The organism is Rummeliibacillus pycnus, assembly GCF_050459865.1.
Classification (GTDB): Bacteria; Bacillota; Bacilli; order Bacillales_A; family Planococcaceae; genus Rummeliibacillus; species Rummeliibacillus pycnus_B.
This window is the reverse complement of the sequence record NZ_JBCMNM010000016.1, coordinates 1-57,671: the sequence shown is the minus strand read 5'-3', so window position 1 is coordinate 57,671 and position 57,671 is coordinate 1. Positions and strand designations below refer to the sequence as shown.

Here is a 57,671-nt window from a genome sequence, read left to right as displayed (position 1 = left end):
TAAACGTGAAATCGGATGCTGTACGATGGTCTAAACCAAGTAATACCCCACCGGAAATAGTTGCACCAGAACGTGAAAAACCTGGCCATAATGATAAGCATTGAATTATGCCGATTTTAAAGGCTTGTGAATAGGATAAATCATCTAATGAAGTAACTTTCGGTCTCTTTGGTCCAAATTTATCTGCTATAATCATAAATATTGCTCCAACGAAAAGACTAAAGATAACGGGTTTAATACCAAATAAATGACTATCGATAAAATTCTCTAATAATACCCCTAATACACCTGCAGGAATTACGCCAATAATAACATGTAGTAAATTGAATCGATGATGTGGTTTTTGTCCTTCTATTTTATATAAACCGACAAGGCTCAGCATTCGTTTCCACATGACCACAACAACGGCTAGGATGGATCCTAACTGAATAACAATTTTAAATGTATTTGCAGAAGCTTCTCCTAAAAACTCTGGCGTTTTCAACCACATATCATCAACGATAATCATATGACCAGTAGATGAAACCGGAGCAAACTCTGTCATACCCTCTACAAAACCCAAAATAATGGATTTTAACAACTCTAAAAAGTCCATAGTATCTCCTTATTCTCTATTTATTTTTGAATGATTTCAACATTCATAGTAAAACTATCATAACATAATAGAAGGAGAAGCTATCTTAAAGTTTTATTAAATTAATCGTACAGTTCAACATCAATTACCCACATTTCACTTCTACTATTAGTGCGAATTGGAGGTCCCCAAAAACCGAATCCCGATGAAACAAGTATATGTGTCGTCTTTTTCAATAGATACCCATAATCAAGCTCAAACGTTTTTCTTGTAATCCATTGATTTGGCCACAATTGACCTAAATGGGTATGTCCAGAAAGGTGTACGTCTACCCCAAGTTCGACTGGCGTTTCTAAATCTGACGGGGTATGGTCCATAACAATCCAAGGTAATCGAGTATTCACCATTGTAGATAATTGTTGTAGAGATTTGCGACTTTTATTTGTTTTGTCTTCTCTTCCAGTAACATAAAACGAATCCGCTATACAAATTGTTTCATCTCGTAAAATTTGTACCCCTGATTTTTTCATTTCGTTTACAAAGGTAGGAATTGCTTTTCCATAGTATTCATGGTTTCCTAACACACCATAAATACCGTATGCAGCCGTTAATGTTTTCATGACTTCATCCATGTCGTATGCTTTATACCAATATGGATGATCATCTACAATATCTCCTACTAGAAAAACAATATCTGGTTTTTCAGCATTCGAACGCATAACAAATTTCTGTAAAAGATTTTTATTGGATAAGATACCAAGATGAAAATCAGAAGCAATAACCATTCTGAAGTTTTGAATTGTTTGATTCTGTTTTTTTATTTGTATTGTTTTCCTATGAACAACTGGAGAATAAGCCATATATGAACCAAATCCTATAATGGCTATGAATATAAATAAAATTATATAACCTACCCACAACATATGAAATGAAGGTACGAGCCATAACAATATGTTTGCAATCGGGAACAATAGAAGCCCGTACTCCATCAAAATCATCCAGTAACAACTAACTACTTTCGTTATTCTAAAACGTTCATTGAAATTACTAATGACAACACTATAAGCAAAGTACAACCATACAATCGAAAAAACAATTGGCATCTTTATATGAAAAGCTAATTCTAACCAATGGTAAACATTCCATCCAAGATAATAGACAATTGCATTATATAAAACGAAAAATACGAAACCTACTATCACTCTTCTTTTCATTATTGACATACCTCTTTTCGAGCCGATATTCATTTCCTGTAGACATTTTACAAATAAAACACCATTCACTTCAATTATAACCAGTCGTAGATGCTCTCAGTCTCAAGACCTAGATTAAAATCCACTTCCAGCCCGTTTGGACGAATCAAAATTCTGGGTATCATAAAGGTACAAACGAAGGGAGGAAATAACCAATGAAGAAATTTGGTTTATTCATCATAGGCGGAATCGCTGCCATTACAATTTTAAGTTCTTTAGGAGCTTTAGTAGGTTTAGCTATTTCAGCAGCAATTTTATTTGCAGGTATTCACTTCTATTTAAAAAGTAATTCTACTTTTTCAAAAGTTGTTTGGGCACTTGTTGCCATTGCTGGATTATTAACATCTACTGCAAATATTCCAGGTTTTATCGGCTTAGCTGCAATTGCGATTTTATGGTTCATCGTCCGTAAATGGAATGGCTCAGAAGATTATAGCAACTCTTTCTTTGCTCCAAAAAAGGATGACCCATTCACAAATTTTGAAAATCAATGGAAAGAACTAACAAAATAACAGGGGGTATCAACCATGGTCAACTTATTACAACGATTAAAATATACTATAGAGGCAGATCTTCATCATTTGTTCGATAAGAAAGAAGAAAAAAATCCAATAGCGATGTTAAATCAATATGTCCGCGAAGCAGAAAAACAAACAGAAGAAACAGGTAAATGGTTAGAAAGACAAGGCCAACTGAAACAAAAGCTTGAAAAAGAACTTGAAGAAACAATGGAAATGCATGACAAACGTTCAAAACAATTAGAACTTGCAAAATTAAGTGGTGAACAAGATTTAATTAGTTTTGCAGAACAAGAAATTCAAACATATACACAACGCAGTATTGTTTTAAGAGATAGTATCGATAAGACTACTGAAGAACTATTTGGTCTTGAACGTAAATATGAAGAAATGAAACACAAGATTAAAGATATGAAAGTCCGTCAATTGCAACTGATGGGAAAAGAAAATGTAGTTCGTGCACATAACCAAATGGATCACATCCTAAATCCAGAGTCTACTAGCAATAGTAATAAAAGACTTAATTCATTTGATGAAATGGAAAACTATATTGAACGTCTTGGTCAAAAAATCGACCGTGAGCATGAGGTAACTTCTATGGAAGAACGTCTAGCACTACTTGAAAAACAAGCAACAAAAAAAGAGACGCCAGAATTACTACAATAGCTAGACTTCCACAGGACTATCGTTATACTAAAAAAGAGAAGGATGTCCTTCTCTTTTTCTCATTTATTGTTTGGCTTTGTTATGGAATTTAATTTTAATTGAGCGAAAAAAGACGACTACTATGGGAAAACAAACCAGACGAGACCTACAGCGAAAAATTAATATATCCTTAATTTAGTTAAACAAAGCCTATTTTTTAAAAGGAGGCCACCAATGACTCATTTTTCAACAAACAAACTGACAACGCTTGCGATTTCTGCTTTCTTGCTTATTTTTATAGAATCTACATTCTTTGATAATGGCAGTTTCATGTTTGCGATTATGGGTGCTTTTTTCATATATATAAGCATACGTAAAAGACGGAAATGGCTTTTTTGGGTCGGCGTATTTTGTGTAGCGATTACACTCATGTCCATGTGGAGCTTACGAATTATCGTAGTAACTACTTTAATTTATGTGTTATGGCAAATGAAAAAAGGTGATCCGATTCAGATTTCATTTGCAAAGCCCGTATCTCAAAAAACAGTTGGTCAACCGATTAAAAACCATTTTTTTTCATTTCAAAGTACGCCATTACAATCTTATGAGTGGCAAGATGTGCATATTCAAAGTCTTGTAGGTGATTTGCATATTGATACTACCCAAACCGTATTACCAAAGGGAACTTCGCTTATTTCCATTCGCCAAGGATTTGGAAAAGTTCGGATTATTGTCCCTTATGAAGTACCTGTTCGTCTTCATTACAATACTTTTGTTGGTGATGCAAAATGTTTTGGAACGACTTTCCCACGCATTTGGCACGATACCCTTACACTTCGTGATGGTTATGAACATATTGAAGAAGCAAGTTCCGAACTAATTATTACCGTTTCAACATTTTTGGGAGATGTTGAGGTGATTCGCCAATGACCAAATTTTTGACACGAGCGATTAGCTTTTTCTTCTTTGAAATGATTATTCTAACTACGATTTTCTTTATCCTATATGGTTCAAACTTTGCCAATTGGGAAATTCTATGGACGACCAATTATTGGAATTTACCAATTGCTATTTTATTCATTATCTTACTTTTCATTTTCAGCATTTGTATCTCTTCTTGGAGTTTGCTATTAGTACAGCAAAAAGAGCGACAATTCGAGCAAGCTTTACAAAATGTCTTAAAAAATGACATTATTCCACATGAAACATTTGAAGTAAATGCTAGTTTGCAAAAGTCATTAATAGACACTAAGGAATTAATCAGTACACAGCGTAAAAGCCTGCAAAAGCTAACAAATGATAAAGCGGTTAATCAAGACCAAATCATTCAAGAGCAGATTATTCAGGAAAGACAACGTTTAGCAAGAGAACTTCATGATTCTGTCTCGCAACAATTATTTGCTGCTTCTATGCTTCTTTCAACAGTTAATGAAACGGCATCTGAGGATTTACCTAATCATACAAAAACTACGCTCACACAAACTGAACAAATTGTTCAACAAGCGCAGCTTGAAATGAGAGCACTATTACTTCACCTTCGCCCTGTTGCCTTAAAAAATAAATCATTGTCACAAGGTATGGAAGATCTATTAGTTGAATTACAGCAAAAGGTAGCCTTTACGATTAAATATCGATTGGAAAAAGTCCATCTATCCAAAGGGGCTGAGGATCATTTATTCCGAATTGCACAAGAAACCTTATCTAATACATTAAGACATGCAAAGGCAACAGAATTAGAGTTATTACTTGTCGAACGAAATGAGCGTGTAATCTTTCGAGTACAAGATAATGGTATTGGCTTTAATAAAATCAATGAAAAAACAGGTTCCTATGGATTACACAATATTGAAGAACGCGCCGTTGAAATCGGAGGAACATGTAAAATCGTATCTGTTCCATCACAAGGTACAGTAGTTGAAATCCAAATTCCAATTGAAAAGGAGCTTTTAAAAAATGATTCAGATTCTATTAGCTGATGATCATGAAATGGTGCGTATTGGCGTTTCTGCATACTTACGAGCACAACCTGATATGACAGTTGTTGCAGAGGCCTCAAACGGTAAGGAAGCTGTTGATCTAGCGCTAAAACATCGCCCAGATATTATTTTAATGGATATGGTAATGCCAATTATGACTGGCGCTGAAGCAACAGAAGCAATTATTAAACAGTGGCCAGAAGCGAAAATAATGATTGTCACTAGCTTTTTAGATGATGACAAGGTATATCCCGCTCTAGAAGCTGGAGCAATCAGCTATCTTCTAAAAACAACAAATGCCAAGCAAATTGCTGAAGCCATTCGAAGTACATATGGTGGCCAGCCTATTTTAGAGCCAGAAGTAACAAATAAGATGATGCAACGAATGCGTCACAAAAATAAGCCACTTCATGAGGATTTAACAGAACGTGAACATGAAATTCTTTTATTAATGGCTCAGGGAAAAGCAAATCAAGATATTGCAGACGAACTGTTTATCGCATTAAAGACGGTCAAAACCCATGTAAGTAATATTCTCTCCAAATTGGAAGTACAAGATCGTACTCAAGCCGTTGTTTATGCATTCAATCATCAACTAGTTCCTATTAAATAGGGAAAAACCACTCAAAAATGGGTGGTTTTTCCCTATTTCTTCCTTTAATTGATAATAATTTCGCAAATTTGTAAATAGTTTGCCTAAAATCCACCTTTCTACCGATTCAAATTCCTTTATAATCATGTAATAATTCTAAATAGTACAAAATTCGAAAGGACTATTATGAAAAATATTGGATATATCATAAAATCTGAACGCCTTAAACAACAAATAACGCAAAAAGCATTGGCCCAAGATATTTGTTCTACTTCTTATCTAAGCAAAATTGAAAGTGGCAAACAAATTCCACAAGATGAAGTGAAGAACGCTTTAATTAAACGATTACATATTAATTTAGATTGTTATATTGACGTAGATGAAGAACAATTTATGGAAGATAGCTATAATGTAATGAAAAAAGTCATGTTAAAGAATGATCCATCCGAAATAAAACAAACAATAGAACATTATCAGTCCATGAATTTAGAATTCAGCAAAGTAGAAAATTTTTACTCCTTTAATTTAAGTCTATTCCGAATGTTATTATTATCTGACGAACCTCTAGAAAAAATTGATACACTACTAAACGCTTTTAAGACAATGGAAGAAAACTTAAATGATCGACAAATGTTTTTCTATTACACGAATTGTTATTTATATTGCCATCGTTCCAAAAAATATAAAACTGGATTGTCTTTTCTTGAAAAGGCTGGATTATTACTTCAGAAAATTCAGCTAATTAAAGATGAAAAAGCTGAATATTACCTTATGCTAAGCACTGTATATCATAAGCTCTATCGAACATTTAATGCGATTGAGTATGCAAAGCAAGCTTTAACTCTATATACCGAATTGGGTTATCATCAACAAATAGTTAACTGTTATATTAGATTAGGGCTATCTCATATGCAAAATGGCCATTATAATTATGCTCTCGAAATCTTCGATAATTGCTATGATTTGTGTACTAAATATAATTTAGAGGGAAATTATGGTCTCATCTATCAAAATTTAGGATTCTTATATGCTTTAGAAGGCGATTCCAGAGGAGCTATTTCTTATTACAGAAAAAGTTTAGCTGTCAAAAAAGATCCAATGCGTATTCTTATCACCATCCATTCTATGGTCAAAGAATATTCCAAGCTAAATAATTCGACGAGTGTCGAGACATGGTGCCAAAAAGGTTTACAACTGATAGAAGATTATTCCATAGAAGAACCCGCAAAAGAATACATCTATCATTTTAATATTTACAAAATAATACATCATCTAAATAATTTTGATGAAAGCCTCATCGTTAACGCTATTGATTTCTTCCGACTAACACAAGACTTCAAAAACGTATATAAATATACTACATTGCTTGGCAATTTATTATGTGAACAAAATGAATATATAAAAGCATGTTATTATTTCCAACTGGCTACTGAGGCAATGTGTGCCATGAAAAATATTAAATCATGGGAAGATTTATCTTAATTTACTAAAAAATAAAATAGAGCTGTTTAAAGTAGTACTCGAAAGAAAAAACGTAAGAATGTTGGATATAACTTTATCCATTCTTACGTTTCCGCTTTTTATTTTCAGCAAAATTTTCCTTTTAGGATTGAGCTTTAATGGTTGACTTGTAACAATAACCTATTACTCTTGATATTTATACAACAGGAACATTAACAATTACCTTAAACAAATCCCCATCTACAGTGATATCCATGCTACCATTATGCATATCGACAATAGATTGTGCTATGGCTAAACCTAAACCTGATCCGTCTGTATGGCGAGATGTATCTGCACGTTTAAAGCGTTCATATAACTCCTCTACATTTTGGTCTCCTAGCTCATATTTCGTTATATTTTTGATTACAAATTGTGCATGTTGGTCTACTTTGTCCAATGAAATATAGACACGCGTTCCTTCTAGTGTGTATTTTAATGCATTGATGATTAGATTATCCAATACACGCCACCATTTTTGACCATCAACATATGCTATTAACTGCTCATCTGTTATATGAACTCGGAAATCCATTGCAGCTTTTTCCATGTCTTCTTCATGTTCACCAAGAGCTTGTTGCAGTAGCTGATTTAAATTTACCTTTTGCTTTTGTAATTCTATATTACCTGAAGCCATTTTTGAAACTTCAAACAAATCCTCAATCAGCGTTTTTAATCGCTGTGATTTTTTATCTAAAATCGCTACATAGCTATTACGCTCATCTTCTGTTAAATCTGGATTTTTTAATAGATCAGTATACGTAATAATAGAAGTTAGTGGTGTTCTTAAATCATGGCTTACATTTGTGATCAGCTCCGTTTTTAAACGTTCACTTTTTGCCTGCTCTGATAAAGAAGTGCGAACCCCTTCGCGCAAACGATTTAAATTAGCAGCATGTTTAGCAAAAACCGATTTACCTCGAACTTTAATCTCGCTGTTTAATCGTCCTTCTGCCATATCCTCTGTTTGCTTCATGATTTTATTTAAATAGCCCATACGCAATAAGAAAATAAGAACAGCAGGTAAAGCAATTGTAAAGAATAATAAGATATAGATTAGCAATAATCCTCCATTATAAACTGCCCCTACAATCCCTAATCCCGATAAAAAAACAATAACTAGAAGAGCTATTGATTGTAATCCAATACTCATAGATAAAAACAAATTTCTAAGATTCTGTGCAACATGTAAACTAACGGACTTTTTATAAGCTCTTAAACGTTTTTCTTCAGTTTTCATATCTTCTATCAAGAACATCAACTGCATCAAAACAAACCACACTAATAGATATAGCACTAGAATGCCAACAATTAGAACAGCTATAAATGAAAATATATTCGTAAAACTTGCAAGTGTTAGATGATCAGATAAGATAAATAAATCAATTATGATACCCCAACCAATGACAAGAAGACATATTACTCTTACATCAATCGGCCATTTTCGTATAGTGCGTAGTATTGGAGTTTCCTCTTTCACTTCTAATTTCAAAGGTCTATAGAAAAATAATGCAATGATTGATAATAAACTTAAAACCCATGTAAACACTAATAATCTTTGATGGTACTTAAAATCTTTATATTCATGATAGAGTTCCGAATTCATAAATGCTGACTTGGTGATGCGGATTTCTCCTGAATATTGATGCTTTGTATTCGGTACTAAATCTGTTATATAAAATGAAATTTTATTATCATCTACATTTGAACTATAAGTATTGTCAATCGTAGAAGTGTACAATCCATTTTGGTTTTTATTGTATTTACGCGTGTAAACAGCATCGCCTTGTAAATAATTCCCTGAAGTAAACGTTTGACCTGTTTTTAAATCAGTTAATTCATAGGAAAAATAATCATAGTTATTTAGAAATTCTTGTTTTCGTCCCTCTAAACTTTTTTCATACTGATCTATTTCTTCTTCCTTTATCTTCACAATTTTATCAAATACATAGTCATCATCTTCAAAGTTCTTTGTAATATCTTTTATCTTTTTGTCTCGTTCTGTGATGAGGGCTTTTTCAACTGATGTTGCTTTTGCATTTTTCGCCTCTTCTATTTTGTATTTATATTGCTCATTGATATTGGCAATTTGTTCACTTAAGCTACCATAATAATTTCGGTATTCCTCAATTTCCGAGCTTGTCACTCGAACATTCTTTTTTGCTTGTGCTGCATCTAATGGATTTAGAACAAGAGGTCCAATTCTATCGGTAAAATTATAATAGTATGTTTGAAAAGAATCGGATTCAAAAAAGTTTTTTCCAAAATATTGATTACCATACTCTAAAAGAGTAAATCCTCCAATCAGAATCATACAGATTAAGGAGAGTAATACGGTGTTTTTAGATTTTCTCATGTTACACTCCCCCAATCGCACGTGTTAGTTGTGCAAATGTCTTTGCAAAACTAAAATCCATCGTATGGAAAATAAAGGTTAAGCAATAAAGTAAACTACATAATGCCATAATGAGTGCGATTAAAGACCAAATGAATGCACTATGCTTTTTCAATTTTGTAACCAATTCCCCACACCACCTTTAAGTATCTTGGATTCTTTGAATCCACTTCGATTTTTTCTCTTATTTTCCGTATGTGTACGGCCACGATATTATCCGCATTGTATGCTGGTTCATTCCATACGCGCTCATAGATTTCTGAAATAGAGAAGACTCGCCCGGCATTTTTTAATAGAAGTTCTATAATGTTATATTCGATTTTCGTTAACTTAATCGGTTCGCCATCTAGCGATACTTCCTTTGCATCTTGGTCTAGTGATAGTCCTCCTACCATGACTTTCCCTTGTTGCTCATTGTACGTCCCTAATTTCACATATCGTCGTAACTGGGATTTCACTCGAGCCATCAGTTCTAACGGATGGAATGGCTTTGTTACATAGTCATCTGCTCCAACCGATAATCCATGGATTTTGTCTGAATCCTCTACTTTAGCGCTTAGCATAATAATAGGGATATTACGTTCTTCTCGAATTTTAAATGTTGTTTGAATACCATCTAGTTTTGGCATCATAATATCCAAGATAATTAAATGCACTTCATGCTCCATTAACTGTTCAAGTGCTTCTACGCCATTCGAAGCTTTTAAGACGTTATAGCCTTCGTTTTTTAAATAGATTTCAATGCCATCTCGAATATCTTGATCGTCATCTGTTACTAATATTGTATACGACGACATCTTCATACCTCATTTCTTTGTTTTTCTTTATGTATATAATTTTATAGACCAAATCTTAAAAAGTAGTGATTAAAAAAATGAAGAAATTCTTAAGATTTTTTATTTAGTTATTCATATTTTACAGGATTACACTGTTTTTTTCAGAAAGTTATCCACAAAAAAACTGTTTTAAAAGCCTTCATCGACTTCTAAAACAGTTTATCCACAAATTATTCTATACTAGCCTCCATTTGTGAAATACTTTTTGTTCGTCCACCAAATGTAATCACAATGATTCCTCCAAGCAACATTGCCACACCAATCCAAGAAGCAACGCTTAAATATTCACCAACTAAGAATACACCGAGCAAAGCCGCAGTTAACGGCTCACCCAAAGATAACGTTACAGCAGATGATGAAGGAATCTTTTGTAAGCCTGTTAAGAATAATACATACGCAATACTTGTTCCGAATACGCCCATAAACAATAGTGGTGGCCAATTTGCACTTTGCGTCACCCAATCAAGCCCCAAGATTAATGCAATTGGTAATAATAACAATCCACACATTGAGAATGTCATTGCCACTGCAGGTAAAGCTTCTTCTTTATCCATTAACGACTTACTCACATGTGTATAAGTCGCAAATGCAATTCCTGCACATAACGCTAGACCAATGCCTAATGGATTGACTGTTGCTTCTCCTTTATTCACAAAAAGAAGTACACAACCAACGATTGCTAATACTGTTGCCATCCCCCATTTGCGAGTTGGTCTCTTTTTAAAATATAGCCATTCAATCAACCCAGCGAATATAGGAGAACTACCAATCGTCACAACAGTACCAATGGCTACCCCTGTTAAGCGTACAGATGTAAAAAATAAAGGCTGGAAAAGAGCCATTGAAAGTGCTGCATAAAATGTAAATTTCCAAGACCAATGGCGAAATTGGATTTTCTTCAACGCAATTGCAAAAATCAGCAGCACTCCCCCACCGATTCCTGAACGCATTGTTGCTATGGTTAAAGGCTGTATACCATCTGTTAAAAATGTTTGCGTTGTACCAACTGTTCCCCAGAGAATAGCAGCCAATAACACAAGAACATACGGTAAAATATTCATCATCCCCATCCCCTTCTACACCACAATATAATAATTCCGGATTTAGATAAATATTCCTTTATTATCATTAAAATATATCCTATATTCTGAAAGTTGAGGATAAACTTTTCTTCTATTATAATGATGCAAAAGGAGGCCTAACGCTATGTACAAAACAGTTGCGGATACAGCTAAGGAAATTTCTATGCCGGAACATCAAGTGATGCGTTATGTTTTAGAAGGCCGCATTCGTGCCGTTCATGACGGTCAACAATTTTTAATTAGTAGTGATCAATTCGATCGATACCACGAGCAGCTTGAAAGAATAAAAGAAGAAATTGAAATATGGAAAAACACGCCGATTCCTGAAGATATTGATATTAAAGACGAAGACTAATAAAACAAATCGGGCATCTATATACAACATTAGTTGTTTATAGACGCCCTTTCTATTTCATCTTTGTAACTGGATACTATTGATTTTATCCCGCTTCACGTAACCATATATAAGTGCATAATAATAATTCCTTTTAAATCTCAAAAGGGATTTTTTACATATTCTTAAGTATAAATAAATGAAAAACTTATGAATTATTAACGACTTAAATTGATACGACTGCAGGTGCTTTTACTAGCATATTGGCATAGTCTTCAACCATCACACTTGCAGTTGGGAACATTCCTGCACCTGGACCAACTAATGTAAGTGTGCCGATATAGTTTGTATCTAATGCTACTGCATTGTTTACACCTTCGATAGAATATAATGGATGCTCTGAATCAATTAATTGTGGACCTACTGTTGCAATGATTTTGCCAGTTGCTTCATCACGACGAACATCCGCTACATGGCGATAACGTAAACCTTTTTCTTTCGCATCTTCCACTTGTTCAGCTGTGATACTCGTAATACCATGAACATCTACATCGTCCCAGTTTGGTTGTTCTCCGAATGCCAATGCACTTAAAATCATGAGTTTTCGGAATGGATCTTGACCTGAAATATCATGATATGGATCAGCTTCTGCATAACCTAATCGTTGAGCATCTTGTAATGCTTCATCGAATGGCATTCCTTCACTACGCATTTGAGTAAGAATATAATTTGAAGTACCATTTAAGATTCCTTGAATATGATTTACTTGGTTCACACGTAGGATGTTTTGCATTGTTTTTATAACGGGTACCCCACCAGCTACAGTAGCCTCGTAACCGACCTGTACACCATATTGTTTCGCTTTTTCTTGTAATGATAAACCGTATTTTGAGAACATAATTTTATTTGCTGTAATAACGTTAACGCCTTTTTCAATTGCTTGAGATAAATATTTGAATGCAGGTTCTTCGCCAACGATTGCTTCAAAAACAACTTCTAAGTTAGGAATTGCTAAAATATCTTCGAAATTGTCCGTAAGTAATTCTTTTGGAGCATGTGGACGTGGTTTGTTCACATTACTTACAAGAATTTTAGCGACTTCAATATCTACACCTAAAGTATTTTTAAATTGCTTTCGCTTCTCATTGACAATACGATAAATACCTTGACCAACTGTGCCAAAACCTAGAATTGCCACCTTCACTGTTGTCATATAACTCGCCTCCAAATTTTTTCTTCCCTATATTTATAATTGCGTACTATCATATATCTTACGCATTTCATGTACTTTTTAAATGTGATGGACAGGTAACCCTGTACACCTTAAAAAATTCTAAATTATTGAACTTATTGATGATTTTAGACTACATACGGATATATTACAAGAAAAATCTCTCCAGGAAGGACAAATGTTTTTTTAGGGAGGTCACGAAAATCGCTTACATCGTTGGTTTGATGGAATTTACTAAATTTCAAAATACATAAAAATTCCCCGTTCCTTTCGAGAAAAGAAAAGAGTGATCGCTATAAATGCGTCACCCTTCCATATCATTCTTACCCGAGAATTTTTTTCCTATATTAAAGGCAAATCAAGATCCCTTCTTGAGTGAAGGTTCAGTTAATTATTTTGCAGGTGTCGGAGTGTTCACTTTTGTAAATGCTGCTTCTAATGCTTCAATAATATCTTCGGCTGCTTCTAAGCCTATTGAAAGACGTACTAATTCTTCTGGAACTCCAGCTTTTACTAGTTCTTCTGTATTCATTTGTTGATGTGTTGTAGATGCAGGATGAATGATTAATGAACGAGCATCTCCTACATTTGCTACATGGCAGAACAATTCAATATTATCGATTAGCTGACGACCTGCCTCTCGACCACCTTTGATACCAAATGTAAGTACTGAGCCGTAACCATTTTTTAAGTATTTATTTGCATTAGCAGCAAATTCACTATCTTCGAATCCATTGTAATGCACCCATTCTACTTGGTCATTTCCTTGAAGATATTCTGCTACCTTTCGAGCGTTTTCATTATGATATGGAACACGTAAATGTAGTGTTTCTAACCCTTGTAGTAAATTGAATGCTGCGTCAGCGCTAAGTGTTGGACCAAAGTCACGTAATAATTGGACACGTAGACGCGTTGCAAATGCTGCATTTGCAGTATCAATACCATAACGTAAACCATGGTAAGATTCATCTGGCTCTGTATAATCAGGGAATTTGCCACGAGTCCAATCAAATTTTCCAGCATCGACTACTACACCAGCAATTGTTGTGCCATGACCACCAATCCATTTCGTTGCAGAATGTACAACGATATCTGCACCAAATTCAATTGGATTGCAACCTACAGGTGAAGCAAATGTGTTATCGATAATTAATGGAATTTCATGTTTGTGTGCAATTTCAGCTAATGCTTCAATATCCACTATTGAAAGACTTGGATTACCAATGGTCTCAGCATAAATAGCCTTTGTATTTTCTTGTATTGCTGCTTCAAATTCTGCATTATTTTTTTCATCAACAAATGTTGTTGTAATGCCATAGCGGGGCAATGTGTTCGCAAATAGATTATAAGTACCACCATAAATACTAGCTGCTGAGACAATATGATCGCCTGCACGAGCGATATTTAAAATTGAAAATGCAATAGCTGCCATCCCTGAAGACAAGGCAACTGCTGCTGTACCTCCTTCAAGTAATGCGATACGTTTTTCGAAAACATCAACGGTTGGATTCATAATACGAGAATAGATATTGCCGCTTTCTTCTAGTGCAAATAATTTACGTGCGTGTTCAGAATCGTTAAATTTATAAGCTGTTGTGCGATAAATAGGTACTGCTATCGCTCCAGTTGTTGGATCAGGTGTTTGACCACCACGTACTGCTAAAGTCTCTTTACGTAATTCTGTCATTTTAATTCCTCCTAAAAGTTAAATGTTTAGATGGAAAACGGAGGTGTGTAAAAGAGTTTTTATAAAAATAAAAACCCTTCTTCACGTAAGAAGAGGGGTTAATTAGCATTATCCTCCCCTTATCTTTCAGATTCGATTTGAACCTGTAGGAATTAGCACCGTAGCAAGTGTTACTTACTGGTTGCTGGGCATCGTAGGGCCTTTCCCTCCGCCGCTCTTGATAAAGGTTATTTGATTATGTTCCATCTTGTTGACTAAGTATAGAAGATTCCTAGAATAAATGTCAATGTTTTTTTCTGAATTTTTAATTATTTTAATAAAGGAATTTATCTGTTTCATTTTTTGGCAAAAAAAATGAATACAACATTTTCTCTTTTTCAACTAAACTTTCTTACTTGGTAAAAACATTTCTACAGCTGTATAAAAGAGAAAAAATATTTACTATATAAATAAAATACATTCTCTCATTTTCCTTTTTTCGTCATATTTTATGCATTCCCTCTGTTTCTTTTACCTTATAATGGAAGCAAAAGAAAGGGATGATAATAATGGATGAAGCTAAAAAGAAAAGAAATCTAAAGCCATTGTGGATTGGTCTTGCATTTACTGTACTAATTGTTATTACATTTTGGCCAAACAGCGGAAACCTTCCTATAGCTGGGCAACGAAGTTTAGCTATTCTTGGATTTGCCATTATTTTATGGGTAACAGAGGCTGTTTCTTATCCAGTTAGTGCTACTATGATTATCGCCATCACAGCCATATCCATTGGTTTAGCACCAACACTTGAAGATCCTTCGTTAGAGTATGGTACTACAGCTGCCTTGAAGATGGCTTTAGGTGGATTCAGTAATTCTGCTGTTGCACTAGTTGCCGCTGCTCTATTTTTAGCAGTTGCTATGCAGGCAACTAATTTGCATAAACGACTTGCCTTATGGATTTTATCGCTGGTCGGTACTAAAACAAAAAGTATTGTTTTTGGGGCAATTATTGTTTCGATTATTTTAGCATTTTTTGTACCAAGCGCTACCGCTAGGGCAGGAGCAGTTATACCAATCTTACTTGGGATGGTCGCTGCATTTGGTCTTCCAAAAGATAGTAAGCTTGCAGCATTATTAGTCATTACCTCTGTACAAGCTGTCTCTATTTGGAATGTTGGCATAAAAACAGCTGCAGCGCAAAATATGGTAGCTTTAAGCTTTATCAACAAAGAGTTTAATGTAGATGTATCCTGGAGCGAATGGTTTATGTATGCTGCTCCATTCTCTATTATTATGTCTATACTATTATTCTTTGTAATGATTCATTTAATTAAACCTGAGACTCAAAAAATTGAAGGCGGAAAAGCGTTAATTCAATCACAATTAAAAGAACTTGGACCTATTAAAGCAGCTGAAATTCGTTTAATTATCATCTCATTAATTTTATTATTCTTTTGGGCAACAGAAGGTAAATTACATCCATTTGATACAACAACAGTCACTATTATTGCGATAGCCATTTTATTAACGCCTAAAATTGGTGTTTTCGATTGGAAACAAGTAGAGAGATTAATTCCTTGGGGAACAATTATCGTTTTTGCAGTAGGTATTTCACTTGGCACGGTGTTACTAGATACACAAGGGGCTCAATGGTTATCTATGAAGGTATTTGGTTCACTTGGCTTAGAACATATGCCAATTTTAGCAACGATTGCCTTAGTATCAGCGTTTACCATCCTAATTCATCTTGGTTTTGCCAGTGCAACGAGTCTATCTTCTGCTCTGATTCCCATCTTTATCGCATTGACAACAACAATTAATATTGATGCGAATAATATTGGATTTGTTATCATCCAACAATTTGTTATTAGCTTCGGTTTCTTACTACCAGTAAGTGCTCCACAAAATATGCTTGCATACGGAACAGGTGCGTTTACAGTAAAAGATTTCTTAAAATCAGGTATACCACTTACAGTCGTAGGTTATTTACTGATTCTATTGTTCAGCGCTACTTATTGGAAATGGATTGGGTTACTTTAAGATATCGACTGATGATTTTGAAACGAACGAATAGCATGAAAAAAGCGAGAAAGTCTTACAAAACTTTCTCGCTTTTTTAGGAGGACAGTGAAAAAGTTAACTATATCGATTTCCGTTTCAGGCGGACGCTTTCCGCGGGCACGGCCTCAGCCTTCGCCCGTGGATAGCGAAGCTGATTCCACTTCAGATACTAGTGGAATAATAATTTGAAAATGAGTAATAAAATAGTTTTTCAGGATCCTCAAGATAAAGCGGTATTAGTAGCTACTTTCAATAAAATCCCTTATGATGAAAAAGATACTTACATATTAAAGGAGCTGAATTTCATTATGGTGAAAGAACTATTACGTAGTCATACATCTGTCCGAAAATATACAGGTGAAACAATTCCAAAAGAAGTCGTGAGAGATTTAATTGAAACGGCTCAAATGGCTGCATCCTCACACTTTATCCAAGCTTATAGTGTTATTTGGGTTACAGATAAAGAGAAGCAACAAAAACTTGGCGAACTATCCAATAATGCTTTCCAATTCCAAACTGCAGGAGCCGCTTTCTTATTCTGCGTAGACTTTAAACGCTTGCAAGTAGCTGGTAAAAAACAAGGTGTTGAAATTGTAGCCGACTCTGCTGAAAATGTCCTTGCAGGTGTGGCAGATGTATCTCTATTTGCACAAAACTTTGTTATTGCAGCAGAAGCAGAAGGCTATGGTATTTGCTATATTGGCGGTGCACGTAATAAACCAGAGGAAATTAGCGAATTATTCAATTTACCGGATTATGTCTTCCCATTATTCGCGATGACAATTGGTAAACCTACGAAACGTAATGAAACAAAACCTCGTCTTCCATTAGATGCTGTACTGCACGAAAATGGTTACGATGTAGAAAAATACGATCAACTATTAGATGAATACGATGCTACATTGGAAAAATATTATGCGAGTCGTTCTTCAAATCAAAAAATGGCCAATTGGACAAAACAAATGGCTGACTTCTTAATCGAACAGCGTCGTCCATTTATAAAAGAATTCTTAGCCAATAAAGGATTCACTTGGAAATAACAAATAAATATAAGGAAACTGTTCTACCTAAAAACGCAGTAGAAGGCACGTTCTCTTATGCTTCACTCGAAATCACTTTTTTGTAAAAAAAGAGCCGATGAAAAATTTTCATCGGCTCTTTTCTTTATAGTGCTTATCTAGACTAATGTGAAACTATTTCTCTTCGATACCCTTAATCGTAATTTCTTTAACAGGTAAGAATACATCGTTTGAGATTAAATATTTTACTTCTACTTGATCCCCTTCTTTTAGGTATACTGCAAGAGGCGCTGATTCAGAGCTGACAATATAGTTTTCTTTATTGTCTAATAAGAATGAAATGGTTGTGTAATCGCCATTCTTCTCTTTGTAAACACGAACCACTTTACCTTTAGCTGTTTTTTCTTCATTTGAAGAACTACCATTTAAAGAGCTATTTCCTGATCGATTAATAATTGTTTTATATTGTCTTAACGCTTCGTTTGGCGTTGCGGCAGAAACAGAGAGTTCTGGATTCGCTGCTGAAACGATGGAATAGTTTTGCAAGAATCCATTTGAATCAAGTACCGGTACTAACCAACTTGCTTCACCATAGAAATTATAAATAATCGGCATAGAAGCTTCCCATTTCTTCTCGATGAATTTTTTCTCAATAATTTGGATTGCACCTTGAGAATCCATATATGCTTCATCTTTATTGCCTGAATAGTAAGTAGCTTGGCCTGTTCGGGCATTTGTCAATGAATAACCAAGCATTGAATCTACTCCCTCTTTAGGACTTGTGAAATCTGTGAAGTAATACATTGTACCGTTTTCATCAAATACTGGGCTAACATTTGCTTCTGTCCCTTCATCAGAAGGAAGCTTCACGTCTTTTTTACCGATTATGCTATTCCAATAACCGTGAACATATTTACCAAAATATTCATTTTGACGGCTAACGGCTTCAGGAGAAATCGCACCGTCGATGAATGCAGGTACATCCTTTAATGCATACGTTTTGGAATCACCTGTTTTTGCATCAATCATAACAATCCCTTTAGGATCAAAGCCATTACGGCCTGAGATAAACTCACCATAAGTACGGATATAATATGGCTTTCCTTCATCATCAACTTCTAATTGAGCATCACCATAGAAAATTTCTTTTGTATTTGCTAATCGCATATGACGTTCCACATTATTATTTAAATAAGCTGAAGTTGTGTAAATCATCGGTGATTTCACAAATTTTGGATTGTCCGATGAATTTGTTGCACTCATCATTAAATAACCTGGTGACTCTTTCCCCTTCATCCATTTAAAGAAATCAGAGAATTCTACTGGTGCAATATAAACATATTCACCATTTACTTTTTGAATTTGAAGATTACCTAATTCGAAATAACTTGTGTTTGGTACTTGGCTAAATGCTTTTTTCATTTTATTACGCGCAAATTTTGGCGGAACGCTCGCAGGAGTTTTTGTGTCATCAAAAGCCTTGATTTCAACCTTTTTTGTCATTTCAGCAGATTGGTACTTTTGATTGGCATTAAAAAGTGGCGCAGATAAAAGATAAACCCCAAAAACTAAACTTGCTATAGCTATTATTCCTTTAATCTTTCTTTCAATTCCATTAGATAATAGTGCACCAATTAAAGCAATAACAAGGAGTTCTAGCCACAATTGAGACCAGTTTTGATCTACCTTTGTTATATAAAAGACAATTGCGGTAATAGCAAAAATAAGTATAAACATTGCAATACCGAATTGTATTTTAAATTTTGTCTTAATATCACCATCAGACGTTTTACTTGTAAACGGCACCATTAGAAATGTCGCTACAATTGCAATAATCGCTGACATGATAAAAGTCGTTGTCATAGTTACTCATCCTCTCTCATATTAGAATACGAATGACTTGATAGAAAGTTTCGTAGAATTTTGCTCTTGAATGATAATTCGAATTAAAATGGGTATAAATGTATTGAAAAATTTATGTAAAGGAAGTGTATCTATGAAAAGGCTACACCTTATTGCACTTGTTATTTTCTTTTCAATTCTTTATATCTTCTTTATACCTGAACAACCTTTTTTATTGAAAATTTCATTCAAAATTATCCCTATGATCTTGATGATACTTTTCGTTTATTTACATCATGATTCGAACAATCCAGCATTTTCAAAGTGGCTCCTTTTAGGGCTTTTCTTCTGCATGCTAGGAGATGCCACCCTTCACTGGTTTTTACTGGGTCTATCTTTCTTTTTATTAGGTCATATCTGCTACATTGTCGCATTTTCCAAGGTAAAAGTGAAAACAATAAATGCCTATATTGCTATTTTATTATTGGCTTACGGCATGTTGATGGTTGCATGGATTTCCGGAAATATTTTTAGAACAGGTAATTATGTACTCGGTATAGCCGTTTGCTGCTATATTGCAGTCATTTTAACGATGGGATGGTCTGCTTTGCAAACGTATTCACCCATTCTAATTCTTGGCGCACTTTCATTTATTTTCTCAGACTCTATCTTAGCTTTGGATACGTTTATAACAGATATACCAATGGCTCATGTTCTTATTATGACTAGTTACTATAGTGCACAACTTTTCTTTACAATGAGCACGCTAAAATATTCCGTAGCTCGAAAGAAAGTGTTAGAATTATGACAATGCTTTAAATATAAGGAGGATTCTAACAATGAAAGAAACAGTAATTGAACGATTAGTTCGCTACACTAAAATTGATACTCAATCTAACGAAGCAAGCGAAACAACACCTTCTACTAAAAAACAATGGGATTTACTTCGTGTATTAGAAACTGAATTAAAAGAAATTGGTATGGAAGAAATAGAAGTGGACGAAAATGGCTATTTATTTGCAACTTTGTCTACAAACTCTGATAAAGAATTGCCAACAATCGGATTTTTAGCTCATGTTGATACAGCAACTGACTATACAGGTACAAATGTAAATCCACAACGCCATGACAATTATGATGGTGGCGATATCCAACTAAATGATGACGTTGTCCTATCTCCAAAGAATTCACCAGAATTAGCTAACTACGTAGGTCAAACATTAATTACAACGGATGGTACTACTTTACTTGGTGCAGATGACAAAGCAGGGATTGTAGAAATCATTACTGCAATGGAATACTTAATTCAACACCCAGAAGTAAAACATGGCAAAATCCGTGTAGGCTTTACTCCGGATGAAGAAATTGGTCGTGGACCTCATAAATTTGATGTAGAACGATTCAATGCCGATTATGCATACACAATGGATGGTGGCCCACTAGGGGAACTTCAATACGAAAGCTTTAATGCTGCAGGTACTAAAGTAACAACTCATGGCATTAGTGTTCACCCTGGTTCTGCAAAAGGTAAAATGGTTAATGCTATTACAATGGCCATCAAATTCCAAGAAATGATGCCAAAAGAGGCTGTTCCAGAATTAACAGAAGACCATGAAGGATTTATCCACCTTATGAACTTCAATGGTGAAATTGAAAAGGCTACTCTTTCATACATTATTCGAGATCATGATCGCGAGGCCTTCGAAGCAAAAAAAGCATTAATGAAAGAAGCAGAACAAGCACTTAAAGCGGAATTTGGCGAAGATGCAATTACAGTAGATATTAAGGATCAATATTACAATATGGCAGAAAAAATTCTTCCTGTTAAAGAAATTGTTGATATTGCTCAAAATGCTATGGAGAAATTAAATATTAAGCCTTTAATTTTACCAATTCGTGGCGGTACAGATGGTTCTCAACTTTCATATATGGGACTTCCAACGCCTAATATCTTCGCTGGTGGCGAAAATATGCATGGTAAGTATGAATATGTTTCAGCTGAAACAATGGTTAAAGCGACTGAAGTTATCATAGAAATCGTTCAATTGTTTGAGCAAAAAGCATAGTTGGTGAATCGATAGGCAGGTGACATTGTGAAAGAAATTGCACTTGGTGTATTGGCATCGTTATTCTTTGCTGTAACATTTATTTTGAATCACTCGATGGAATTAGAAGGTGGAAGCTGGTTATGGAGTTCGTCTTTGCGCTACTTCTTCATGCTTCCCTTTTTACTAATTATCGTTGCATCGCGTAAAGGTCTTTCCGCTGTAACGCATGAGATTAAGGTACAACCAAAAGCATGGCTAATATGGAGTTTTGTAGGTTTTGTACTGTTTTATGCCCCACTTACTTTTGCTGCTGCATATGGTCCTGGTTGGCTCGTATCCGGGACATGGCAATTCACAATTGTAGTAGGTGTGTTGCTTGCACCGTTCTTTGTTCAGTATGAAGATGGTAAAGATATTCGGCAAAAAATACCGCTCGTTTCATTACTGATTTCGAGTATTATTTTAGTAGGCATTATTTTAATACAAATTCCAAGTGCAAAAAACATTTCCTTAGAAAGCTTACTATTAGGTATATTCCCAGTAGTCATCGCAGCATTTGCGTATCCACTTGGGAACCGTAAAATGATGGATGTATGTGACGGTCGTCTAAATACATTCCAGCGTGTACTTGGTATGACAATTGCCTCAATGCCTGCTTGGATTATCATAGCAATTTATGCACTGGCAACTGTTGGCCTTCCATCAGTTAGCCAGATGATTCAATCATTAATTGTTGGTATAAGCTCTGGTGTTATTGCTACTGTGCTATTCTTTATCGCAACAGATCGCGTCCATAATGACCAGGGGAAACTTGCTGCTGTAGAGGCAACACAGTCCACTGAAATTCTTTTTGTTATCATAGGTGAAATGTTATTATTAGGCATCCCACTACCAAAACCACTTGCACTATTTGGTATAGCCATTATTATTGTCGGTATGTCACTACATAGCTATTACACTATGTTACAGAAGAAAAAAAGTAGTGTTATTATGCAAGTTCAACAAACGACAGAATGGAAGAATAATAATTAATAGATGGTTCCAAGAATCAGTATTCGACGCTGATTTTTGGGACTTTTTATTTTTTTAAAGGCTATTCATAAGGTATTCCATCAAACTTGGACATAGAGCTATTAAAATAAAAAAACGATAAGATTGATGAAATCTTATCGCCAGTCTGGTCGACATATTCCTAAGCTTTTGAGGGGGGGTTTAGGAATACTTATATTATTAGCTATGTTTTTGGAGAAAAGTAGCTAATTGAACCCTGCTCTACTTGCAATTTAAGAGGAGGTTTATTTCTTTATATGACAATGATAATCATTATCAATTAAAATGTCAATACTTATATTATTATTTTTTGAAAATTTCATAATTATTGTATAGTAATACTTAAGAGGTGATGATATGAGTTCTTTATCAAGAGATCAACTACAACAATTGCAATCCTATAGTATCTATGTTGATGATTCAGCAAATACTATATTCAGCCTACAACAACTACATAACGATGAGTTTTTACCTGATTTTTTAACACTTATTAAAGCAATAAGCAATGTCCAATCTGATACGATTGCATTGTCTTATTTTACACGTCGTTATGGTATGTTCGTTGCTATGCAATTTTTTATGTTAACAATGTACGATGAAGTATGGACTGGCTCATTTGACAATCTAAAATTCGGTGTTAAAGAGGAATTTGGAAATAAAGCATTATGTATGTTTACGCATTCAGCAGATTGGCAAATGATTGACGAAGATGAACGAGAAACTACATTTAAGGAAATTTTAGAACAACAATGTCATGCGATTTTTGTTCAACTTCGTAAGATTACTTCCGTCTCACCTAAAATGTTATGGGAAAATGTTTTCGGTTATATGTTATGGCATCTACATGTACTACTTTCAAACCCAGGTACTAGTGAGCAAGCACAAGTCGATATTTCATTATTAGAGGATGATTCTTTATGGTCTTCATTTGCAAAGCGCTCTTACTTTAAAGAATATACAGGTGGAGAACATCCTTCAAAACTAATCAATATCCCTGTTCGCAAAACTTGCTGTTTTTCAAAGGATGTTCCTGGTTGGATGCAGTGTGGCTTTTGCCCATTAAAATAAACAATAAATCATTTTCATTTCCCTATTAAAAAAAGTGTGTACGATAGCCCATACAAATGCAAAAAATAAAATTAGGAATTTCAAAGAATATGATTCTAACATCTTTACATTTCACTGCAATTGCAGTACACTGAACACACTAAAACTTTCCTTTAGGAAACTTTATTTCAGGAACAACACTTTTGGGAATGGGGGAAAAACAATGAGTAAAATGAATAACGAAACACCTAGCTCAAGATTACAAATTCATACAGCTCAAGATGTTCTTAATGGTAAAGTGCATGGGATTAAAAGCGTACTTCCCTTCTTAGGACCTGCTTTTATCGCAGCTGTTGCTTATATAGATCCAGGAAACTTTGCTACAAATATTACTGCTGGATCTGAATATGGTTATTTATTGATATGGGTAATTGCCATTTCAAATTTAATGGCCGTTCTAATCCAATCTTTATCTGCAAAACTTGGCATTGCAACAGGAAAAAACTTACCTGAGGTTGCGCGTGAAAACTTTTCTAAAAAGACATCCATTCTATTATGGATTCAAGCAGAGCTCGTAATAATGGCCACCGATTTAGCAGAATTTATTGGTGCAGCACTCGGCATGTATTTATTGTTCGATATTCCAATGCTACCTGCAGCACTTATAACAGCTGTTGGTTCGTTCGCTATTTTAGAGCTTCAACGCCGTGGCGTTCGTCCATTTGAAGCTGGGATTTCTGCAATGGTACTGATGGTTGTATTGGCATTTGCACTCCAAACATTTTTGGCACATCCTGATGCTGGAGCAATTGCTACAGGTTTTATACCACATTTTGATGGTGTAAATTCTGTTTTACTTGCAACAGGTATTTTAGGTGCTACTGTTATGCCACATGCTATTTATTTGCACTCTTCGTTGACTCAACATCGTGTAGTTGGTCGAAACGATGAAGAAAAACGAAAAATTTTCAAATTTGAATTCATTGATATTGTAATAGCTATGATTTTCGCAGGGGCAATTAATATGAGTATGTTAATTATCGCTGCTGCAGTATTCCATTCAAAAGGCATGAATGTTGAAGATTTAGATGTAGCCTTCCATTCACTTGGCGAAATGATTGGACCAATGGCTTCTATATCATTCGGTTTAGGCTTATTAATTGCTGGGCTTGCTAGCTCTTCTGTTGGTACATTAGCTGGTGATGTTGTGATGCAAGGCTATATCAAAAAGCACATTCCGATTTATTTAAGACGTGCGATTACAATGCTTCCACCTCTTTTAATCATCGCCTTTGGTGCCAACGCAACAAAAGCATTGGTATGGAGTCAGGTTATATTATCATTCGGAATAGCATTTGCATTAATCCCATTAATAATGTTCACAAGTAACAAGAAAATTATGGGCGGACTTGTCAATCATAAGCTTACAACGATTCTTGGCTGGATCGTGGCAGCGATCGTTGTATGCTTAAATATATATCTGCTTTATCAAACAGCCTTTGGTGAATAAAATTATTCACTAGACACACACTACTTTTTAAAGGAGTGTGAACAGATGAAGAAAGATTCATTGCCAAAGGATAAAAAAGTATTTGCAGACTTACCATCTGATGAACGGCCTGATATGATGGATTCAGAAAATATTAGTCTATATGATTTGTACGAAGATATGCATACCGTCGATCCAATTCCAATGGAAGAACTAACTAAAGATTTAGAGTCAGAAGCTAAAGACGATAAATATGATGGTAGATGGACCTAATAATAGTAACTTTTTTAAAATTTATAAGAAAAATGGCTCTTCTTCACAAAAATGAGGAAGAGCCATTTTTAGCTAATTAAACTAGGGAGAGCCTTAACCCTCTTCTACTTCTCTAAAAGTTTTTGTCCAATTGTAGTACATGCTTCAAAGAACAGTTTTACAAAACCTTCACGATCAACACTATGTAATACGTTGGCGTTTGGCTCTTTCCCTGTTTTATGTGTATAGTCCACGATGGTTGTCCCTGCTGTGAGACGGCCTTCTAATTCCATTTCTACATAATAGTCATTACCCTTAAATAGTTCTGGGGCAACTAATACTGCTACTGCACAGACGTCATGTAGACGGATCTGTTCTTCAAAATGTGGTGGAGAAAAAGGCGTTTGCGATTGTGTAAATGTATAAAATTTCATCATATCTGCTGCTTTTTCAGCAAATGGTGTACCAAGCTTACGTAACTCTTCCATTTCTTCACGTGTAATATAAGCTTTATGCGTTACATCTAGACCGCTCATTATGATTGGTACACCTGAACGAAATACAAGCTCTGCAGCATGTGGATCTACATAAGCATTAAATTCTGCTGTTGTAGACATATTCCCACCAACAGCTGCTCCCCCCATCCATGAAATTAATTTAATTTTCGGTTTTACTTCTGGATGTGCAAGTAATAGTGCACCAATATTGGTTAATGGACCTGTTGCAACAATTATGATGGGATCATCACTTGCTAATAAAGTTTCATACATTGCTGTTATCGCAGTACGATCACTTTCTTGTAATATTGGATCAGCCCATTTTACATTGCCGAGTCCACCTTCTCCATGAATATCCTCAGCTATCTCTAAAGAGCGAAAAATAGGTTGTTCTAAACCGCGAGCCACTTCTACATCTTGCCCGATATAAGTTAAAAAGCTTAATGTATTATAGGTCGTTTTATCAGTTGAAACATTCCCTGCTTCTGTAGTAACAAGCTTGATATCTAGTTCTGGACGTGAAAATGCTAAAGTAAGCATCATAGCATCGTCAATTCCCGGATCACAGTCTATAATTACTGGTGTTTTATTCAAAATGGTCACTCCTTATTCTAAAGTTGCTTTCATCAAAATTTTCTGTAAATCTTATATAATTGTATCTTTTTTAGAAGAATCATTCATCTAAAAAAAGCATCGCAAAGTTAAAACTCCAACTAATGCGATGCTTCTGATTTATTATTTTCTATAGGTAACAAACCATTGACCATCCTGTTCAAACATATCTGTTCCAAGAAAGCCTTCTTTTAATAATTGTTGTTGGCCCGTTGTATCGGACATTTTCAGAGCTCTAGCTTCTGTAAATGAAGGTTCTTCAAATTTAAGTTTTTTAAAGAAAATATAGCGTAGTTTGTTTCCATATTTTTCCTTTAGTCCTGCGATAAGCAAACCTTGTGAAAACTTATCTTTCAAACTCGGGATGTTCAATGGCTTTACAGTCGCACAAATATAATTGAAACGACTTAAATCAATTTGTCCCATAATGATCTGTGCCATCTTTTTTTGTAAACCATATCCACGATAACGTGGTGATACGTTAGAAATTTCTTGATAGAGAACTCGTGGTAATTCTTCCTCAGCGATTCCACAATCTCTTCCCAAATGTTCATCGTCAATTATTGGTTCCAGTAGTGCTCGAAATGCAATCAATTCATCTTCTACATATACACCTATCATAAAACCATGATCATTTAAGATATAGCTAATTTCTTCTTTACTAAGTGGTTGTAATGTTTTTTTGTCCGGTAATGCAGCAATTACTTCGTCCTGTAATTTTTCAATTTGGGGCAATTGCTCATGCGATAAAACTTTCACTTTATATGGTGTTTCACTAAGGATACCTTGTGCAATAGTAGTCATCGATTCCCTTCCCTTCTAACGAACAATGCATGAATCATGGCAAAGTTCTTGTATCACATTTTCATCCACATCAATACCTAATCCTGGTCTTTCATTTAAACAAATAAATGGTACATCATAGTAAAGGTTCCCAACATCTTTAGAGAATTTTAGGGGACCTGTCAATTCTACACTCTTCATAATTTTTTTCGAAAATGCCACGTGGAAACCTGCTGCAGAACCAATTGAAGATTCAACCATAGAACCTACTTGACATTCAATTCCAGACATTTCTGCCATATTTGCTAATTTCATAGCAGGATAAATACCGCCACATTTCATTAATTTGATATTCACTTTATCTGCAGCACGTTTTGCGATAATTTCTCGCATTTCTTTTGCACCGTGTAATGCTTCATCAATCATCAATGTTACATCTGTTTTGGATTTCACTTCAACCATTGCATCGATATCATCTGCATCCACTGGCTGTTCTAACCAATCTAAATTGACGTCACGTAATGCACGCAATCCTTTTAAAGTAGTAGCAGCATTATGCCATCCTTGGTTGACATCTACACGAATATCGATATCATCCCCTACTTTTTCTCGAACCGCTTGAATACGCTCAACATCTTTCATCACTTCTGTACCGACTTTCATCTTGAATGAGCGATATCCCATTGCGACACGTTCTGCTGCTTCGTTTGCCATTTTTTCAGGAGTTCCAATACTTAACACATGTGTAATTGGGAATTTCTCATGATATCGACCTCCGATTAATTGGTAAACAGGGACATTTAACTTTTTACCTGCAATATCAAAGCAAGCAATATCAATTGCAGCTTTGGCTGCAGGTACTTGATAAACAGTTTTATCCATCAATTCATGAATTTTTTCAAAACCAAGAGGATCTTGACCAATTACTGCAGGTGCTAATTGGTGTTTTAACACCATATAAGTACTTTCCCAAGTTTCGCCTGTTACATGTTCGTCTGGTACTGCTTCTCCATATCCAATAATCCCTTCATCCGTTGTCATTTTCACAATAATAGAAGGCATTGTGTCATATGTGTCGTAACTAATAATAAAGGGTTCAATTAAAGGTAATTCTATAGCATAAATTTCTACTTCAGTTATTTTCATAAACTCTCCGCTCTTTTCTTTACAAAATAATTTTCTCTTGCTATAGTTGTCGTTAAATAGTCGCTATTAATGATAAAAAAATAGTAAAGGAATTGATGTAATGTCTACTAAAATTGCAGTCATTAGTTCTCTTGCTTTTAGAGATCGTTTACTAAGTATCGCACAAGAAGTTGAGAATATCCAATTAGAATTTTACATCTATAATACTCCAGAAGAAACACCTATATTAATGAAACAAATAAAACCTTGTGATGTATTATTATTATCTGGTACATTGCCTTATTTATACGCAAAGCCATTATTATCTAACTGGCCGATCCCATGGACATATCTACAGCAAGAAGAGTTTGCTATATCAACATCTATATTATCGGTATTGGCAAATAAGACCATGCCACTTTCAAAAATATCGATCGATGTGATGAATATGAAACACGTACAAAATGTTGTAGACGATATTCATTATGAAGGCCCACTTCCATTTATACAAGAAATTCATATAGACAAACCATTCGATAACATTTTCCGTCTTCATAAACAATTATGGCAGGAAGAAAAAATTGGCTTTGTTATTACAAGTATTCATAGTGTGTACGATGCTCTTACTGCAGAAGGTATTCCAGCGATGCGAATGCATGACTCAAAAAGCTCTATCATCCGTCGTTTAGAGCAAACAAAAGCATTATCGAAAATGACAAAGTCAGAATCTGCAAAAGCTGTTGTAGGCGTACTAGAATTTCTTGATTCCATTGAAGATCATCAACTTGTTTTACAACAAATCGTTACAACTACTCACGCATCCTATCAAAAGCTTGATGATAAACGTTATGAATTATTTACTACTTTTGGGCATATCCAAAATGCGCTTCACCACAATCAGTTAGATTTATTTTTTAATATCTCGAAGCACCCAATTAAACTGACATTTGGCTATGGTGGTTCTATATTAGAAGCACAAAAAAATGCAAGACAAGCATTAGAATTTGCAACACCCAATACCGTTTTCATTATGACTGAAAATAAAGAACTACAAGGACCGTTTCCGAATGAGCCGACAACGCTTTCCCTAAAAACAAAGGATCCATATGTGCATCAAATGGCAAAAGAAACAAAATTGAGCCCTCTTAATATTTCGAAAATTATGGCCTTTAGTGTTTCAAGAAAATCTTTACAATTCACCGCTCTCGACTTATCAGAGCACTTACAAGTTACTCGTAGAACGACTGAGCGTATTTTAAAAAAACTAGTAGAACATGATTATGCCAAAGTGGTTGGAGAAGAAATGTCATATCAACAAGGTCGTCCACGTGCTATTTACGAACTTAATTTCTCAACTTATCACTAAATAATTTTAAAACTAGTATATAAGGCTGGCTTAAAAGCGGTTTTTACACTTTTAAACCAGCCCTTTTGACATTAACCATTAAACTGGTACTGAAGATAAATTCTCTTCCGTTTCAGAATTACTTTCTTCATTTTTTAATGCTTCTATTTCTTCAGGAGATAGTTTTACAATCGTAAATCCTGTGTAAGCATATAAAATCGAAATGATTGGAGCCGTATAGTTTAAAATAGCATAAGGTGCATATTCTGCTGCACCAACCCCTAAAGTAGCAAGTATAAATACGCCACAAGTATTCCATGGGAAAAATACTGATGAAAGCGTCCCGCCATCTTCTAAAGCCCGTGACAAATTCTTTGAATTTAACCCGCGTTTCTTATAGACATTGACAAACATACGAGATGGAACAACGATGGAAATATATTGTTCTGAACAAGTAGCATTTGTTGTAATACATGAAGCAATTGTTGCTGCAATTAGACTTCCCGTCGACTTTGCGGCTTTAACTACTAAATTCATCATGGAATTTAACATACCAGAAAACTCTAGTATCCCCCCAAATGTCATCGCTACAATGGTCATAGAAACAGTGAACATCATCGAATCTAAACCACCACGGTTAAATAAATTATCCACCATTTCATTACCCGTTTGAATTTTAAATCCTTCTTGCAATGCATTAACAGCTGTTGAAACGGATCCACCTTGAATAAATATTTGAGATAGTAAACCAAGAATAATACCAATAATCAAAGCTGGAACTGCTGGTACTTTTTTAGCAACTAAAACAATAACAATGACGGGTACAAGTAACAACCAAGGACTAATAACAAAGCTATCTTTCATGACTTGTAATGTTGTTTGAATCTCTTTTGTATCCATCCCTACATTAGCAAATCTTCTACCTAACCATGCAAAGACACCGAGAGAAATAATTAGAGCCGGTATCGTTGTATAAAACATATGTTTAACATGATCAAATAAATCTGTATTTGTTAAACCTGCTGCAAGGTTTGTTGTATCTGATAGTGGTGACATTTTATCACCAAAATAGGAACCTGAAATAACTGCTCCTGCAATCATTGGTGCAGGAATTCCCATACTCAAACCAATCCCCATACCTGCAACACCAATTGTTGCCATTGTAGACCAAGAACTTCCTATAGCTAAAGATACAATCGAACAAATAAGTAAAATCGTTACAAGGAACCACGCTGGCGAAATCATTTTTAAACCATAGTAAATCATCGTTGCAACAACTCCCCCACCAATCCATGCTCCGATGGTTAATCCAACAAGCATAATAATAACAATAGCAGGAAGTGCTAATTTAATTCCCTTATACATCATCTCTTCAATTTCAGTCCATTTGTATCCGTGTTTCCAAGTTACAATTGCCGCTACAATGGTACCTACAATTAATGGTACATGTGGACTTTGCTCTAAAACAACCACCGTAACAAGCATCGTAATAATCATTATGGTAAAAGTAAATATTGCCCATCCTGCACTGATTTCTTTTTTCATCCTCTCATCTCCTTATAATTTTCAGAATAGTCGTTATATTGTCGTTAATATAAATATTTTATAATTTGCCAGTCTATTAGTCAATCTCACATTTCCAACACAATCGAGATAATGCATTTGTTTTCGAAGAAAGAAAGCGCTCAAACGATTAATAACTAAACTTCTCCAATTTGTATAATTATTCTTTTATACAAATAAAAACCCATCTAACAACTATCGTTAGATGGGTCAATCAAAATAATTAAGGTTTTTTAACTAATACAGCGGCCAATATTTTTGACGCATCCAGTAATGCTTCATGATTGAATATCATTTTAGGATGATGTAGCCCTGGTGCTAGATTCGCACCAATCCCAATCATTGTTGCTTTTAACTCAGGTTTTTTAACAGTATAGAAATGGAAATCATCACTTCCAGGTGTAATTACATGGGGAGCCAAATGTTCTTTCCCCACTGTTTCAATAATGGCTTGTTCTGCTATTTTAGCTGCTTCCTCTGAAACTTCAGCTCCTGGCGTAAAATCGACCCATTTCCAGCTAAGGTCAATGTTGAACTGTTGTTTGATTGAGTTTAAGCCATACTCAATTTTCTCTTGTAGCTCATTGAGAACAACATTTTTCTGTGCACGAATATCCATCGTAAAGGTTGCAGCGCCAGGGATAATATTCATACTTCCCCCATCTGCTACAATCTTTGTAAGCTTAGCTGAATGTGCTTCAAATGGCGAAACATAGATACTTTTTATCATTTGGTGAATTGCCATTACGACATCGATCGAATTTTGCCCTTGATGCGGACGTGCACCATGTGCATCTGTACCATGTACTTCTCCTTCAAGGAAAATAGCCGAACCATGGTGAATAGCGGGAGATACTTCACCTAGCTTCAATTCTTCAATTGGTCGTAAATGCACGCCAAATAGATGCGATACCCCGTCCACTGCACCATGTTCAAATGCAGCAACTGCACCATTTCCAAGTTCTTCAGCCGGTTGGAAGATAAACCGTACTTTATGCGTTAATGGTTGATCTTTCAAACGTAATAATGCGCCGAGTACCATTGACATATTGCCATCATGACCGCAAGAATGATTTGCTCTCCACTCACCATCTACTTCTTGCCATAATGCATCAATATCTGCACGGACCGCAACAATTTCCTCCCCTTCCCCGATCTCAGCAACAAGACCCGGCACATCGCCAAATAATCGATAAGAAATATGTAGATCTTCTAAAATACTTGCGATTTTCTTTGTTGTCTCATATTCTTTCCAGCTTATTTCTGGATGTTCATGAAAATAATCGAACCATTCTAGGATTTGTTCATCGATTGTCATTTTATATACACCTCATTTGATTTACATCATACTGCAAAATCAAATCTTTTTCCAAAAAGTTTTTCCAACTTGATGAGCCACTTCAGCGTTTTTTTTAAATGCTTACCCATATAAATTAATTTCATAAATTCACTTTCGGTTAATAAATACGTACGTTTCAATTCATTAACTATTAAATATTAGGTTTGTATGTTCCGCTACAGACGGCGCTTTCCACGGGCTCGGCTTCAATCTCCTCGGGCCAACACGATGTTGGTCACGAAGCCGTTGCCACAGGAAGTGGCGTACTTAGGCTTTGTTCCTTAAAAACGTTCCTGCGGGGCTTTCAGCTCAAGCTATTCCCGTAGGAGTCGCCGTCTTTCGCTCCACAATTGCCAAAATCGGATATCATGAAATGTTTGTATATTTTATATGAATTTTGCATTAGGGGGAATTGACTCATATAATAAAAAAATACAGCCTCCTATCGGCTGTATTTTTTTGCTCTTATAATTCTGTAAAAAAGCCTTCTGGGTATTGTTGCATTTCATAAGGTTGCAATTCAATATGCATTTCCTCACTTGTTGCTTGAAAATCATCCTCTTCATCCAATAAATACGTTTCAAATTTTGATGGTTTCATTAACACCCTCCTAATTTAATTGAATTTTCTGATTTTTTAATCTTACATGAAATATTAAAGAAAATCAACTACTAAAACGAAACTTTTTAGCCTATAATTTTGTATAGTAAGAAGAATATTCAAATTTATCGAGGTGATTCGTATTGCAATTTGTCATTATTATCGTATTTTTAGCTTTAGCAGCGGATGTAATTAAAGTTATTGTAAAAAACAAAAATAAACGTCTAGTAATCGAGCATTCTATCTTACAAGATGAAATCAAACTAGAAGAAATAAAGCAAAAAAATTATATGCTTGAAACCGAAAAACTCCGATTAGAATTAAAACAGGTCCAAGGAATGTCCTCTACAAAGGATGAGCTACTAGATCTAAAGCCGATTGAGCCAGATCCTCAATTAGAACCATATCCTATCCAATTTAAATAAAGTCAAGAGTGCCTAAGCATTCTTGACTTTTCTTTTCCCGAACGAAGACCTCCAGCCTCCAAATATAACAGCGATTAGCAGTACTGCATAAAAAACTAATCCATAATGTAAATGGCTTAATCCTAGATGGACTAATACTAAAATTCCCAATAATAACATCGAACCTAATAACCTAATTGTACCGGTATCTTGTGTTGCTTCAAGAGAGCTTGAAAATGGATAACGTTCTTTACTACCCATTACATATGAAATCCATAATAACAAAACGGATATCAGCAGCATAATACCTACGCTAGGCAGAATACTCCACGAAAAAATTGCTACAAAGAGGCCACTTACAACAATAAATAATGGCAAAAATAGCTTCACATAACATGCCTTTAATGTTGCACTATAGAAAATTCGATCATCCGCTACAGGTGTGACTCTGTAAATCCAGTAGCTCTTATATTTATCAGAGAACTTTAATAGATGAACTATTGAAGGAAGCATGATCATCGTAAAATATAAAACCATCACACTACCATTTTCTTGAATAGCTTTTATTGAAAATGAGCGTGATGTATTCAATAAAAAGACAAATGGCATAACTAGCGAAAATCCTATTTGTGGATATGCCTTCAGTTTAAATGAACGTTCCCTACTCATCATCAATGAAGCAAAATTGAAAAATACACGTTCTTGCGGATCGCTACATAATATCTTTGACCAAAAATTTGTCCATATATGTGTTTTTCCTCTTTGTCTTGAAGAATCACTTAATAACTTGGATAGATTACGTTCGAAAGTAGGCATTAGTTTTACATATAGAACGATGGATAATATGGGCATTAAAATGCCAAAAATACTTAATAGCAATAGGTGTCCTGACCAAGCTTGATGCAAAACCATTTCCATAAACGCAGAATACCAAAGGGGTGGTAGGAAAATATGCCACCATGCGAATTGATAAGTCACTGCAACTTGAGTTAACTCAAATGATCGAGCCATAAATTGATAACCGACCATAATAGCAACAGTTAAGATAATTTGTACATAATTAATCAGGTCTTTTAACTTTTCACCACTAAAGAATCGTAAAATAAATAAATATATTAATGCTGTTAATACGACGATAAAACAATTTAATAGAGCTACCATCACAATAAACAACAATCCAAAAAGTATACCAAATCGGATAGCCCCAACTACCAATGGTACGATAATAAGGGCACTATTTAGCATTGATAGGTAAATAACGATATGCATAATTTTCGCGGCATTTAATGTACGATTATTGATTGGCTTGGGCTGCAGTATATTTTTATCCCTTATATCTAAAAGCACTGCTGAAAAATCGGAAACCATTGCCGTCATTGCGATAAACATTAAAACCGTGAAGGCTATCCCCATAGAAAGCATATATTGCGATGGGAAAAATAGAAATGGAGTCATCCCTATTGCACCATAAAACACGTAGATCCACAGTGAACGTAAAAACTGATTCTTTCCATTCTTAGGCTTTTGTGAATTGAACATAGCTGGTGTACGACGTGTATCCATCGTTAACTTTAACTGTAGAATTCTACGCATCGATGTATAGTCGATATCAAACCGTTCAAAAAGAACTCTAAGACGATCCATTACCTTTAAAGATTTATAATCCTTCATCGACATGCCCACCTTTTACAACTGAAACAAAACGTTCTGCTATCGCCTCTTGTTCATTAAAGCCTGTCATCTCATTAAAAATTTCTTCTAATGTTCCTTCTTCACTTTGCTCCTGCAATTCTTCAAATGAGCCATCTGCAACTACTTTCCCACCATTTAATAGCACAATCCGATCACTGATTTTCTCCACAACCTCCATAATATGAGATGAGTAAAAAATCGTTTTCCCCTGCTCCGCAAGCTTTGCTAGAATTTCCTTTACGATTAATACACTATTAGCATCTAATCCACTTAAAGGTTCATCATAAAATAGTAAATCTGGGTCGTGTAATAAGCTAGAAGTGATTAATACCTTTTGACGCATCCCTTTTGAAAAAGAAGATAAACGTTGGTGAAAGGCATGTTCTAATCCAAATTCTTGTAATAGTTTTAATGCTTTTTCTTCTGCTTCTTTATGACCTAAACCATACATTTCCCCCGTAAAGGTTAAAAATTCACAAGCAGTAAGTTGATCATAAAGCTCTGCTGTTTCTGGTACATAGCCAATACGTTTTTTATATGTATAATCTCCACTCGCTAAATCTTGACCAAAGATTTCAATTTTCCCTTCATAGCCTTCTACTAAACCCAGCATCAGTTTAACTGTTGTACTTTTACCGGCGCCATTCGGACCAATATAACCAATGATTTGTCCTTTTCCAACGGTTAAATTAATTCCATTTAATACTTGCTTATTACCAAAACGCATTTTCACATCTTCTAAGCGTAAAATGACATCTTGCAAAACGTGCACCCCTTTTCAATATTCAATTTTAAAATTTTTATAAACAATAAATTTAATAATTTGAGTCAATTTCATAGATGTACTTCTCAGAATAAATTAAATTATATACATAGTGATTCACTCAGTATGCCTCTAAAAACAAATGAAAATTTATAATAAAAATCTTGTATAGCTATCTTTGTTGATGTGGAATTAGCGCAGACTCCTGCGGGAAAGCTAGACAGGTGAGACCCCGCAGGCAGCTAAGAGCTGCCGAGGAGGCTCAACGCTCGCCCGCGGAAATTCCACATCATGCAGAAATAGATTAATACTATTAATATTTGTATTAAAACATTTTTTCAGTGCTCTTCAACGATGCTCGTACGGGTTCTTGATTTACTTGTTTTTCCATCAGGAGTCTCCGTCTTTCGCTTCAGTGATCTAAAGGACATGTCCTCAAACAGAGGCACATTAAATATTAAATGTTTGTGTTTTCTAGGAATCCTATGAATTAGGATCTTGTTTTATTTACATAAATTCAATATTTTTCAATTCATTAAATATATTGTTAGTTTAACATAACTTTATAATGATTGCAGTTTGTATTGATGTATAAAGTTTACCTAGATAGATAAGTGTGAGCATCTTTCTTATCATAAAAAAGAGAGCTCTTAGTTAAAGAGCTCTTTCATTTGGAAACTTCTTTTTCAGGAGTTTCATTTATGGATGATATTACTTTTATATAGCTTTAAAATAATTAGAACCCAGATTCTTAGGTTCTTTTTCTCGATTGTTTTGCTTCGAATACTTGTTCTCTCATCGTTGAATATTTATTATCACCGATCAACATCATGATTTGTAAAATTGTAAAAGGCAGAAATACCTGCTTACGATAAGCAAGATATTTAGGTTGCCAGTCATTTGCAAATTTTTCTTTAAAGCTTTGGACATCTCGGAAATTATAATATTCCTGACCATTGACAAATATTTGTGTCGCAATCTTTTCATTTATACCAGCAAAACGTGACACACCAACATGAGACAAAGGTGTCATGCCAACACTTAGCCGATTAAATCCTTGATCTTTGAATGCAGAGAAAATATTTAAGAATAAATAGTCCATTGCTTTATCGGGTAATTCTACCTTTTTAGAACGCATCAGATCAATTGTGACTGTTCGTTCCTCATCATAAAGAGGAATTAGATTGGCAAACGCTACAATTTCAAAATGATGATTTCTCAACACGGCAAGAGGTGTAAATTGTAAATAATCCTCGTTAAAATAACCGAGCGAAAAGCCTTTTTCTTTTCGGTTATTGAGCCATTCATCTGAAATACTTCGTAATTGTTCCATGATTTCAGTTGAATAAGGCGGTTGTAATATTTCACATGAATAGCCTTCTTTATGAAAGATTTCATTTACATCAGTTGTCTCTTGAGCAACTTCCATTGAATTATGAAGTCTTGGTAAATCAATATACCCCTCTTCGCCAAGTTTGTAGAACCTATAGCCATAGCCATGTAAATACGGTACAAACTGATCGCTGACTTCATAGAAAACGGGCGTATAGCCATAATAATCTGCAAACGTGATAAATTCTTCTATTGCCTCTTTGAAATCTTCCTTTTCCCCTACTAAATCCCCGAGGATGACAAGTTTATCTGCGATTTCTTGATACGGGAATAGTACTGTTTTTTTCTTATTCCAATACACATATTTATCATGAAGGAAGATTAGATGGGATAATTCTTTACCGCCATATCTATTTAAATGAAGGGAAATTTCCTTTTCGTAATCTAATGAAGAGATCTTTGTAAATTGTGTAAGTTTGCGCAAAGTAACTTCGAAAATCACTACGATTATGACCACGATGAGACCCATAAATGCACTTTTAAATAGATCCTCAGAATCCGTTGCCAAAAATGGTTTTAACTTTTCTGGAATAGAGTATTTTGCATATGGAGTTGTGAATAAACCAATAATAATATACAACAATAAAATAACTAGAATTATCATTGTATTTAAAATACTACGTCCCCACGTGACAATATAACTTTCTCGATAAAATCGTCCACGCGATAAAAATAATAAGCCTGCTACAAATAGCATGAATAGTGCTTGCTTATATTGAATCCCTTTAATAATAAAAAGTGCTGATGCAAATAGTAAAACAAATACAGTCATTCGGTAGGAACTTTTATCTTTATATGAAATACCATTTGATAATGCAAGCAACACAAATCCTGTCGCAACGGCTAATTGATGTGAAAAACTAACAATAGGAAATGACATCAGTTCTTTGGCATATCGAATACGCTCAATAGCTCCGGGCACTGCTGAGGATGCGAGTAGTATTAGACCAGCCAAAAATACGAGAGCAGTTGCTAAAATATGACTCGTTTTCTCTAAAAAGAATCTAGGAATAGCATTGAGACTAACATTAAATTTCCCCCATAATTCGCGGATAAAAAGCACAAGTCCAGCCAAAAATGGCACTACAAAGTATCCGATTCTATAAAATAGTAATAGAACTAAAATGGATTCTTCAGGAATTTGCAAACTTTGTGCTCCCCATATAAATACCAAATCAAAGGAACCAAGGCCACCAGGAATCATACTCACAATCCCGGCACATGAAGCAACAATAAAAATTGGAATGACCTCTTCTATACTAATCGGAATGTGTAGCATATACACTAATATCGTCATAAATGTAAATGCACCCAGCCATTCCAAAATAGAAACACCTAACAAGGCAACATCATCAAGTACCTGACGATTCGTTGTTGATCTCTTCATTAATTGTACCAATGCTTTCACGATTAGAAATGGTACATATAATCCAATAAGTCCTGCTGCAGCAACTAATATTTTATGACTTTTAAATATTGGAAAGTCCCAATAAAAAATAGGTAAAATCCAAGTAAATAGTGAAATCCCTGCAAGATAAAATAATGTAACAGATGTAATAGTTTTAAAAAAAGAGGCACTATCTACTTCTTTCTTTTTAAAATAATGCGTTCGTAATAATACACCGACAAGACCACCAAAACCAATCAAGTTTGAGAAAGAATTAATAATTAAGGATTCTTTCATCAATTGCCGTAATGGTCTTTTTAGTTTTAATTTTTTCACGATGAAATAATCGTAGAAAAACATAGGAAATACAAGAATTAAAGGAATTACAGCCATTAGTGTGACTGTTCTGATATCTAAAGATTCAAATTTATTAGCAATTTCGCGACCATTAACATTCCCCAAAATCTTACCGATTTCATGAATCGCAAAAATCATCAACAAAATTGGTAAAATGACTTTTAGCCATTGAACAAGCGTTGATTTATTGATTTTCATCCACATCCACCCGATTTTCTCATCTTTATATATTCTACTATACAATGATGACAACATTTATGCAGTTAACGTTGCTCATTTTTATCAATTTTTTAAAAAATATCTCATTTTAGGATGAATATTTAACCGATATGTTTTGAAATAAAATAAAAAACCACGCTTAATGTTTTTTCACATTAAGCGTGGTTTATATTAATCTGGGGAGTTAGAAACATAAGAATATGATTTACTTAATCTAATACTTTAATCGTAACTGTGCGTACGCCCCATTTATTAGCTTGGCCATTAGTAGCCATTAACAAATCAATTCTATTTCCTTTGATTGCACCACCAGTATCGCCAGCGATTGCTGTACCGTAGCCTTCAACCCATACTTTTGATCCTAATGGAATGACTCTAGGGTCAACTGCGATTACTTTCATATTCGGATTTGCTTTTACATTAATACCCGTTGCAGTTACACCTGAGCAGCCAGCGCAATTTGGTGTATAAGCTGTTGCTGTTACAGTCATTGTCTTCCCTGACGATGGCTGTTCAGACTGATTAGTTGATGGTTGTGCATTAGTAGATTGCGTATTTGTTGTTTGTGTATTTGTTGTTTGCGTATTTGTTGTTTGCGTTTTAGCTGGTGTTTGATCATTTGAAACAGAAGCAACTTTCGCATTATCTGAATCTCCTGTTAAAGCAAGTGTTTGATTTACATAGATTAAATCACTAGTAAGATTATTATAAGCTTTTAAATCTTGTACAGAAACTCCTGTTTTAAGTGAAATCTTATATAAAGTATCACCTTTATTAATTTTATATGTTTTAGCCTTATCATCTTTTGTAGGGCTAACTTCTAGTTGTTGTGAAGGAACGATTAAATCTGAATTTAATTTATTCCAAATTTTCAAATCTTGAACAGATACATCTTGATCTTGAGAGATATTCCAAAGTGTATCACCTTTTTCCACTTTGTAACTAGCAGCAGATGCTTGAGATGTCAAAGCTGCTGTACTTAGTGCAAAAACACCTGCTAGTGCAATTAAATATTTTTTCATCGTTAAAAAACGACCTCCTTTGTACTAACACGACTAACTTTACCATCGTCACATGTCATAACTATTTCTAATCGATGTACACCATGTGACAATCGTGTTACATTCTTTGCCAATTTTCTGATATCTTATACATAACTATTAATATTTTTTTTTAGATATTTTCAAAACTATTGATATGACTGAGTTAATTACGCGTGGAATATATTAACTTTTCGCGAAAAATAATTAGTATATTTTTTACAGGGAAGGTTGTCATTTCATTTTATTCGCTAAAATATTTTTAAAAAAAGCTGAAAAAAGGGTGGAATTATGTGAAAAACCCTCTTTTTCACCTTGAAATATTACAAAAAACCTTCTCTATTTTGGGAAAATTTCTATTTTATAGGATTTATATTTTATGAAAATACAACTATCGTTTTTCATCTCATTGAAGTAATAGTTTTGACTTCCTTCTTTATGGAAAATACATTCATGTCCCCAAAAGCAGACAAAAATAATTTTATAGTCCTTTCTCAAAGTTGAGATATGACATCAAAAATATCTACCTCTTCCGTATCGAGCATTCACCCCCACTTAAAATACAAAAAAGAGTTATACAAAAGAAAACCTTTTGTATAACTCCTCACGATTAAATTATTATAACGTTATCAGTCCAGTATCTAATTAGAAACGAAAAACTTCGCTCTATTTACTATTAAAATTATCAATTTTACTTCTATAAAGAGACTTCTTTTTGCATTGCTTTTAGTTCAGCTAAAGTATAAAGTTCCCATAAGTCTTTTTTATCTAGTTCATGTAATAAAACACTTAAATCATTTAAAATAGCATTGCGCTTTTTAGGAAACACCTTTTCCCCTTTTGATGGTATTTCTTCTAGCATATTGAGTAACAATTCATCAGCAGATACTTGTAGGATATTGCTAAGTTTAACGATCCAGCTTGCGGATGGTACACTTTCTCCCATTTCCCAACTTTTAATACGGCTTGCAGATGTACCAATTGCTTTTCCTAACGATAGCATGGAATACCCATTTTGAATACGTAACTCTTTTAATTTTTCACCAAAATCTTGTGGATTAAACATTCGCCATCTCTCCCTTGTGTTAAATCAGACTGATGTCAAGCGCTTCATTATGTCTGAAATTTTGAAATAGTATTTTCAAAAATGACTTGCTCAAGAATTAATTTTAAACTAAATTTTTACCTAGCTTTTCAAAAAGCTTTTAGGCATGACAACAGCTACTACTTCAGCATTTGCTACATGAAGATCATTTGCAAAAACTTGAATCATCACTTTAAATTTCTTAGGATGAATCTCTTCAACCTTACCAATCGCCTTTAAAAGCACCCCTTGTGGCGTTGGCATTAGATAGTCAACATGTAAAGAGGCCGTAACGAAGCGTGGTGGTTCTACTCCAACACCTGGTTCGTGACCATTTTTTCGGTGCAATGCTAATGAAGCTGACCCAGTACCGTGGCAATCTATAAAAGAGGCTAAAAAACCTCCATACACAAAACCTGGTATTGCAGTAAACTTTTTGTCCGGATGAATGTAGGAAATTGTTTGGTCCTTTTCCCAAACAGTTCTAACATGAATGCCCTCATCATTTAGACGGCCGCATCCATAACACCAAGCAAAATCGTCCGCATAATCATCTTGAATTGCTTTAATATCGTCCTTATACATGCCACATTCAACCTTTCTGTATAAAATAATCTTTACACTATTTACATTTCGACATCAATCAAAATGAATCCTTTTCTTTTTAGTGAATTTTTAACCTTAAAAAGAAAACATAATCCTAAAGCAGAAAAAAAGGTATTCAAAGAAACTTTTGGATACCTCTTCTATGCCTATATTTTTTTCTGCGAAAAGTAAGCTCTGAAAAAATGTTATTGCTTAGATTATTCATATTGATCTATTTAAATAGACGAACAAAGCTGACATGATCGAATTTGTTGCACTTTAATGATCAGATTTGAATGTTCCGCTACAGACAGGCGCTTTCCACGGGCTTTGCTTCAATCTCCTCGTCAATATGTTGAAGGCACTTAAAAAGTACAAATAGATAAAAACTTGTATAACTATCTATATTGATGTGGAATTAGCGAAGACTCCTGCGGGAAAGCGAGCTAGACGAGACCCCACAGCGCAGCGAGGAGGCTCGTCAGTTCGCCCGCGGAAAGCGAAGCTAATTCCACATCATGTATAAACCAGACTACTACTATAAAAATTTGTATTTAAACACTTTTTCAGTACCCAGAATTCAGAATCAATTATTCTTATGAGCAATAACAATCGGAACGGTAATTCTTACTTTTGTTCCATTATGACTTTGTACTTCTAACTCACCGTTTACAAATTCTACGCGTTCTCTCATACCGTTTAATCCATTGCTCGAGGGCTTTTTACAGTTATTTGATAGCCCAATCCCATTATCCCAAATAATCATTTCTATAAAATCAGCAGTTTGCAAAATAGCTATTGTACATTCTGTAGCCTGACTATGACGCACTACATTATTGACTGCTTCTTTTAAACACATACTCAATGAGTTGCTAAGCATTGTTGGTAACTTATCAAACTGTGGATTTCCTTCGATGGTTAATTTTATACCGGCTGCGTTAATTATTTGCTGCACATGCATTAGTTCTTCTTGTAACTTAACATTCTTCATATTCGATACCATTTCACGTACTTCTTTCAATGCAATACTTGAGGTCTGCCGAATATCTTGTAGTTCTTGAATAGCCGCTTTTGGATCCTTTTCTACTAAACGAACAGCCAAATCGCTTTTCAGGCCAATCATGGACAGTTTTTGTCCTAACGTATCATGTAAATCTCTTGCAATTCGTTGTCTTTCTTCATATACGCTTAATTCTGAAATTCGTGCGTTTGCTGTTTCTAATGCACCTTCAAGTTTTTTACTCTTACTTTCACTATAAAGATAAAATGGCCCCAAAATTGCACTAAACAAAATCACTACTATTAAAGGAAGCTCTTGAACGAACAAATCTGTCTCGATAAAGAACCCACCAATAACTGCGCCAACAGTCATCGCAATATGAAGACCATACATAATGTAAAATCCTACTGTATGGTGGATTTTCCCTATAGAAAATGCTGTAAAAAAGGAAAAATATATATATCCAAATAATACTGTCATCACAGCATTGATCATCATACCGAAAGCAATCCACATATATACAAGCCCATTTGTAGCGCTATAGGCAAAGCGGAAGCATATTAAATACATGATTAAAACTGCAAGAGCAATAGATCCTTCAAGCTTTGATGATGAATGAAAAATTAAATAAAACGGGATAAAGCAAAAAGCAATCCATGCTACCCAACTCATCACTGGATTTTTTGGAAAGACACTATACCATTTTGTCACGATTACTACTCACCGCCTTTTAGTTGTTTCTATTATAGCAAAGTCTGCGTGCATCAAAAATCCTCGAGAAGAAGTTTAATTACTAGCACTTCCTATTCAAACAACCTAGATAACTTGTATCAGAATTTACATCAACTTTTCCATTAGACTAATATCGACATAATTATTTCTCAGGAAATTTTTTTTGATAAAATCCATACAAATAATAGCAATTATTGATGGGATTTGGCTTCAGAATATATGAAAATGTACAAAAATCATACAAAATTCGATAACTATTCAATATTTTTTTGAATGAACTTTTACATCAGTTGTATACTAGAAGCATGATGAATTAATAGAATTAGCTAATCCAAGGAGGAAAATCCATGTTATCCGAAACTCTACACAATGCACTAAACGATCAAATGAACTTTGAATTTTATTCAGCACATACTTATTTAGCAATGGCAGCGTATTGCACTAGTGAAAACTATGATGGTTTTGCAAACTTCTTTTTAGTACAAGCTGAAGAAGAGCGATTCCACGCGATGAAATTGTATAACTTTATAAATGATATGGGCTATCGTGCCACAATCCAAGGATTTGAAAGTCCAGAAAATGATTTTTCATCTGTTTTAGAATCATTTAAAATTGCACTTTTACATGAAAAAGAAGTAACTCGTCGAATCTATGAACTTTCTGATATTGCACTAGATGAACGCGAACATGCGACTATGGCATTCTTAAAATGGTTCATCGACGAACAAGTTGAAGAAGAAGCCACAATAGATACACTTATCCATAAATTCGAACGGATCGTAAATGATTCTAATGCCATCTTTATGTTAGATGCTGAATTAGCTGGACGTACATTTACAGCTCCTGAAGTGTAAAAACAAAGAAAAAGCATGATGCAATTGAGGATATCTTATCCAAGCATCATACTTTTTCTTTTTCATTTATATGTTTGAATGGGAACTACTTAAATTGTTCTTTCATTTCAAATCGCTTAATAATTTTTGTGTATTCTCTGATTGCTCAAAAACTTTATTTTGTTCAGGCCAATAGATTATATAGGTTTTACCTTTTACATCAAACAAAAACGGCTGTATTTGCTTAGAAACAGATTGATTTTTGCTTGTTAGACGTAATATTTCAACTGAATAAAGTTCGGTATCTCCCTTTTTATAAGTAATTGTATAATCCGGATTATCCGCAAATAATTTACGGTCAACCTTTTCTAATTTCTCAATATGGCTTAATGGATATTGCTCCTTATATTTATCTGCTTCCTTTTTTGTAGAAAAAACAATTTTGTCTATATTATTTTTTACCTCGATTTGATTGACGGCTTGTTGTTCATTAATAATCACATTTATTTGTTGCTTATGCTCTTTTTCTTTATACGCTGTCCACCCTAAAACAATGAGCACAACCGCTATCAGGATAAGCCCTATTCTGTTTTTCCTCATAAAGTATCCTCTTTCTACTGTTAACATTGGCATTTTCTTTCATTTTACCATTAATAATTCTTTCTATTATACTTTTAGCTATACTTAATTGATAATAACTATAAGGAGGGGGATTAAACTTGAAAAGAAAATCACTACTAATTAGCATTATTGTAGTAGTTATCATTGCTATATTTGGTGGCTCTTATTATATGGCACAGCAAAATGATGAACAAAAGGCTGAACAAAAAGCAAAAAAATTTGTTAAAACCATAACCGAACAACAATTTGAACAATTACCTTCACTTGTATCCAATGATGCACTAATCAAATACAAATATGACAAGCAAACACTGATTAATAAATATGCAAATATTTTTAATGGCATTGGTGCAGAAAATGTGAGGGCTAGTAACTTCGCTATTTCTAAGATTAAAAGAGGTCAATACGAATTTACTTATAAATTGAATTTAGCAACAGCCCTTGGCAACATGCCTACTCTTTCTTATAAAGGAAAACTTATAAAACAAGGCAAGGACTTTGTTGTTGACTGGAACCCAGAACTGATTTTCCCGCACATGGAAGCAACCGATAAAATTTCTTATATAGAAGAGGACGCTATTCGAGGCAAAATTCTTGATAAACATGGCAATGAACTCGCAACAAATGCTCAATTTCGACAAGTTGGAATTATTCCAAAAGAACTTGGAGAAGGACCGAAGAAAGAAGAAAATTTAAATGCAATTGCAAAACAATTTGATATGTCCCTTAAAGATATCGAAGCAAGGCTTAATCAAAAATGGGTTAAAGAAGATTTATTTGTTCCATTAAAAGTAATTGATAATGCAAAAATAAAGAAGATGACGGGTGTACAGTATCAAGCAGTGAATATCCGTTACTATCCCCTTGCAGAAGCGGCTTCAACAATGATTGGTTATACAGGGAAAGTAACGCAAGAAGATCTTAAAAAAGATGCAACTCTTTCTGCCAATGCAGTTATCGGTAAAAGCGGCTTAGAAAGAGCTTATGATAAAGAATTACGTGGTAAAAATGGCGGTAAAATTTCTTTAATAGATCAAGATGGTAAAGTCAAAGAAGTATTACTTGAAGCCTATCGTGAAGACGGTAAAGATATTCAATTAACAATAGATTCTGATACACAATTAAAAGCGTATGATGTACTTCAGAACGCTGCGGGTGCCTCTGTCATCATGCAACCTAAAACTGGCGAGCTACTTGCACTAGTGAGCAAGCCTTCCTATGATCCAAACAAAATGATTCGAGGCATTTCGCAAAAAGAATACGACGCCTATTTAAATGATGAACAAAAACCATTTACGAATCGTTTTACACAACGATTTGCACCTGGCTCTACGCTGAAAACTGTTACAGCAAGCGTTGCACTTGATGCAGGTACTTTAACAACCAAAAAAGTTCGTACAATCAATGGACTAAAATGGCAAAAGGATAAATCTTGGGGCAATTATTTTGTAACACGTGTATCAAATGTTCCAAAAGTAAATTTGCAAACAGCCTTGGTTTACTCAGATAATATTTTCTTTGCACAAGAAGCGTTAGAAATGGGCGAAGATGTATTACGAAAAGGATTCAATAAATTTATATTCGGTGAAAAATTAGATTTACCATTTGATATGAATCCCGCCCAAATTTCAAACAAAGAATCCTTTAAATCCGATATCCTTTTAGCTGATACAGCCTATGGACAAGGCCAAGTATTGATGTCCCCAATTCAACAAGCTATTACGTATAGTGCTTTTGCAAATAACGGAAAAGTTGTTTATGCACATTTATTAAAAGAACAAAAAACAAAGACAAAAGATGCTGTCAGTGCAACATCAGCCAAAATCGTCAAAAATGCAATGATGCAAGTTATACAAAATGCAAATGGTACGGCACATAGCTTAAATGGAATTAGCCCTACTTTGGCAGCTAAAACAGGGACAGCCGAATTAAAACAAACCCAAGGAACTGAAGGCCAAGAAAATAGCTTTATCGTTGCATTTGATACGAAAGCAAACCATGAATTCTTGGTATTATCTGTTGTTGAGGACCATAAAAAAGTAGGAAAAACAGCTACAGAACTTGCAAAACCATTAATTCAGGAGTTAGAAAAGTAAGCTTTGAACTTCTTTAATTTTGAATAGACCGAGGAGGCTCGTTGGCTTACCCACCAAGCCTGCATAACTAATAGCAGGTTTGTATATGAAATTAGTAATACAATCGTTTTCCGTGCCCTCAATTTGAAAAGGGATGCCACAGAATTTATTTTTGAGGCATCCCTTTATATTTACCATAGAGCTGGTTTCGTTACCATAAACCAAAGCATGATTAATAATAATATTGTATAGATCCAAACCGATTTGGTTAATTTATCTATAAAGTATTTATGATCATATTGAGGTGTATTAAATGTTCTCATCGTTGGTTTAAAGGCTCTTGCTAAGAACACGAGTGAGAGGATTAACAAAGTAATTGTCATTAAGATGAATGGGGATGTGAGTGAATAACCTCCACTCCATAAAATGTATATCCCTGATAGTATAAGTACATGACCTGAATGCTTCACTATTTGAATAGCAAGTGAGAACGTAGTTACATATGCTGTCATCTCTTCATGTGACTTTGCTAGTTTCATTTTCTTTAGCATTGGAATGAGAACAAAAAATGGCCCAATTGATAAAATTGCACTTATAATATGTATATAAATTACTGTTGAATAAAGCATAAATAGGCTTCCTTTTCTATTTTATTTCTTATTTCAACAATATAGTATTTCATAAATACAAACAATCAACAATAAGGTGAACATACATTTTCCGTATTGTAAATGCAATGTAAAGATACCCCATGTTATTTGTAAATACCTAAATTGTGTACGAATAATATTATATAATTACGGTATCAAGAAGTAATTAGTGGACATCCTAATCACATTCTTGGTAAAGTAGCATACAATAAATAAAAGTTTAAAGGGAGAGGATTTTTATAGGAATCCATAAGTTTTTTACAAGTTTAAATGATTTAGAACGTATCATACGTTGCCCAGGTCGCTTCAAATTTGAAGAGCATAATGTAGCAGCGCATTCTTGGAAAGTATCACAATACGCCATGTTTTTTGGGACAATTGAAGAAATGAATGGTGCAATTATCAACTGGAAATCATTATATGAAAAGACCATCAATCACGATTTTGCTGAAGTATTTATTGGTGATATTAAAACGCCGGTAAAACACGCATCACCTGAGTTAAAACAAATGATTTCACATGTAGAAGAGAAAATGATGGAAAAATTTATTTTCAACGAAATTCCAGAAGAGTTCCAAGAGGTATTCTTTGATCGTATGAAAGAAGGAAAAGATGCAACCGTCGAAGGTAGATTGCTCGAATTTGCAGATAAGCTGGATCTATTTTATGAGGCATTTGCAGAGCTTAAACGAGGAAATACCGACAAAGAATTCGTTAGTATGTATCAAGAAGGACTTAAAAAACTATTAGTTATTCCATTACCATCGAGTGTTGATTATTTTAAAAACGTTATTTTGGCAGATGTCATTACTGAAAAAACACCAGTTGATATTACTGCACTGACTGAAGAAGTATTATCAGAAGCTTAAGCCTTCATAATAAGGCATATGCTTTTTTATTTTACCCAAAAATAAACCGCAAACAATCTAACAAGTAATTGCTTGCAGTTTAACTGTTCTATATTGTTTGGTAAAAGGTTTTAGGAATTTCCCCAACACTACGTTGATGATAAAGCAATGGTGCTTTGTCAGCGTTCAGAATATTTATAACTTGACCTATCAATATCACGTGATCCCCTGCTTCTATCTGCTGAACATTTTTACATTCTAATATTGAAGCTGTATTCGCTAATATCGGCAAATTATTCACTGAACGTTGCCATTCACACTGTGCGAAGCGATCTACTACCCTACTTGAGAAAAGGAAGCAAAGTTTTTCTTGATCACTGGCTAAAATATTTACGGCGAATTTTTCTGTGCTCATAAAATCCTCTAACGACTTTGATTTTTTATCAATAGACCACAGAATTAATAATGGATCCAGTGAAACTGAAGCAAATGAATTAACAGTTAGACCAATTGGTTTGTTTTCTTTATCAAAAGTTGTAACTACCGTTACACCTGTTGGATAATTTCCTAATGCCTTTTTAAACTCTTCCTGTTGTTGAGCCATTTTGCATCTTCCCTTCTAATTATTTTGCGATGATAACTCTTTCTTCAACTGGTTGAATTTCTTTTTCATTTGGCAATAAAGTTGGTGAGCCAAATGGCATTTCCGCTATAAGTTGCCAACTATCTTGAATTCCCCATTGTTGTTTTTGTGTTGTTGAAAATTCAGGATAATAGTGTTGCAAACTTGCTCCAAATCCTTCACTTTCTAGAGTAGTCCAGACAAGATATTGAATCATTCCCACTCCTTGATGAGACCAAATTGGGAATTGATCTGCCAAATCAGCAAATTATCTTGGAAGGATCCAATTACTTGCTGATCTTCAAAAAATAAAATGGTTCCATGGTCATTTGCAAAGCCTTCAAAGCGTTTCTTATTACGCTCATATCTTTCTTCCGTTAGCCCATCTTTAATTTCTTCAAAAGCTTACTTCCAGAATTCTTCATTATAATCCCCAAGTGAAACAAATAATCGGCCTGATTGTGAATTAAATGCAGAAGGTACACTTGTTATAGCAATATGTAGTACCTCTTGCAAACGTTCATCAGAAATGACAAAATCATCAGATAAGCCATATATAGACCGTCTACCCTCTACTGCTTCATAGAAACTCTTTGTCACAGTAGTTCCTCCCTATTCCTTTCGATGCATTGCGTACATTGTATTTAATCTTTTCTATTAATCCGTTTTTGAATGACTTAATATATGTGTATGGTAGGTGCTATACAATAAAACACAGTTAGTTTATAAGGATAATAAACTATATGCTGATAGGGTTTATTCTAACATTAGAGTATTCACTTTACAATAATCATTTGTTAAAATTTTTTAAATATTCAATCAATGTTTTTTTTGCCATTAGATCACTAAATAAGTGGCATTTATTCCCGTAATATATGAAGTGTTCTTTCTTGCAGATTAATCATTCATGCAGTAATATAAGAATACAAGCTGCGTTGTTCGTAATAATATAAAGTTTTAACCTTTGAGCTGTAATAGGGAGTTTTAATTGAGTACGGACTGGTATGCCGCGTTCCACGTTAATGCGGACGAACATGAAATGCTCTGCGAACACCCACTTTGAGGAGTGGTGGTTTAAAACTTTCAGTATTTTAAATTACGGCAAAGGCGGCTTATTAAATCGCTTACTATCAACGTTTTTAACGTTCAAGCACTTACCGAATGGTAAGTGCTTTTTAGTTTGTCGCTACTTTTACATTATTATTGTCATTAGGTAAAAAACACATTTCAATTGCTTTTATTTTTACTTCTTACAGATACCTTACTCTTGTCCCCATTAGAAAAAGCATCTCTAAAGGAATAATTAAGTAACCATTACCCGAATTCCTTAAAAGATGCTTTTTATTTTGTATACCCCAGTGGAATCAGTTCATTTTATAGGTCAGTGCTTTTTCTATTAGAAGAAATATAACCCTATTAAGAAAATAACTCCTGAATAAAGCAGTGCCGTTATACAGAAGCCCATAATATCTCGAGCTTTAAGTCCTGCAATTGCTAGAGCTGGTAATGCCCAGAAAGGTTGAACCATATTCATCCAAGCTTCTCCGTAGGCAATTGCCATTGCGGCTTTACCTAAGTCAGCGCCCATTGCCTGTGCAGCTGGGATAACAAACGGTGCTTGTACTACCCAATGTCCACCACCTGATGGAACTGCTAAATTAATAATCCCTGAACTAAAGAAAGTTAGTATTGGGAATGTATCTTTATTTGATATATCAATAAAGAAATTAGTAATGGCTCCTCCTAATCCTGATTGTTCCATCATCATTTGGATACCTGCATAAAACGGAAATTGTACTAAGATACCCGCTGTTCCTCCTATAGCTCCTTTAACTGCACGCATATAGGACATTGGTGTCCCGTGTAGAATAATACCAAGAACAAAGAAAAGAAGGTTAACAATATTAATATTTATGTTAAAACCATTTTTCATGAAATAATAAACAATATAGACTATCCCTAATAACCCAATTACATAAGCTAGTATTCTACTCTCTTCTAATTTTTCAGCAATAGTTGCATTAGAGGGTAATTTTCTAGCTGTAGGTGGTTCTTCTTTTAATAGTTCAGGGTCAATAGCTACTATTTCGTTTTCTGGCTTCATCATTAATTTAGTTAAAAACGGTAAAGTAATTAGTAATGCTACTGTTATAAAGATATTAAAAGGTGTTAACAAAGTGTCAGAAATCGGAATAAGTCCAGCTGTCTTCTCCATTGGATTTCCTGGTGTGGCAGCTGTCAATGGAACAGAGCCAGATAAACCACCATGCCACGTTAAGAAACCTATATATGCACTAGCAATCAATAATCGATAATCTACTTTTGGAATACGTCGTGCTACTTCACGTGCAAATAATGCACCTACAACTAATCCAAATCCCCAGTTAATAATACTGCATAAGGAAGACATGAACGTAACAAGCATTACCCCTTGTACAGGTGTTTTCGCAAGAGAAGCAATTTTCCCCATCCATTTTCGTAATAATGGTGAACTTGCTAATGCATGTCCCGTCACAAGTACTAATGCCATTTGCATTGAGAAAGCAAGAAGACCCCAGAAACCGTCTCCCCACATTTGTACCATATCCATCGGTGTGCTTGGAGTAATGAAAACACCAAGGAAAAAAATAAGAATGGTTAAAATCATAGCAAAAACGAGTGGATCTGGTAAATAGCGCTCAACCATTTTTGAAAAAAAGTTAGTAATAGATCCTACCATATTATTCCTCCATTTTGGAAAATCATTTTTTTTGTGCTAATTTCTTGTATAATGTTTTTGCTATGCTGAACAATATTGCCCAGAAACAAAATCATTTCACTGAAAATTTCCTCTGATGTTATTTCTCCATTTCAACAATCGTCGCAACTCCTTGACCACCACCAATACATAGTGTAGCTAATCCATAGTGGGAATTACGGCGTTGCATTTCATACAATAGAGTGACCAGTATACGAGCACCGCTAGCACCAATCGGGTGACCTAGAGCAACTGCACCACCATTAACATTCAATATTTCGCTTGGAATATTCAACTCTCTCCCTACTGCAAGCGATTGTGCAGCAAATGCTTCGTTTGCTTCAACAAGATCTATTTCATCAATTGTTAGTCTTGCTTTTTTTAGTGCCTTGTTTGTAGCTGGTACTGGTCCAATCCCCATAATTTTTGGGTCTACACCTGCAGATCCATTACCACGAATTACAGCCATTGGTTTAATACCTAGTTCATCTGCTTTTTCTCGACTCATTAATACTAATGCTGCCGCTCCATCATTAATACCTGATGCATTGCCTGCCGTTACAGTACCTTCTTTTTTAAAGGCTGGTTTTAATTTAGAAAGTGTATCAATAGTTACACCTTCACGAGGGAATTCATCTGTATCAAAAATAATTGGATTTCCCTTACGTTGCGGAATCTCAATCGGTACAATCTCAGCTTTAAATTTTCCAGCTTTGATTGATTTCTCCGTTTTTTGTTGGCTCCAAGCAGCAAATTCATCTTGCTCTTCTTTACTTATATTGTATTTTTCTGCTATATTTTCAGCAGTGATCCCCATGTGATAAGAATTAACAGAGCATTGTAAACCATCTAAAATCATACTGTCATGGATTTTCCCATCGCCCATACGATAACCTGAGCGACCTTTTGTTAGTAGGTAAGGTGCCATGCTCATATTTTCCATTCCACCTGCTACTACAACGTCAGCATCACCTGTTTGAATAGCTTGCGTAGCAAGATGTACAGCTTTCAACCCAGATCCACATAATTTATTAATCGCCATAGAAGTCACTTCAATAGGTAACCCCGCTTTAAGTGCAGCTTGTCGAGCAGGTCCTTGACCAAGACCAGCCTGAAGAACATTCCCCATGATTACTTCGTCCACTTGTTCTCCTTGAATCCCTGCACGATTTATAGCTTCTTTTATTACAATTGCCCCTAATTCTGTAGCAGGTGTATTATGTAAAGCCCCCATAAAGCTACCGAGGGCAGTTCTAACAGCACTTACAATAACAACATCTCGCATATGTCTATCCCCTTTGTTCAAACTTAATTCATACAAAAATTAGAAATTTAATAAGATTAATAATGTCATTTTCAAAAGTTATAATTGTTCTCTTCTAAAAAGAAAACCTAACAAAACTTTATCCGAATAGCTTTAATCAACATCCTCAATCTATAGTTCTTTTATATAAAAATCATCGTGCGACAATTAACTCAGAAGATATTGTAAAAGAAGCTTCTGTCTTTTCCTTTACTTCTTCAATAGAAACTCCTTCTTGTGTTTCGACTAGAATCATCCCATTCGGAGTAAAGTCGAAAACGGCTAAATCAGTAATTAATCGCTGTACAACTTGTTTCCCAGTTAGAGGTAATGTACATTCTTTTTTAACTTTTGACTCACCATGCTTATTTACGTGCTCCATTATGACAATTACCTTTTTCGCACCGTTCACAAGGTCCATTGCCCCGCCCATCCCTTTCACCATTTTTCCAGGGATCATCCAATTAGCTAAATCCCCTTGTTCAGATACTTCCATTCCACCTAGAATGGCTAAATCTATGTGTCCTCCTCGGATCATGGCAAATGATTCTGCACTATCAAAAAAAGAAGCACCTGGCACAGCTGTAACTGTTTCTTTGCCAGCGTTGATTAAATCAGGATCTTCCATTCCTTCAATTGGATAGGGACCAATGCCGAGAAGACCATTTTCAGATTGAAGTAAAACATTGAAATTAGTCGGAATTTCATTCGCAACAAGTGTTGGTATACCAATACCAAGATTTACATTCATACCATCTTCTACTTCCATAACGGCTCTTTTCACAATTTTAAGATGTGTATCATTCATCTTCGACACTCCATTCTATAAAAATATTAAGCTTTTACAACTGTGAGCTTCTCAATACGTTTATGATAACCAGTTCCAAGTAATAGTCGTTGTACATAAATACCTGGTAAATGAATTTCATCAGGATCTAATTCACCTGGTTCAACAATTTCCTCTACTTCTGCAATTGTTATTTTCCCTGCCATAGCTGCAATTGGATTAAAATTACGAGCAGTTTTTCGGAATACTAAATTTCCAAGTGTATCTGCTTTCCAAGCCTTAACAAGTGCAAAATCTCCAACAATCCCATGTTCAAGAAGATATGTTTTTCCTTCAAAATCCTTTGTTTCTTTACCTTCAGCTATTGGGGTACCAACTCCTGTTGCAGTATAGAACCCTGGAATTCCTGCACCACCAGCACGAATTCTTTCTGCAAGAGTACCTTGTGGAACCAATTCAACTTCTAATTCACCGCTTAAAAATTGTTGTTCGAATATTTTATTTTCACCTACATATGAGGCGATCATTTTCTTAATTTGATGATTTGCTAGTAATAATCCCAATCCCCAATCATCCACTCCGCAATTATTGCTAACAATGGTCAAATCTTTTGTTCCTTGTTCTTTAAGTGCTTGTATAGAATATTCAGGAATTCCAGAAAGCCCGAAGCCCCCAACAATTAAAGTAGAGCCATCTTCAATGTCAGAAACCGCTTCCAAAAATGAATTCATCACTTTACTTTTCTTCATATAACTACCCCTTTGCAATGTTTCTAAAATTCTGATTACTACATAATTTTAGTTTACAATCTGTATTTTTATAAGTAAAATTCATAATTAGAATAAATAGCATGAATATAGTGAATAAATCGGAGGGGAATATATGAATTTACGCGAGATACAGTTATTTATGAAAGTAGCGGACCATCAAAGTTTTACAAAAGCTGCTGAACATACTTACTTATCGCAGCCGTCACTAAGTAAAGTTGTCAAAAAACTTGAGGAAGAATTACAGGTAGAGCTGTTTGATCGCTCTACACGACACCTTAATCTTACAGATTCCGGAAAAATAGTATATCAACAAGGTCAAAAGTCGTTAGAATCCCTTTCTGAGCTAAAGATGCTATTAGATGAACTTAGAAATGTTAAAACAGGAAAAATAAAAATAGGCATACCCCCATTTGTAGGTACGGTCGTTTTCCCTAATATGGCTCTTCAGTTTCATTCAAAATATCCAAAAGTTTGGCTTCAGCTTGTCGAATTAGGTGCTAAACGAATTGTCCATCTTGTTGAAGATGGCAAAGTTGATTTGGGGATTAGTGTATTGCCTGTCGATGAGGAAAAACTAAATGTTTACCCGTTTATTTCAGAAGAATTTGTAGTGATTATTTATGATGACCATCCACTTGCTAGTAAAGAGGCATTGTATATTAGTGAATTAAAAAATGAAAATTTCATCCTATTTTCAGATGATTTTACATTACATGATTCTGTCATAAATGCTTGTAAAGAAAATGGATTTGAACCAAATGTTTCATACAAGACCTCTCAATGGGATTTAATCACAGAACTCATCTCAGCTAGAATGGGCATTGCCCTCTTGCCAAAGTCAGTCTTTTATAAACAAAACCATCCTAATGTCAAAATGATTCCTATAAAAGGTTATGTTTTTCTCTGGAGACTTGGCATAATCACTAAAAAAGACGCCTATCACTCTTTTGCAACAAGAGAACTACTAAAAATGCTTGTAGAGAAGCAGAATGAGCAAGAGCCTTCAGAATAAAGTTAAAAGCACTTTGAAAGTTAATCTAATAATACCTTTACTAATTTTTAATAGTAAAAAGGCACTGACTTTTTGTTCAGTGCTTTTTTATGTCTAACGAAATCATTTCTAAAAGACGCTGCTTTAAGATTTCGGGTAAATTAAATATAAAAATAAATACTTGCAAACATTGCCACACAGCCTCCCATGACAAAGATGTGCCAAATTGCGTGATTATACGAAATACGATTATTCTTGTAAAAATATGTGCCCGCTGTGTATATGATACCCCCGAGTAAAAGCACTAAAAAGCCTTTAATGGTGATGTGAGCGACAAGTGGCTTGTAGACGAAGACAATAAGCCAACCCATGCCAATATAAACAATTAAAGATAATGTTTTGAATCGATATACAAAGAACATCTTCATGACAATACCTATGATGGTCAAAATCCACTCAATCCAGAAAATAGTCCAGCCTGTAGAACCACCCACTGCTACAAGCGCAATCGGTGTATATGTACCCGCAATTAACAAGAAAATGGAACAATGATCCATCTTTTTGAAAAAACTTTTACGCATAGGAACACTATGATAAAGTGTTGAACTTAAGAATAAAAGCATCATCGAAATTCCAAATATTATGTAGCTAAACATTTCGATTTTCGATCCAGAAACATTCGCCTTTTGAATGAGTAAGATCAACCCAGGAATTGTTAGCATAAATGCAACTGCGTGAGTGAGAGCATTCCAAAATTCTTCCCTCTTACTGTAACTATTCTCAATACTTACGGTATGTGCCACTATAATCCCTTCTTTCTATATTTATTATTCAATATTTTGGATAATAAATATAGTACACGGTGTCATAATGATAATATGACACATATAATGTTGGATTTTCGGGAAAACATGATGTTGCGATGAAAGTAATCGGAGGCTTGTTAATTAAGAAATTTATTCAAATTGAAAAACATTGCAAGTATTTAATTAAAGGGTCATTTTTCTCAACTCTATATTCAATGAATGAATATGAAAATTATGTCCTAAATAGTTTCTGTGCCTCAATATTTGTATAATGCCTTGAAGTTTAAAACTAGATTGAAAAAGAAAAAATCCTTTAGAACTAAATAGTTCTAAAGGATTTTTTAATATGACCCCTACGAGATTCGAACTCGTGTTACCGCCGTGAAAGGGCGGTGTCTTAACCGCTTGACCAAGGGGCCATGGCTCCGAAGGCAGGACTCGAACCTGCGACCCTCTGATTAACAGTCAGATGCTGCTACCAACTGAGCTACTTCGGAATCATGTTATGGTGGGCCTAAATGGACTCGAACCATCGACCTCACGCTTATCAGGCGTGCGCTCTAACCAGCTGAGCTATAGGCCCATAATGGTGGAGGGGGGCAGATTCGAACTGCCGAACCCGAAGGAGCGGATTTACAGTCCGCCGCGTTTAGCCTCTTCGCTACCCCTCCGAAAACATGGTGCCGGCGAAAGGAGT

Annotated in this window: 53 protein-coding genes, 4 tRNA genes, 1 other RNA gene and 1 riboswitch (1 of these 59 running past the window's edge); of the genes, 22 read left to right on the top strand and 36 right to left on the bottom strand. The window is 34.7% G+C overall.

Annotated features, from left to right (window positions below):
* Both ABE048_RS04080 and ABE048_RS04075 read right to left on the bottom strand, forming a co-directional pair.
* Window positions 1–595 carry the 5' portion of an undecaprenyl-diphosphate phosphatase gene (locus ABE048_RS04080; RefSeq protein ID WP_430309305.1) on the bottom strand. The gene continues 233 nt to the left of window position 1, outside the view, so only the first 595 of its 828 coding nucleotides appear in the window; its start codon is at window positions 593–595; its stop codon lies beyond the left edge, outside the window.
* 101 nt (window positions 596–696) lie between these two features.
* Window positions 697–1,788, bottom strand: coding sequence for a metallophosphoesterase (locus ABE048_RS04075; RefSeq protein ID WP_430309304.1), 1,092 nt, complete (start codon window positions 1,786–1,788; stop codon window positions 697–699).
* A gap of 194 nt (window positions 1,789–1,982) precedes the next feature.
* On the opposite strand from ABE048_RS04075, the gene ABE048_RS04070 reads away from it, so the two are divergent.
* The 6 genes from ABE048_RS04070 (at window position 1,983) to ABE048_RS04045 (ending at window position 7,040) form a co-directional block, all read left to right on the top strand.
* The gene (locus tag ABE048_RS04070) at window positions 1,983–2,339 is read left to right on the top strand and encodes an ABC transporter permease (RefSeq protein ID WP_430309303.1); all 357 of its coding nucleotides are present in this window, start codon (window positions 1,983–1,985) and stop codon (window positions 2,337–2,339) included.
* Between the two features lie 15 nt (window positions 2,340–2,354).
* On the top strand, window positions 2,355–3,011 hold the full coding sequence (locus tag ABE048_RS04065; protein ID WP_430309301.1) for a PspA/IM30 family protein: 657 nt from the start codon (window positions 2,355–2,357) through the stop codon (window positions 3,009–3,011).
* A gap of 213 nt (window positions 3,012–3,224) precedes the next feature.
* Window positions 3,225–3,920 carry a cell wall-active antibiotics response protein LiaF gene (liaF, locus tag ABE048_RS04060; protein WP_430309299.1) on the top strand — a complete coding sequence of 232 codons (696 nt, stop codon included), beginning with the start codon at window positions 3,225–3,227 and terminating at the stop codon, window positions 3,918–3,920.
* Window positions 3,917–4,966 carry a sensor histidine kinase gene (locus ABE048_RS04055; protein WP_430309297.1) on the top strand — a complete coding sequence of 350 codons (1,050 nt, stop codon included), beginning with the start codon at window positions 3,917–3,919 and terminating at the stop codon, window positions 4,964–4,966. The genes liaF and ABE048_RS04055 overlap by 4 nt, the downstream gene beginning before the upstream one ends.
* Window positions 4,944–5,579 carry a response regulator gene (locus ABE048_RS04050; protein ID WP_430309295.1) on the top strand — a complete coding sequence of 212 codons (636 nt, stop codon included), beginning with the start codon at window positions 4,944–4,946 and terminating at the stop codon, window positions 5,577–5,579. The genes ABE048_RS04055 and ABE048_RS04050 overlap by 23 nt, the downstream gene beginning before the upstream one ends.
* Window positions 5,580–5,744: 165 nt before the next feature.
* Complete coding sequence (locus ABE048_RS04045) at window positions 5,745–7,040, top strand: tetratricopeptide repeat protein (protein WP_430309293.1); 1,296 nt, start codon at window positions 5,745–5,747, stop codon at window positions 7,038–7,040.
* A gap of 175 nt (window positions 7,041–7,215) precedes the next feature.
* Here ABE048_RS04045 and ABE048_RS04040 read toward each other — a convergent pair whose 3' ends face one another.
* The 4 genes from ABE048_RS04040 to ABE048_RS04025 form a co-directional block, all read right to left on the bottom strand.
* On the bottom strand, window positions 7,216–9,414 hold the full coding sequence (locus ABE048_RS04040) for a histidine kinase dimerization/phospho-acceptor domain-containing protein (RefSeq protein ID WP_430309291.1): 2,199 nt from the start codon (window positions 9,412–9,414) through the stop codon (window positions 7,216–7,218).
* A gap of 1 nt (window position 9,415) precedes the next feature.
* Entirely contained in the window at window positions 9,416–9,580 is a 165-nt protein-coding gene (locus ABE048_RS04035) for a hypothetical protein (RefSeq protein WP_430309289.1), read from the bottom strand.
* Window positions 9,555–10,250: a response regulator transcription factor gene (locus tag ABE048_RS04030; RefSeq protein WP_430309287.1), complete on the bottom strand. Its 696-nt coding sequence runs from the start codon at window positions 10,248–10,250 to the stop codon at window positions 9,555–9,557. The genes ABE048_RS04035 and ABE048_RS04030 overlap by 26 nt, the downstream gene beginning before the upstream one ends.
* 209 nt (window positions 10,251–10,459) lie before the next feature.
* Window positions 10,460–11,350, bottom strand: a complete 891-nt coding sequence (locus tag ABE048_RS04025; RefSeq protein ID WP_430309312.1) for a DMT family transporter — start codon at window positions 11,348–11,350, stop codon at window positions 10,460–10,462.
* Window positions 11,351–11,495: 145 nt separating this feature from the next.
* Between ABE048_RS04025 and ABE048_RS04020 the strand changes: the two genes are divergently transcribed.
* Window positions 11,496–11,726 carry a DNA-binding protein gene (locus ABE048_RS04020; RefSeq protein WP_430309285.1) on the top strand — a complete coding sequence of 77 codons (231 nt, stop codon included), beginning with the start codon at window positions 11,496–11,498 and terminating at the stop codon, window positions 11,724–11,726.
* Window positions 11,727–11,931: 205 nt separating this feature from the next.
* Here ABE048_RS04020 and ABE048_RS04015 read toward each other — a convergent pair whose 3' ends face one another.
* A complete protein-coding gene (locus ABE048_RS04015; RefSeq protein WP_430309283.1) occupies window positions 11,932–12,918 on the bottom strand; it encodes a homoserine dehydrogenase in 987 nt (328 codons plus the stop codon).
* Window positions 12,919–13,327: 409 nt separating this feature from the next.
* Window positions 13,328–14,623, bottom strand: coding sequence for an O-acetylhomoserine aminocarboxypropyltransferase/cysteine synthase family protein (locus ABE048_RS04010; protein WP_430309282.1), 1,296 nt, complete (start codon window positions 14,621–14,623; stop codon window positions 13,328–13,330).
* A 116-nt stretch (window positions 14,624–14,739) separates the two neighbouring features.
* Window positions 14,740–14,850: riboswitch (SAM riboswitch) on the bottom strand.
* Window positions 14,851–15,171: 321 nt separating this feature from the next.
* Here ABE048_RS04010 and ABE048_RS04005 point away from each other — a divergent pair.
* Entirely contained in the window at window positions 15,172–16,644 is a 1,473-nt protein-coding gene (locus tag ABE048_RS04005; RefSeq protein WP_430309280.1) for a DASS family sodium-coupled anion symporter, read from the top strand.
* Between the two features lie 329 nt (window positions 16,645–16,973).
* Window positions 16,974–17,705, top strand: coding sequence for an NADPH-dependent oxidoreductase (locus tag ABE048_RS04000; protein ID WP_430309310.1), 732 nt, complete (start codon window positions 16,974–16,976; stop codon window positions 17,703–17,705).
* Window positions 17,706–17,858: 153 nt separating this feature from the next.
* Here ABE048_RS04000 and ABE048_RS03995 read toward each other — a convergent pair whose 3' ends face one another.
* A complete protein-coding gene (locus ABE048_RS03995; RefSeq protein WP_430309278.1) occupies window positions 17,859–19,547 on the bottom strand; it encodes a hypothetical protein in 1,689 nt (562 codons plus the stop codon).
* A gap of 133 nt (window positions 19,548–19,680) precedes the next feature.
* On the opposite strand from ABE048_RS03995, the gene ABE048_RS03990 reads away from it, so the two are divergent.
* From ABE048_RS03990 to ABE048_RS03965, 6 genes are all read left to right on the top strand, one after another.
* A complete protein-coding gene (locus tag ABE048_RS03990; RefSeq protein WP_430309276.1) occupies window positions 19,681–20,334 on the top strand; it encodes a lysoplasmalogenase in 654 nt (217 codons plus the stop codon).
* 31 nt (window positions 20,335–20,365) lie between these two features.
* Window positions 20,366–21,592 (top strand): peptidase T, encoded by a 1,227-nt coding sequence (pepT, locus tag ABE048_RS03985; protein ID WP_430309275.1) that lies wholly within the window; start codon window positions 20,366–20,368, stop codon window positions 21,590–21,592.
* Window positions 21,593–21,619: 27 nt separating this feature from the next.
* Window positions 21,620–22,606 (top strand): DMT family transporter, encoded by a 987-nt coding sequence (locus ABE048_RS03980; RefSeq protein WP_430309274.1) that lies wholly within the window; start codon window positions 21,620–21,622, stop codon window positions 22,604–22,606.
* Window positions 22,607–22,981: 375 nt separating this feature from the next.
* A complete protein-coding gene (locus tag ABE048_RS03975; protein WP_430309273.1) occupies window positions 22,982–23,692 on the top strand; it encodes a Fe-S oxidoreductase in 711 nt (236 codons plus the stop codon).
* Between the two features lie 202 nt (window positions 23,693–23,894).
* Complete coding sequence (locus tag ABE048_RS03970; RefSeq protein WP_430309271.1) at window positions 23,895–25,181, top strand: Nramp family divalent metal transporter; 1,287 nt, start codon at window positions 23,895–23,897, stop codon at window positions 25,179–25,181.
* Window positions 25,182–25,226: 45 nt separating this feature from the next.
* Window positions 25,227–25,433, top strand: a complete 207-nt coding sequence (locus ABE048_RS03965) for a hypothetical protein (protein ID WP_430309270.1) — start codon at window positions 25,227–25,229, stop codon at window positions 25,431–25,433.
* 104 nt (window positions 25,434–25,537) lie between these two features.
* On the opposite strand, the gene ABE048_RS03960 is transcribed toward ABE048_RS03965, so the two are convergent.
* From ABE048_RS03960 to ABE048_RS03950, 3 genes are all read right to left on the bottom strand, one after another.
* Complete coding sequence (locus ABE048_RS03960; RefSeq protein ID WP_430309269.1) at window positions 25,538–26,503, bottom strand: nucleoside hydrolase; 966 nt, start codon at window positions 26,501–26,503, stop codon at window positions 25,538–25,540.
* A gap of 141 nt (window positions 26,504–26,644) precedes the next feature.
* Entirely contained in the window at window positions 26,645–27,325 is a 681-nt protein-coding gene (locus tag ABE048_RS03955) for a GNAT family N-acetyltransferase (RefSeq protein ID WP_430309268.1), read from the bottom strand.
* Window positions 27,326–27,340: 15 nt separating this feature from the next.
* On the bottom strand, window positions 27,341–28,450 hold the full coding sequence (locus ABE048_RS03950; protein WP_430309266.1) for a mandelate racemase/muconate lactonizing enzyme family protein: 1,110 nt from the start codon (window positions 28,448–28,450) through the stop codon (window positions 27,341–27,343).
* Window positions 28,451–28,550: 100 nt separating this feature from the next.
* Between ABE048_RS03950 and ABE048_RS03945 the strand changes: the two genes are divergently transcribed.
* Complete coding sequence (locus tag ABE048_RS03945) at window positions 28,551–29,795, top strand: hypothetical protein (RefSeq protein WP_430309264.1); 1,245 nt, start codon at window positions 28,551–28,553, stop codon at window positions 29,793–29,795.
* Window positions 29,796–29,873: 78 nt separating this feature from the next.
* Here the strand turns inward: ABE048_RS03945 and nhaC are convergent, their stop codons facing one another.
* The 3 genes from nhaC to ABE048_RS03930 all read right to left on the bottom strand — a co-directional run bounded on the left by nhaC (window position 29,874) and on the right by ABE048_RS03930 (window position 33,276).
* The gene (nhaC, locus tag ABE048_RS03940) at window positions 29,874–31,319 is read right to left on the bottom strand and encodes a Na+/H+ antiporter NhaC (RefSeq protein WP_430309262.1); all 1,446 of its coding nucleotides are present in this window, start codon (window positions 31,317–31,319) and stop codon (window positions 29,874–29,876) included.
* 241 nt (window positions 31,320–31,560) lie between these two features.
* Complete coding sequence (locus ABE048_RS03935; protein WP_430309261.1) at window positions 31,561–32,655, bottom strand: amidohydrolase; 1,095 nt, start codon at window positions 32,653–32,655, stop codon at window positions 31,561–31,563.
* A gap of 486 nt (window positions 32,656–33,141) precedes the next feature.
* On the bottom strand, window positions 33,142–33,276 hold the full coding sequence (locus ABE048_RS03930) for a hypothetical protein (protein ID WP_430309260.1): 135 nt from the start codon (window positions 33,274–33,276) through the stop codon (window positions 33,142–33,144).
* A gap of 143 nt (window positions 33,277–33,419) precedes the next feature.
* Between ABE048_RS03930 and ABE048_RS03925 the strand changes: the two genes are divergently transcribed.
* Entirely contained in the window at window positions 33,420–33,701 is a 282-nt protein-coding gene (locus tag ABE048_RS03925) for a hypothetical protein (RefSeq protein WP_430309258.1), read from the top strand.
* A gap of 12 nt (window positions 33,702–33,713) precedes the next feature.
* On the opposite strand, the gene ABE048_RS03920 is transcribed toward ABE048_RS03925, so the two are convergent.
* The 7 genes from ABE048_RS03920 to ABE048_RS03890 all read right to left on the bottom strand — a co-directional run bounded on the left by ABE048_RS03920 (window position 33,714) and on the right by ABE048_RS03890 (window position 43,910).
* Window positions 33,714–35,351, bottom strand: a complete 1,638-nt coding sequence (locus ABE048_RS03920) for a hypothetical protein (protein ID WP_430309257.1) — start codon at window positions 35,349–35,351, stop codon at window positions 33,714–33,716.
* Window positions 35,338–36,099, bottom strand: coding sequence for an ABC transporter ATP-binding protein (locus ABE048_RS03915; RefSeq protein WP_430309308.1), 762 nt, complete (start codon window positions 36,097–36,099; stop codon window positions 35,338–35,340). Before ABE048_RS03915 ends, ABE048_RS03920 begins: the two co-directional genes overlap by 14 nt.
* Before the next feature lie 787 nt (window positions 36,100–36,886).
* Entirely contained in the window at window positions 36,887–39,469 is a 2,583-nt protein-coding gene (mprF, locus tag ABE048_RS03910) for a bifunctional lysylphosphatidylglycerol flippase/synthetase MprF (RefSeq protein WP_430309256.1), read from the bottom strand.
* A 230-nt stretch (window positions 39,470–39,699) separates the two neighbouring features.
* Window positions 39,700–40,512, bottom strand: coding sequence for a LysM peptidoglycan-binding domain-containing protein (locus ABE048_RS03905; RefSeq protein WP_430309255.1), 813 nt, complete (start codon window positions 40,510–40,512; stop codon window positions 39,700–39,702).
* Window positions 40,513–41,227: 715 nt separating this feature from the next.
* On the bottom strand, window positions 41,228–41,596 hold the full coding sequence (locus ABE048_RS03900) for a helix-turn-helix domain-containing protein (RefSeq protein ID WP_430309254.1): 369 nt from the start codon (window positions 41,594–41,596) through the stop codon (window positions 41,228–41,230).
* A gap of 120 nt (window positions 41,597–41,716) precedes the next feature.
* Window positions 41,717–42,199 (bottom strand): PaaI family thioesterase, encoded by a 483-nt coding sequence (locus ABE048_RS03895; protein ID WP_430309253.1) that lies wholly within the window; start codon window positions 42,197–42,199, stop codon window positions 41,717–41,719.
* A 586-nt stretch (window positions 42,200–42,785) separates the two neighbouring features.
* Window positions 42,786–43,910 (bottom strand): sensor histidine kinase, encoded by a 1,125-nt coding sequence (locus tag ABE048_RS03890; protein ID WP_430309252.1) that lies wholly within the window; start codon window positions 43,908–43,910, stop codon window positions 42,786–42,788.
* Between the two features lie 368 nt (window positions 43,911–44,278).
* Between ABE048_RS03890 and ABE048_RS03885 the strand changes: the two genes are divergently transcribed.
* Entirely contained in the window at window positions 44,279–44,785 is a 507-nt protein-coding gene (locus ABE048_RS03885; RefSeq protein ID WP_430309251.1) for a ferritin, read from the top strand.
* Window positions 44,786–44,887: 102 nt separating this feature from the next.
* Here the strand turns inward: ABE048_RS03885 and ABE048_RS03880 are convergent, their stop codons facing one another.
* Window positions 44,888–45,391: a hypothetical protein gene (locus ABE048_RS03880; protein ID WP_430309250.1), complete on the bottom strand. Its 504-nt coding sequence runs from the start codon at window positions 45,389–45,391 to the stop codon at window positions 44,888–44,890.
* 92 nt (window positions 45,392–45,483) lie between these two features.
* Between ABE048_RS03880 and ABE048_RS03875 the strand changes: the two genes are divergently transcribed.
* Entirely contained in the window at window positions 45,484–47,481 is a 1,998-nt protein-coding gene (locus tag ABE048_RS03875; protein ID WP_430309249.1) for a penicillin-binding transpeptidase domain-containing protein, read from the top strand.
* 170 nt (window positions 47,482–47,651) lie between these two features.
* Here the strand turns inward: ABE048_RS03875 and ABE048_RS03870 are convergent, their stop codons facing one another.
* Window positions 47,652–48,089 carry a hypothetical protein gene (locus tag ABE048_RS03870; RefSeq protein WP_430309247.1) on the bottom strand — a complete coding sequence of 146 codons (438 nt, stop codon included), beginning with the start codon at window positions 48,087–48,089 and terminating at the stop codon, window positions 47,652–47,654.
* Between the two features lie 260 nt (window positions 48,090–48,349).
* Here ABE048_RS03870 and ABE048_RS03865 point away from each other — a divergent pair, with 260 nt between their 5' ends.
* Window positions 48,350–48,979 carry a YfbR-like 5'-deoxynucleotidase gene (locus ABE048_RS03865; RefSeq protein WP_430309307.1) on the top strand — a complete coding sequence of 210 codons (630 nt, stop codon included), beginning with the start codon at window positions 48,350–48,352 and terminating at the stop codon, window positions 48,977–48,979.
* 88 nt (window positions 48,980–49,067) lie between these two features.
* Here the strand turns inward: ABE048_RS03865 and ABE048_RS03860 are convergent, their stop codons facing one another.
* From ABE048_RS03860 to ABE048_RS03850, 3 genes are all read right to left on the bottom strand, one after another.
* Complete coding sequence (locus ABE048_RS03860; RefSeq protein WP_430309246.1) at window positions 49,068–49,562, bottom strand: flavin reductase family protein; 495 nt, start codon at window positions 49,560–49,562, stop codon at window positions 49,068–49,070.
* Between the two features lie 19 nt (window positions 49,563–49,581).
* Window positions 49,582–49,797 (bottom strand): hypothetical protein, encoded by a 216-nt coding sequence (locus ABE048_RS03855; RefSeq protein WP_430309245.1) that lies wholly within the window; start codon window positions 49,795–49,797, stop codon window positions 49,582–49,584.
* A gap of 188 nt (window positions 49,798–49,985) precedes the next feature.
* The gene (locus ABE048_RS03850; RefSeq protein WP_430309244.1) at window positions 49,986–50,180 is read right to left on the bottom strand and encodes a nitroreductase family protein; all 195 of its coding nucleotides are present in this window, start codon (window positions 50,178–50,180) and stop codon (window positions 49,986–49,988) included.
* A gap of 324 nt (window positions 50,181–50,504) precedes the next feature.
* Here ABE048_RS03850 and ssrS point away from each other — a divergent pair.
* A non-coding RNA gene (ssrS, locus tag ABE048_RS03845) (6S RNA) lies at window positions 50,505–50,698 on the top strand.
* Between the two features lie 278 nt (window positions 50,699–50,976).
* Here ssrS and ABE048_RS03840 read toward each other — a convergent pair.
* The 4 genes from ABE048_RS03840 to ABE048_RS03825 all read right to left on the bottom strand — a co-directional run bounded on the left by ABE048_RS03840 (window position 50,977) and on the right by ABE048_RS03825 (window position 55,156).
* On the bottom strand, window positions 50,977–52,299 hold the full coding sequence (locus ABE048_RS03840; RefSeq protein WP_430309242.1) for a TIGR00366 family protein: 1,323 nt from the start codon (window positions 52,297–52,299) through the stop codon (window positions 50,977–50,979).
* A gap of 118 nt (window positions 52,300–52,417) precedes the next feature.
* Complete coding sequence (locus ABE048_RS03835; protein WP_430309241.1) at window positions 52,418–53,602, bottom strand: acetyl-CoA C-acetyltransferase; 1,185 nt, start codon at window positions 53,600–53,602, stop codon at window positions 52,418–52,420.
* 172 nt (window positions 53,603–53,774) lie between these two features.
* Complete coding sequence (locus ABE048_RS03830; protein WP_430309240.1) at window positions 53,775–54,428, bottom strand: 3-oxoacid CoA-transferase subunit B; 654 nt, start codon at window positions 54,426–54,428, stop codon at window positions 53,775–53,777.
* Between the two features lie 26 nt (window positions 54,429–54,454).
* The gene (locus ABE048_RS03825; protein WP_430309238.1) at window positions 54,455–55,156 is read right to left on the bottom strand and encodes a CoA transferase subunit A; all 702 of its coding nucleotides are present in this window, start codon (window positions 55,154–55,156) and stop codon (window positions 54,455–54,457) included.
* Between the two features lie 133 nt (window positions 55,157–55,289).
* Here ABE048_RS03825 and ABE048_RS03820 point away from each other — a divergent pair, with 133 nt between their 5' ends.
* The gene (locus ABE048_RS03820; protein WP_430309237.1) at window positions 55,290–56,189 is read left to right on the top strand and encodes a LysR family transcriptional regulator; all 900 of its coding nucleotides are present in this window, start codon (window positions 55,290–55,292) and stop codon (window positions 56,187–56,189) included.
* 140 nt (window positions 56,190–56,329) lie between these two features.
* On the opposite strand, the gene trhA is transcribed toward ABE048_RS03820, so the two are convergent.
* The 5 genes from trhA to ABE048_RS03795 form a co-directional block, all read right to left on the bottom strand.
* Window positions 56,330–56,971 (bottom strand): PAQR family membrane homeostasis protein TrhA, encoded by a 642-nt coding sequence (trhA, locus tag ABE048_RS03815; protein WP_430309235.1) that lies wholly within the window; start codon window positions 56,969–56,971, stop codon window positions 56,330–56,332.
* A gap of 350 nt (window positions 56,972–57,321) precedes the next feature.
* A tRNA-Glu gene (locus ABE048_RS03810) sits at window positions 57,322–57,393 on the bottom strand.
* A 1-nt stretch (window position 57,394) separates the two neighbouring features.
* A tRNA-Asn gene (locus ABE048_RS03805) sits at window positions 57,395–57,471 on the bottom strand.
* A gap of 9 nt (window positions 57,472–57,480) precedes the next feature.
* Window positions 57,481–57,557 (bottom strand) — tRNA-Ile (locus tag ABE048_RS03800).
* A gap of 4 nt (window positions 57,558–57,561) precedes the next feature.
* Window positions 57,562–57,645, bottom strand: a tRNA-Tyr gene (locus ABE048_RS03795).
* Between the last annotated feature and the right edge of the window lie 26 nt (window positions 57,646–57,671).

Excerpts from the sequence above, each read along its gene's own strand:
- ABE048_RS04075 (WP_430309304.1), bottom strand. The coding sequence starts at position 1,788 with ATGAAAAGAAGAGTGATAGTAGGTTTCGTATTTTTCGTTTTATATAAT.
- ABE048_RS04070 (WP_430309303.1), top strand. The coding sequence starts at position 1,983 with ATGAAGAAATTTGGTTTATTCATCATAGGCGGAATCGCTGCCATTACA.
- ABE048_RS04065 (WP_430309301.1), top strand. The coding sequence starts at position 2,355 with ATGGTCAACTTATTACAACGATTAAAATATACTATAGAGGCAGATCTT.
- liaF (WP_430309299.1), top strand. The coding sequence starts at position 3,225 with ATGACTCATTTTTCAACAAACAAACTGACAACGCTTGCGATTTCTGCT.
- ABE048_RS04055 (WP_430309297.1), top strand. The coding sequence starts at position 3,917 with ATGACCAAATTTTTGACACGAGCGATTAGCTTTTTCTTCTTTGAAATG.
- ABE048_RS04050 (WP_430309295.1), top strand. The coding sequence starts at position 4,944 with ATGATTCAGATTCTATTAGCTGATGATCATGAAATGGTGCGTATTGGC.
- ABE048_RS04045 (WP_430309293.1), top strand. The coding sequence starts at position 5,745 with ATGAAAAATATTGGATATATCATAAAATCTGAACGCCTTAAACAACAA.
- ABE048_RS04040 (WP_430309291.1), bottom strand. The coding sequence starts at position 9,414 with ATGAGAAAATCTAAAAACACCGTATTACTCTCCTTAATCTGTATGATT.
- ABE048_RS04030 (WP_430309287.1), bottom strand. The coding sequence starts at position 10,250 with ATGTCGTCGTATACAATATTAGTAACAGATGACGATCAAGATATTCGA.
- ABE048_RS04025 (WP_430309312.1), bottom strand. The coding sequence starts at position 11,350 with ATGAATATTTTACCGTATGTTCTTGTGTTATTGGCTGCTATTCTCTGG.
- ABE048_RS04020 (WP_430309285.1), top strand. The coding sequence starts at position 11,496 with ATGTACAAAACAGTTGCGGATACAGCTAAGGAAATTTCTATGCCGGAA.
- ABE048_RS04015 (WP_430309283.1), bottom strand. The coding sequence starts at position 12,918 with ATGACAACAGTGAAGGTGGCAATTCTAGGTTTTGGCACAGTTGGTCAA.
- ABE048_RS04010 (WP_430309282.1), bottom strand. The coding sequence starts at position 14,623 with ATGACAGAATTACGTAAAGAGACTTTAGCAGTACGTGGTGGTCAAACA.
- ABE048_RS04005 (WP_430309280.1), top strand. The coding sequence starts at position 15,172 with ATGGATGAAGCTAAAAAGAAAAGAAATCTAAAGCCATTGTGGATTGGT.
- ABE048_RS04000 (WP_430309310.1), top strand. The coding sequence starts at position 16,974 with ATGGTGAAAGAACTATTACGTAGTCATACATCTGTCCGAAAATATACA.
- ABE048_RS03995 (WP_430309278.1), bottom strand. The coding sequence starts at position 19,547 with ATGACAACGACTTTTATCATGTCAGCGATTATTGCAATTGTAGCGACA.
- ABE048_RS03990 (WP_430309276.1), top strand. The coding sequence starts at position 19,681 with ATGAAAAGGCTACACCTTATTGCACTTGTTATTTTCTTTTCAATTCTT.
- pepT (WP_430309275.1), top strand. The coding sequence starts at position 20,366 with ATGAAAGAAACAGTAATTGAACGATTAGTTCGCTACACTAAAATTGAT.
- ABE048_RS03975 (WP_430309273.1), top strand. The coding sequence starts at position 22,982 with ATGAGTTCTTTATCAAGAGATCAACTACAACAATTGCAATCCTATAGT.
- ABE048_RS03970 (WP_430309271.1), top strand. The coding sequence starts at position 23,895 with ATGAGTAAAATGAATAACGAAACACCTAGCTCAAGATTACAAATTCAT.
- ABE048_RS03965 (WP_430309270.1), top strand. The coding sequence starts at position 25,227 with ATGAAGAAAGATTCATTGCCAAAGGATAAAAAAGTATTTGCAGACTTA.
- ABE048_RS03955 (WP_430309268.1), bottom strand. The coding sequence starts at position 27,325 with ATGACTACTATTGCACAAGGTATCCTTAGTGAAACACCATATAAAGTG.
- ABE048_RS03950 (WP_430309266.1), bottom strand. The coding sequence starts at position 28,450 with ATGAAAATAACTGAAGTAGAAATTTATGCTATAGAATTACCTTTAATT.
- ABE048_RS03945 (WP_430309264.1), top strand. The coding sequence starts at position 28,551 with ATGTCTACTAAAATTGCAGTCATTAGTTCTCTTGCTTTTAGAGATCGT.
- nhaC (WP_430309262.1), bottom strand. The coding sequence starts at position 31,319 with ATGAAAAAAGAAATCAGTGCAGGATGGGCAATATTTACTTTTACCATA.
- ABE048_RS03935 (WP_430309261.1), bottom strand. The coding sequence starts at position 32,655 with ATGACAATCGATGAACAAATCCTAGAATGGTTCGATTATTTTCATGAA.
- ABE048_RS03930 (WP_430309260.1), bottom strand. The coding sequence starts at position 33,276 with ATGAAACCATCAAAATTTGAAACGTATTTATTGGATGAAGAGGATGAT.
- ABE048_RS03920 (WP_430309257.1), bottom strand. The coding sequence starts at position 35,351 with ATGAAGGATTATAAATCTTTAAAGGTAATGGATCGTCTTAGAGTTCTT.
- ABE048_RS03915 (WP_430309308.1), bottom strand. The coding sequence starts at position 36,099 with ATGCGTTTTGGTAATAAGCAAGTATTAAATGGAATTAATTTAACCGTT.
- mprF (WP_430309256.1), bottom strand. The coding sequence starts at position 39,469 with ATGAAAATCAATAAATCAACGCTTGTTCAATGGCTAAAAGTCATTTTA.
- ABE048_RS03905 (WP_430309255.1), bottom strand. The coding sequence starts at position 40,512 with ATGAAAAAATATTTAATTGCACTAGCAGGTGTTTTTGCACTAAGTACA.
- ABE048_RS03900 (WP_430309254.1), bottom strand. The coding sequence starts at position 41,596 with ATGTTTAATCCACAAGATTTTGGTGAAAAATTAAAAGAGTTACGTATT.
- ABE048_RS03895 (WP_430309253.1), bottom strand. The coding sequence starts at position 42,199 with ATGTATAAGGACGATATTAAAGCAATTCAAGATGATTATGCGGACGAT.
- ABE048_RS03885 (WP_430309251.1), top strand. The coding sequence starts at position 44,279 with ATGTTATCCGAAACTCTACACAATGCACTAAACGATCAAATGAACTTT.
- ABE048_RS03880 (WP_430309250.1), bottom strand. The coding sequence starts at position 45,391 with ATGTTAACAGTAGAAAGAGGATACTTTATGAGGAAAAACAGAATAGGG.
- ABE048_RS03870 (WP_430309247.1), bottom strand. The coding sequence starts at position 48,089 with ATGCTTTATTCAACAGTAATTTATATACATATTATAAGTGCAATTTTA.
- ABE048_RS03860 (WP_430309246.1), bottom strand. The coding sequence starts at position 49,562 with ATGGCTCAACAACAGGAAGAGTTTAAAAAGGCATTAGGAAATTATCCA.
- ABE048_RS03855 (WP_430309245.1), bottom strand. The coding sequence starts at position 49,797 with ATGATTCAATATCTTGTCTGGACTACTCTAGAAAGTGAAGGATTTGGA.
- ABE048_RS03840 (WP_430309242.1), bottom strand. The coding sequence starts at position 52,299 with ATGGTAGGATCTATTACTAACTTTTTTTCAAAAATGGTTGAGCGCTAT.
- ABE048_RS03835 (WP_430309241.1), bottom strand. The coding sequence starts at position 53,602 with ATGCGAGATGTTGTTATTGTAAGTGCTGTTAGAACTGCCCTCGGTAGC.
- ABE048_RS03830 (WP_430309240.1), bottom strand. The coding sequence starts at position 54,428 with ATGAATGATACACATCTTAAAATTGTGAAAAGAGCCGTTATGGAAGTA.
- ABE048_RS03825 (WP_430309238.1), bottom strand. The coding sequence starts at position 55,156 with ATGAAGAAAAGTAAAGTGATGAATTCATTTTTGGAAGCGGTTTCTGAC.
- ABE048_RS03820 (WP_430309237.1), top strand. The coding sequence starts at position 55,290 with ATGAATTTACGCGAGATACAGTTATTTATGAAAGTAGCGGACCATCAA.